The organism is Dysgonomonas mossii DSM 22836, assembly GCF_000213575.1.
GTDB lineage: Bacteria > Bacteroidota > Bacteroidia > Bacteroidales > Dysgonomonadaceae > Dysgonomonas > Dysgonomonas mossii.
In genome coordinates this window covers 5,584-63,254 of sequence record NZ_GL892008.1, presented here as the reverse complement: position 1 = coordinate 63,254, position 57,671 = coordinate 5,584, and the positions used below count along the sequence as shown (strand labels likewise).

Sequence of the window (57,671 nt, the reverse complement as noted above, 5' to 3'; positions counted from 1 at the left end):
CCATGGATTCTAAGTATCGTTTTATTGTAAATAAAAATTGTTTCTAGCTTCTTCTCTGATCGTGGTCAACGGCCCGTGACCCGAATATACCACTGTGTCGGCAGGTAGTTTCATCAGTTTCTCTTTTATGCCGTCTATCAGTTGTTTGTGGTTGCCTCCCGCCAGGTCGGTACGTCCTACACTGCCTCTGAATAATACATCGCCTACGAATACGCAACCGGCTTCCTGATTGTAGAAAACAATACTGCCCGGCGAGTGTCCCGGTATTTGCATTACTATCAGCCTTTGATTACCAAAGGTTACAACATCGTTTTCGTTCAGATATTTTCCCACCTTGGGTATTCTCGTATCCTCATTTGTGAAGCCAAACATTTGTAATTGGGTAGGGAGTTGTTCGAGTAAGAACTCATCACCCTTGTTGGCCATTGTTTCCAGTTTGAATTGCTCGTAGATAAAATTGTTTCCGAATACGTGATCGAAATGTAGATGTGTATTTAGTAGATGTTTTACAACTAACTCATTGTCTAAGATGAAGTTCAGCAAAAGCTCTTTCTCATCTTGAAAAAAACAACCCGGATCAATGATAACGCACTCTTTTGTTTCATCGTATGCGATATATGTATTCTCACTGATGGGGTTAAATTCAAATATTTTTACTTCCATATATATATTAGTAACTGTCTGTTAAAAAAGATTCTACAATGTATAGTCATTGCCCTCGCAAAGTTACCAGTTTTTAGTCAGAACTAATATTGTAGGCTTGACTTTTTATCAGTTTGATAGGAAGTTTACAAGTTGTTAACTAATTTATTATCGTCATTACTGAAAATAGATGTTATAGCAAATGGTTTAGGTGTAAAATGTTTATATTCATTTGTTTAAATCAAGCGCGGCTAAGTGCTGTCTTTTAGAGCTTCGTCTTATCCCTTTTATTGAGGCGTAGTATATTATTTCGGTTTCATTTTGTATGCAACAGCAGAGGTTATTGTATTATTAGCTGTCTGATTGTACGCCCATTTATGCCTAAAAAAAAGAATGTTCTATAAGCATTAAATAAATTCGTAATGTGAATTTTCTTTAAAAGGAATAATTTCTTAAAATATTTTTTATCCTCAGGAGTCTACATAAATAGAGCACTCTTAATAAATAGATTGTAAAATATAAAACTGAATAAATTATGAGAACAAGAGGTTTTGGAATGGGATTCTTTGGTGGAAACCCTTTCCATAATGATGCAAGAAAAGAATTTAAGGAATCATGGTCTAAAATGACTGATAGCGAAAAATTGGAGTTTATGAATAAACGGATGGAAGGCCTTGATAATCACGAAGACCATTTCTCTGTAGAGGCAATAGACTCCCGATGTGAAAAGTGGATGAATATGTCGAGCGAGGAAAAACAAGCATTTGTTGACGAAAAGAAAAAAGCTTTCGAATGTCGCATGCATGGTATGCACGGACATTTTGGTTTTGGACAATAACCAATAATTATATCAGAGAATCGGTTGTGATGGTGTCATTGCAACCGATTTTTTTTTGAAGACTAACTTCGATACGGAAACAATTTCAAAGTATTTGAATCGGTAAGTTTTTAATTAAAAATACATGTAAATTTATCGGTTGTAAAGAAATATATCTATTATTAGCTTTGTTATAAAAAGAGGATATGAAAAAAGACGATATATTTTATGAAGCATTGGTTGCCAAAGACCCTTCATTCGAAGGAACATTCTTTGCGGGAATAAAGACAACAGGGATCTTTTGCCGTCCTACATGCACAGCCCGCAAGCCAAAAAGGGAGAATGTAGAGTTCTTCGCTTCTGCAAAAGACGCCATACTCAAAGGATACAGAGCCTGCAAGGTTTGCCATCCGATGGAGAAAGCAGGGAGCACCCCCGAATATGTAGACCGTGTATTAAGGCTTTTGGACGAAGACCCATCTTTGAAGCTCAAGGATTACGATCTGTTGAAGCTGGAAATAGAGCCAAGTAAAATCCGCCGTTGGTTTCTCAAGAATCATGGTATCACCTTTCATGCCTATCAGCGTATGTACAGGATAAATACAGCATTCAAAAAATTACAGACCGGCACATCTGTCACCGATATTGCTTTCGATTCGGGCTATGAGTCTCTCAGTGGCTTCAACGATTCGTTTAAGAAGGTGTTGGGTGTATCGCCCAAAAACAGTAAAGAAAAGCACGTCATAGACTTCACCCGTATAGAAACAGACTTGGGTACAATGGTGGCTTGTGCTACGGATAAAGGGGTATGTTTGCTCGAATTTTCGGATCGTAAAGGATTGGAAACCGAACTGAAACAATTAGCCAAGTATCATAATGCTAATATTGTGCAGGGACAGAACAAATATTTTAAACAACTGAAAGAAGAATTGGACGCCTACTTTGAAGGAAGATTGAAAGAGTTTAATGTTCCGTTGGATATATCGGGCACAGATTTTCAGAAACAGGTATGGCAAGCACTCGTTGAAATTCCCTATGGCACTACCTCTTCTTATCTCAGGCAGGCGGAAGTGTTGGGCAAGCCACTGTCGGTAAGGGCTGTGGCTAATGCAAACGGCATGAACAAGATTGCGATCATAATACCGTGTCATCGGGTTGTGGGTTCCGACGGATCGTTGACAGGCTATGCGGGAGGATTGTGGCGCAAGCAGAAGCTTATCGATCTGGAAAAAGATAATAAACAAAAATTATCCTGAACGAAAAGGAATGTCTCTTTAGCGAGAGAGTCCTCACTGCGCTCAGGATAATGAAATTATATAGGATTAATATGCTGCGGTAAAGCGTTGGAGAGGGAATTTGTGGTTCTCAATTTCGTCAACAATGGCTACAGACAGATCCTCAACAGAGAGGATAGATTCTCCGTCTTTGTCGAACACAGGTTCGTCTGTTCCCAATCGATACTTACCTGTCCGTCCTGTTTTGATGCCTTGGTGCATATTGATGGCTGGCGAAAACATTGTCCAATCCAGTTCTGTTTCTTTTTTCAAGATATTCAGATAGTCTCTTGCTGCGGTAGCTCCCGGTTTTATTTCTTCGGGAAAACCTTCATCGTCTACAAGTTGTTTGCCGTCTATATAGAGGCTGCCTGCTCCTCCGATTACGATATAACGTTTTACACCTGCTTCTTTTACTGCTTTCTGTATTGCTTCCGATCCTTTAATGAAATCGTCGTATATATTCGGGTTAGTCCATCCGGGATTGAATGCGCTTAGCACAAGATCGTTGCCTTTAAGTGCTTCTACCAATGCTTTCGTATTTGTAACATCCAAGGCAACTGTCTTAGGGTTTCCGTCTTTCACCGGAATTTTATCCGTAGAGCGTGCAAATGCTGTTACTTCATACCCTCTGTTTACTAACTCTGTCAACAGGTGTGAGCCTACAAATCCTGTGGCTCCTATTAATGCTATTTTCTTCATAACTTTATTATTTATTGATTAATTTCTCTTATACTGTATGCTTTCGTGTTACAGTTTTGATTAAATTTTTTTATTCAAATCTATTGCTGAAATCAGCTAACGTTTGGTTAGCTAGTCGGCTTATCATTATATTTTCGGCTTCTTTATTCAGGTCGTACAAATGCTCGTTTATTTGTTTGCCAACAGGGCACTTCGGGTTGGGCGATGCCAGTTCGTTGCCCAGAATGGAATGTGTGCTTACGATCTTATATACGTCCGAAATGAATATTTCGTTGGCAGGTCTGGCAAGCATACACCCTCCGTTTTTACCCTCCTTACTTATAACAATATTATGCTTGCGAAGGTTTGACAGCTCTTTTCTTACCAATACAGGATTGATATTCATACTCCCCGCCAAAAAATCGGAGGAGAGCAGCTCGTCCGGAAACTTGGAGAGTAATACTAATATATGCATTGATATGACAAATCTGCGATCGTTCATTCTGTAATTATATTTATTACAGTACAAAGGTAGATAAAAATTTTATACTACAATATAAAAGTGAAGAAAAATCTACCTTTTTATTATAGGGGAGAGATGTTTCCCTCGTCTGTATGACAGGCAACGATCATTCGTGTAAACATTGGAGAAAACGCTTAAAATATTTTAATTGCACGGGTCTCTTGCAATTCCATCCTTACTATTTTCTCATTGAGTAATGTAATTACAAAATCTTTGGTAGGTGAATTTGTCCCGTCTGTATAGGGGTATGACAAAAAAGAGGCATAGAAAAATAACGAGTAAATTTTTCATCACCGATAAATTTAAGGTTAGTAGTAAGAGATATTTTCTTATCTCAGATCAGCACATAAACGATCTTCTTTGTCTTAAAGTACTCTTCTTCGAAGTACATCGACAGGTCGTCCGCCTCGGCTGTTTTCTTAAATGGCTTTAGTTCACCTTCCAAGTTTCCTCCTTTGAGGCATATCAGTCCGTTTGGCAGAGCATTTTGCTGTTCTTTCGATACGTTTTTCCGTATGATCTTCACCAAATCGGGTAGAGGCATTACTGCACGGCTTACCACAAAGTCGAATTGTTCTTTTACCTCTTCGGCACGACAATGGCGAAACTGAATGTTTTCTAATCCGATAGCGCTCGAAACTTCTGTAGCAACCCTTACCTTTTTTCCGATACTGTCTACCAACAGGAAGTTACACTTAGGAAACAATATAGCGAGGGGTACTCCCGGAAAGCCGCCTCCTGTACCTACATCCATAATCTTAGAGCCGTCTTTGAACTGAATCAGCTTGGCTATTCCCAACGAATGAAGTACATGGTGGGTATACAGATTTTCGATGTCTTTGCGTGAAATTACATTTATTTTAGAATTCCAATCCGCATACAGATCGTATAGAGCAGCAAATTGTTGTTTTTGCTTTTCTGTAATATTAGGGAAGTATTTAAGAATTATATCCATTATTTTCCTGAGTAGATAGAAATTGGAGAATTGTCTTTTAATATCGGGTACAACTCACTATATGTAAACGGAACTTTGATTGTACCCAGCGATGGTGCTGAGTATTCGCCCTGATTGAATAGGTAAGTTATTCCTTTATCGTCTATCGAAAAATTGTTATTGGCTGCGATGTCTTCTATACCCCAATATCCGAATTCGAGAAGGTCTTCGGCTGTCTTCACATTGTTCTGTGCCACGATCTTATCGGTAAGCATTGTGTTGAGCAGCTTTTTATATTCGGGGATAAATATGTCTTTCTCTGTAACTACATTTCCTGTCTTCAGGTCTATATTCAGATTTTTGTAGAATGTCGACGAGTTAGCACCACCTTTAAAGTCCATCGATGACGTCTGGTACGATATGATACCTCCTCTATCGAATATCACTTGAGAGTTTAGCGTTTTGTAGAACGAAAAGTAATCTTCGCTATCTTCCGAACTTTCCCAATCGGGGAACTGCACTTTTGCAGCTTCCTTGTAGTTAGCAATATAATTGGTTACATATTTGTCTACCGCATTTGCCGGCGAGAGCGATTCCGAAGACTCGTCTTCAAACATTGCATAGTTAAACTCCTTTTGTATCTTGGCCAGCATAATACTGTCTTCATATTTTGCAGGGAAGATATAATTTATTTTTATAGAGCACGAAGGCTTCGTGGAGTCGTTATCCAAATGGTATATTTTTGACACACTAATAGAGTCGTATACTATATTGTTTACTGTATCCGTTTTTTTGTTTTCACATGAAAAAAATAAAAAGGAAAATATAAATAATAAACTGATATGTGTAGAGGCGAATTTCATAAGAACATCATTTAATTTCTACTACTGTATATACTATTAACGTTAAATCTGTGCTAATAGTTTTTTATTTCTTTTCATGAAGCAAATATACGACAAAAAGGACAAGGGATGCCTTTTTTTGTTAATCTTTTATGAAGTAAATTTTCAATAGAGTGCCTCTAAGGTGTGTTTATATTAACTTTTTGGTAGTATGAAGTTTCTGCCGATTAACGGCTATTTGCTCCTATTTTTATATCTTTGTGACATCTAATAATTCTTATCTAAAGCAATTTATATGCAATTAATCGATGGTAAAGCCATATCGGCTCAAATGAAAAAAGAAATAGCCGAAGAGGTCGCAAAAATAAAAGCCGCAGGAGGTAAAACCCCTCATCTGGCAGCAGTATTGGTGGGGCACGACGGCGGAAGCGAAACTTATGTTGCCAGCAAAGTGCGTACGTGCGAAGAGGTAGGCTTTAAGTCGTCCCTTATACGTTTCGAGGATAACGTAAGCGAAGAAGAGCTCTTGGCTTGTGTAGATAAGCTGAACAAAGATGCTGACGTTGACGGGTTTATCGTTCAATTGCCATTGCCCAAACATATATCAGAACAGAAAGTAATAGAAGCTATCGACTATCGCAAAGACGTAGACGGATTTCATCCGATCAATGTAGGGCGTATGTCTATCGGTTTGCCATGCTTTGTGTCGGCAACTCCGGCGGGGATACTCGAATTGCTGAAACGATACGATATTCCTACTCAGGGTAAACACTGTGTAGTGCTCGGTCGAAGCAATATTGTAGGAAAACCGGTTGCAAACCTAATGATGCAAAAAGGATATCCGGGCGATGCCACAGTAACCGTATGCCACAGCCGCACACCAAATATAAAAGAAGTTTGCCAAAGCGCCGATATTATTATTGCAGCGTTGGGCGTTCCCGAGTTTCTGAAAGGAGACATGGTGAAAGACGGCGTTGTAGTGATCGATGTGGGTACTACACGCGTGCCTTCTACTGAGACTAAATCAGGATTTAAGTTGAAAGGAGATGTTGCTTTCGATGAGGTAGCCGCCAAAGCATCGTTTATCACACCTGTACCGGGTGGGGTAGGGCCTATGACTATTATTTCCCTGATGAGAAATACATTGCTGGCAGGAAAAAACGAAATATACAAGTAATATTTTTCTGAGAAGAAGAATCCTATAGAGTGCGACGATATCGTTTCACTTATAAAAAAATAAAGGCTACTTTTCACAAAGCGGCCTTTACGATTATTTATCCAATAGTAGAATCACGGACGACCTCCGTTCCCTCCTGTTGAGGTTCCGATGCTGGTAACCATCGAACTTGGTGTGAAAGTTATAGCTGTCGTTCCTTTTGAGTATATTGCCGATGAATACAGTCCGTGGAAATTGCTGCCCCCTGACACACTGCCGCCTTTGTAAATCGTATACGTTACATCCGACTTCATATCGGGAGAGCTGAACAGTAATGTCATTTGGCTGTATGTTCTGGGTACTTTGTAAGTTAATATTCCCGTACCATCTGATGCTTCTATATGGATCAGATCGCCCGAAGTCCCCGTTGTTCCGTAAACAACAGATCGCTGAGTACTTACTCCTGACGTAGGAGTACTGGTTGCCCCACCTGTACCTACAAGAATACCTCCTGTGATTTTGAACATATTGTTGTCGCAGTCGAAACCTTCTTCCGGTACTGTTGTACCCGAGGATATGATGGTGCCACCTGTTATAGTCATTGTTCCGTTCGAGTCTATACCATCATTTGAGGTGCTGTAGCAATATATGTTTCCTCCGTTGATGGCTATGTGATTGGAGGCATTGATACAATCGTCGTATGCTTCAATTTCGATTGTTCCATTGTTGATTGTCAGTATTTTCTTGCTCTCCAATCCCTCAGCCTCTTCTTTGGTTGTTTTGATAATTATAGAGCCGCCGTTTACGGTAACATTGCCGTCGCTTTTTATGGCTTTGGCTGCCGTATCGTCCGAGCCATATTTGAATAGATCCCCTGTAGTAGATACATTTATCGTTCCATCGTTGATGATAAGATCTCCATCTACACTGATGCCTTTTCCCCCTGCGCCGGATGCTGTTATGTTAATCACACCTTTATCTATTGTGAGGGCTCCATCGCATTTTATGCCCGCCGCAGATGATATGTCTTTGTCGTCGGTATCGTAATACGCACTGCCTGTTGTTGCCAGAGTAAGCTCACCGCCTCCTATTGTCATATTGCCTCCGGCATTAAAAGCTTTTGCCGCAAGCCCCGAAGTACTGATGTTGATTGTACCCCCTGTGACGCCGATTGAGCCGATGTCACTTTTTATGCCTGCCGCTTTTTGTCCTGTGGTAGTGATATTTATAGTGCCTCCACTGATGGTTATAGAAGAATCTATGGATGTATCTGTGTCTTCGTAAGAGGCTACAATGGCATCGTCGTCGCTTTTTATAGTGATATTTCCAGCATAAATTTTGATGTACCCTTCGCCGCAGTCTATACCATCGCCCGAGGCCTTGATGTTGAGCGTACCTCCATCCATCCTGAAATAATCTTTGGCGTGGATACCGTCACTTACTGCGCCCGATATGGTGATGTTACCTCCTTTTATACGAATGTAGTCGTCACTGCTGATTGCGTGCTTGTGTCGTCCTATAACAAGTAGATTTCCATTTCCCTGAAAATTGAGCTGTCCTTCGCTGAAGAAAGCCCCTTTCATATCTTCGTCGTTGTAGGCTGTATAAGTGCTGCTGTCTACCAGTCGGTTAGACGTTCCTCCCACTAACATTACGGTTACTTTTTTGCCCGATTGTACGTTCAGTGCAGGGCCGTCTGTGCTTATTATGCTGACACCATTGAGTCCTAACCCGAACTTGTAATCGCTATAAATTTTGAAAGAACCACTCTTTATCGTTCCCGAAAGTACATAGTTGATTTCTGTGGTTGTGTTTGTAGATGTTACCACCACATTTCCATTGGATTGGGTTATGCTTACCCCTTCATTTTCGTAAGGGTTTGTAATCGTTACGATATTATCGGTATAGGCAATAGTAACGGCATCCACAAAGGTTGTATCCTTTGTGTTGGTAGTGAAGTCTTCATCAATAACGATTTCTTCATCATCTTCGTCATTAACAGGATCATTGTCGTTGCTACACGCTATTAGAAGCATGCAACATATTGTAAAAAATAAAGTAAAGATTTTTCTAGAATTCATATTATTGGTCTTGTGTGAATTAAGACAATAATATTATAATCTTTAGGAAGAAAAAACAAGCAAGTTCGACAAACAGGATGATTTGTTCGATGAATATTGCTAAAATAAAGGATGGAAAGTAGGATTACTTTTCCGAAATCGCTTCGGATTCGGTTTTAGCTTCCGCCTCTACTTCTTTTTCCGCTTTGTCTTGCATATTCACATATACTTCGTTTTGCAATTGCTGCTGTTTCTCATACAGTTGCAGTATGTGGTTGCGGAAATTGTTGTCACGTTGAAGCTTGTTGAAAGCTTCTTTTGCTGCCTTCTGTTGCGATTCTTTCTTCGAGTAGCCTGTACCTAGTCCGGCTTGCTCGCCGAGTATCACAACGGCAGTCTTGAAAATAGGGGTATTGTTTTCGTCTACAAAGCTGTCGACGAGATCGAAGCTAACCGATATTTTTTGCTTTTGGCTCCATTCTATCAGTCGCGACTTGTAGTTTGCCTCCTGCTCGGCTACTGTATCAATATTCAGATGTTCTTTGATGAGGCGTTCGAGAACAAACTTCTTCGACACCCTGTATCCCTGATCTAAATAGATAGCACCTATCAATGCCTCCAGTGCGTTGCCATACATGTGGGTATTGGGTGTTGTATTGCGGGCAGATGTTTTTATTAGTTTGTCGATACCCAGTTCGAGTGCTAATTTGTTTAAAGTTTCACGTTGGACGATCTTCGAACGCATATTGGTAAGGAATCCTTCTTTCTTATATTCAAACTCCTTGAATACAATATCGGCAACAATAGCATCGAGGATGGCATCGCCCAAAAACTCGAGCCGCTCGTTGTTGATCCATTTGCCGTCTTTCAACTTTATAGAAGATGATTTGTGCAAAAGAGCTTGCTCATAGAGCGTTATGTTGTACGGATAGAACCCAAATATTTTGTAAAAAGAAACATAAGGCTCCTTCCCTCTTTTAGGAAGAAGCCTTATTCCACGATATATCTTTCTAAGCACGCGACTTATTTCTTGAACTTCTTTACTATTATACAAGCATTATGTCCTCCAAAACCGAATGTGTTTGAGAGAGCTGCGTTTACAGTCCTTTTCTCAGCCTTACTAAATGTTAGGTTCAGCTTATAATCAATTTCAGGATCTTCGTCTCCTTCGGTGAAGTTGATTGTCGGCGGAATTATATCATTCTGTACCGACAGTACGCAGAACATTGCTTCCAACGCTCCCGCAGCACCTAAGAGGTGGCCTGTCATGGATTTTGTAGAACTGATATTCAGGTTATAAGCATGCTCACCAAATACCTCTTTGATTGCTTTGATTTCTGATGGGTCGCCAACCGGAGTTGATGTTCCATGTACGTTTACGTAATCAAGCTCAGTTGGGCTCATGTGAGCATCTTCAAGTGCATTTTTCATTACTAGTTTCGCACCCAGTCCTTCGGGATGTGATGCTGTGAGGTGATAAGCGTCGGCAGACATTCCGCCTCCTACAACTTCAGCATATATTTTTGCTCCACGTGCAAGTGCATGTTCCAATTCTTCGAAAATAAGACATGCCGAACCTTCTCCTATTACAAACCCGTCGCGACTCTTGCTGAACGGACGAGATGCTGTTTGAGGAGAATCGTTGCGTGTAGACAAAGCTGTCATTGCGTTAAAACCACCAACACCCGCCGGAGTGATTGCTGCTTCGGCTCCTCCCACTACCATTACATCTGCTTTGCCCAAACGGATTTGGTCGAATGCGATGATAGAGCTATGTGTAGATGAAGCACAGGCAGAAACAGTTCCAAAGTTAGGTCCACGAAGACCGTGACGTATCGAAATCAATCCTGCTGCAATATCCGAAATCATCTTAGGGATAAAGAACGGGTTGAACTTAGGCCCCATATCTTCGTGTGTATAGTAGTATGCAACTTCTTCTTCAAAAGTCTTGATACCACCTATACCTGCCGAAAATATAACACCGATTCTGTCACAGTTTTCATTTTCAAAATCAAGTTTTGAATCTTTTATGGCTTCTTCGGACGAACCGATAGCCAGTAATGTATATCTGTCACACTTGCGGATTTCTTTTCTATCCATCAATCCCGACGGATCGAAATCTTTAACTTCGCAAGCAAACTGTGTTTTAAATTTTGACGCATCAAAATGAGTAATAGGTCCAGCCCCACTCATTCCTTTCAAAGCATTCTCCCAAGTAGTTGGGACATCGTTGCCTAACGGAGTTACCGAGCCTAGACCTGTTACTACTACTCTTTTAAATTCCATAAATGACTATTGGAAAAAAGATTATTTTGCATTTGCTTCAATGTAAGAGACAGCATCTCCCACTGTAGCGATTTTTTCAGTCTGATCATCTGGAATAGAAATACCGAATTCTTTTTCAAATTCCATGATTAATTCTACTGTGTCAAGTGAATCTGCTCCCAAGTCATTTGTAAAGCTAGCAGTATCAGTAACTTCAGACTCTTCTACACCTAACTTATCAACAATGATTGCTTTCACTTTTGATGCTACTTCTGACATAATTTTTAGTTTTGATTAATAATAAATTTTTTATTTTTAATTTTGTCGATGCAAAGTAACAGTTTTTTATCCATATGTAACAAATATTTTATGGATAAAATAGTTAAAATTGCACATATTTTTTACTTGTGTGCATAATCGCTAAAAAACACTCATGATTAAAATCGCTATTTTTGCCTCAGGTTCAGGATCTAATGCCGAGAACATCGCAAACTACTTCGCAGAGAGTAACACTGTTTCCATTCCCCTTATAATATCAAATAAGAAAGATGCTTATGTGCACGAGCGTGCAAAGAAGCTGGGGATAAAATCGGTTACCTTCTCCAAAAACGAGTTCGAAACATCTGATGCTGTGCTCGACTGCCTGAAAGAGAATAAAATAGACTTTATTGTTCTTGCAGGTTTCCTACTCAAAGTTCCCGACAATATATTAGAAGCATATCCCGGTAAGATAGTGAATATCCATCCAGCGCTTTTACCTAAGTTTGGGGGAAAGGGGATGTATGGCGACAATGTTCATAAGGCTGTAGTAGAAGCCGGAGAAACAGAGTCGGGCATTACGATACATTATGTGAATGAGAATTACGATGAGGGGGCTATTATTTTTCAGGCAAAATGCCCTGTGCTGAAAAGTGATACCTATGAAGATGTCGCAAAAAAAGTGCATACACTTGAGTATACGCACTTTCCGGTTGTTATTTCCAGTGTCTTAGATCAGACCTTCTAATTCGATTGGTTTTCTGTATTGCCTTCAGGCTCGTTTACTTTCACCTCTTCGTTGTTCACCGTTCTGGCTCTTACGATAGTCCGTCGGTCGCCACTAAGCACTGAGGTGTTATCTTTTTTTGTTTTAATATTCTTATCTGCTGCACCTTGTGTCGGCTGCTGAACAGGATTGTTCGTTTGTTGCTCTGTCGTTGTCGGTTCGGGCTGATATACAGGCGATGTTACAGTCTGTCGATTGTCGTTATACTGGTCTGCCCTATCAGCCTTTATTCTTCTTACAGAACGTTTAGGAGCTTTTTCCTCTTTCTTGTCTATTATTTTGGTATTTACTGTTGGTGTTGGCATTATCGGTGACGGATACACGTAATTGTCGGAGCTTTTCTCGGCTGCCCACAAATTGAGCTTGTTGATTGCCCTCTCGGTAACGGTAATCCATACTTCGCCATTCGGATTGCCCGATGCTGTATTTTGTATTATGAAATCACGCTTCACTACATCGTTAGGCGATAGCCGGTCTACAACTTCGGACTGTACCCTTGTGCCATTGATAAAGTATAAAGGTTTGTTGCCATACTTAACATATTCCTGAGCCAACTCGTCGGCAGATTTTTTCAGCATTTCCTGCTGGATGCTATCCGCTATTATGCGTGCTCTCTTTTCTTTGTCGCGGCTATCTATATTGGCTTTCGACAAACGATAAGCTAAGCTTGTGTTGCCCGTTTTCAAGAGAATCTGGTCTTTTTCTATTTGTCCTATCAGCCTGTCGATGTCCATAAGTGCACCTTCGAGCGAGTTATAGTCTGACTTAAGGATAGCTGAAACGGAATCTGCGTCCGCTCCCATTTTATTAAACAAAAATTTGTTCTGGGGGTCTTTTTCGCCTCTGTTGCTAACGATCAGCGTTGTGTCTTTTGTAGTCACTATATATTTGTTTCCTTTTTTCTGGGCATAAGCTAAAAAAGGAAGGAGTGATGCTATCAAAACGAGTATGATATATTTGCTTATATTCATTTGTTTGTGTTCGCTTTTGAAATTTATATATACGTCAATATTCTTTTACTTAAGTATATAATGCGCAAATATACAAGATTTTTCGTGAATGATAATGGGTCTTACATTTTTTAGTATAAATAAGGTGGGTTTTTAATTTTTTATAAACTTCTTATGCTTGAAACACTGCCTTTATTTTCGTACTTTTGCGTAAAATAAATCAACTATTAAAATATTAATCATGGCAACACCATCATTTAAGTACCAAGAGACGTTTCCATTAGAGAAGGATACCACAGCGTATTATTTACTCTCGAAAGATCATGTTTCTACAGCTAATTTTGAAGGACAAGAGATATTGAAAGTACAACCTGAAGCTCTTACTTTACTGGCGCAACATGCTTTTCACGATGTAGAATTCTTATTACGCCCCGAGCATCAAGAGCAGGTGGCAAAGATATTGTCTGACCCCGATGCCAGCGACAATGATAAATTTGTGGCGCTTACATTCCTGCGCAACTCCGAGATTTCGGCAAAAGGGGTGCTCCCTTTCTGTCAGGATACAGGAACAGCCATCATTATGGGTAAGAAAGGGCAAAATGTGTGGACAGGCGGCAACGACGAGGAAGCCTTGTCGAAGGGGGTGTACAATACATTTACCGAAGACAATTTGCGCTATTCGCAAAATGCGCCTCTGGATATGTACAATGAGGTGAATACAGGAACCAACCTGCCTGCGCAAATAGACCTGTATGCCGTAAACGGAAATGAATATAAATTCCTTTTTGTAGCTAAGGGTGGTGGTTCTGCAAACAAAACATATCTCTATCAGGAAACAAAAGCATTGCTTACACCTGAGAAGCTGGAGCCGTTCCTGATCGAAAAAATGAAATCGTTGGGTACAGCAGCATGTCCTCCTTACCATATCGCATTTGTGATTGGCGGTACATCAGCCGAAACCAATCTGAAAACCGTTAAACTGGCTTCTACTAAATATTATGATGGTCTTCCTACTTCGGGTAACGAAGGCGGACGTGCGTTCCGTGATTTGGAAATGGAAGCCAAACTACTGAAGGCTGCTCAGGAGCTAGGGCTTGGAGCGCAATTTGGCGGTAAATTCTTTGCTCACGATATCCGTGTGGTTCGTTTGCCACGTCACGGTGCATCTTGTCCTGTGGGCATGGGGGTTTCTTGTTCGGCCGACAGAAACATAAAAGGAAAGATCAACAAAGACGGTATATGGCTCGAAAAAATGGAAGATAATCCAACAAGGCTTATTCCTGAAGAATTGCGTAATGCCGGCGAAGCAGGAGGTGTGAAAATAGACCTCAACCGTCCGATGAAAGAAATACTTGAAGAGCTGTCTAAATATCCTGTTTCTACACGTTTGTCACTCACAGGTACAATCATCGTAGGACGTGATATTGCCCATGCTAAACTTCAAGAACGTATCGATAAGGGTGAAGGGCTTCCTCAATACATCAAAGATCATCCGATCTACTATGCAGGACCTGCAAAAACGCCTAAAGGATATGCAAGCGGTTCGATGGGGCCAACTACTGCAGGACGTATGGACTCGTATGTAGACGCATTCCAAGCTAATGGCGGCAGCATGATAATGATTGCTAAAGGTAACCGTAGCCAGCAGGTAACCGATGCTTGTCACAAACATGGCGGATTCTATTTGGGAAGTATCGGCGGCCCGGCTGCAATACTTGCTCAGAATAGCATAAAGAGCCTTGAGTGTCTCGAATATCCTGAATTGGGAATGGAAGCAATATGGAAAATAGAAGTAGAAGATTTTCCTGCGTTCATCTTGGTAGACGACAAGGGCAATGACTTCTTCAAACAATTGAAACCGATTAACTGCTCTATGAGCTAATATATACTATAAGCAAGCAGTCTATGTGAGTGAATAAGCGGATATCAAATGAATGATACCCGCTTATTTTTTTATACGGAAGATTCCTCTCTTTAGACAACTTACAACTTAATATCTTGTTTTAAGGGCTATCTTGTCCAATTCCTTTATTTCGTCTTGCATGGTGAAAAACACTTTTCCGCCTTTAGATACTACTTCCCATGCTATTTCGCTCACAATGTCATTGATTACGTCCGGCTGATTGGTATCTTGTACCAGTTCGAAGTTCCGCTCATCTATCATCCTCACGGGTTGCGAAAACTTGTCGTATACGATCAGCATCTCGCCATTTCCATCTATTGCAGCCCGGTAGATTTCCTGTAAATCGGTAAGAACTTTATGCTTGGATATTGCTTCTTTCATTTCTACAATGGCTTCCGACCTGTGTTCATGCATATACTGCTTCATTATCTCCCAGCCGGGTTTTACTACATCGTGCGGCTTCGAGTTGTTGTAGTCTATCGATGTGTATCCTATATAGATGTCGGGCTTATCGGCTACTTGCATCAGTTTGCTGAAATTGTCTTCGGTAGAAACAACGACACACTCCAGCTCGGTTTCCTGATTCACCTTCACCACGGCTTTATCAACCTGATTGAAGAACTCACGGACAAGGTCGTCTACACGTTTGGCATCGCTTCTCTCTGCCCTGTTGGGTATGTAATACGGCGATCCTTCAAACGGAAACCCATCGCTCTTTACTTCTTCTTCAATTCCATCTCCTAAAGCTTTGTATAGCTGTACCCCTCCTTGCGATAATACAAGTATCAGGTATTCTTTACTGCGGTTGTACGCTTTTATCAGGGGGCGCAGATTAAATGTACTGCTAACATTTAACCTATCTTCGGGTACAGTCCACGACGTTCTGATGATTTCCTCCATATCGTTCGATAAGAATACATGAAGGCTGTCGAGATTGTTGTTCTCGTTCACTCTATTTTCCACAGTCGCTATCTTCTCCAGAAGGGGAGCTACTGTTCTTTTTCCATATTCGGCAACTATTTGCTTTTCTGCTTGCGAAAGCAGGTTTTTCAACAATATTTTATCTTTATCGCTGGCAGGGCGTGTTCTGTGCGTATTAAGAGAGATGCTAACACAAGGCCCTGCTGTTACAGTTGCCAGTTTTTTTATCTTTTCTTTTAATGCCATAATATATTTGTTTTGTAATTACGCTAGTAATATACGAAAAAAAAACCGTTTTTTTTCAATCGAGGAGATTGAGAACCCCTCTGAAATAGCTTCTTTTTCATAACATTATGTTTTTTTAATCTCTTTTTCTGTCGATGGATAGAGAAAGATCTCTTTCTTAAACCAGTTTAAGATTCTAGTCTATCGGAATGGCTAATTTTGTATTACTAATTCAAAAAAGATATCGAAAATGGAAAATAAAAGATTGAATATGTACAAAGCGGCTCCCGAGTTATACAAAGCAATGATGTCTCTCGAAAATGCTTTACAACAAACATCTCTGACTCCTATCGAAAAGGAGTTGATTAAAATAAGAGCTTCGCAAATCAATGGTTGTGCCTTTTGCCTGAACATGCATACCCGTGATGCTCGTAAAATCGGGGAGACCGAGCAGCGCATCTATTTGCTGAACGCATGGCATGAAGCAGGTGATTTATATTCTGAAAGCGAGAAGGCAATACTTCGTCTGACAGAAGAGATTACCCTTATCAGCAAAGGCGGTGTTTCGGCTGAAACATATCAACACGCAGAAAAGGTATTGGGAGTATCCAAGCTCGCTGAGGTAATAATGGCTGCGGTAGTTATCAATGGTTGGAACAGGATTGCCATATCCACAGAACTGCCGATAGACTAATCGCTTAAACAAACAATAGGGATAATCGGTAAAGATTATCCCTATTTGTTCTTCTGATCTAGTGTATTCTATTTTATTTGATGTATCTCATTCCATGTCCAACTGTATGGTCTACAAGAGAAACCACTATACACAAATTTATATTCCGGATCATATGTTCTAATCGATTTAAATGTTTTTTTAACCCCATTTACAGTTATAGTATAGCTTACTGTTACTTTTATATCTTCAGGGTCAATCTGTAACTTTCCATCAAGATAATGTCTTAAAAGATAAATAACCGGTTTCTGTGTACTATTGCTTCTCCAAGTTGGTAAATTAGTTAATCCTATACATTCAAAATTCATAGTTGGGCTATACCAATTTGAGTGTAATGCTATTTTTGTTTTGCCGTCATCATAAAGCAAATCTGTATATTTATTGCTTATAGAAGTTACACGTATTGAATTAATTGGTTTCAATTTGCTTTTAGATACACTTGTTGTATTATAGTTTTCTCCAGGTAAATACCCTTGAGATGCAGCATGGCTTATTGTTAAATTATCCATGTAATTTTTTATATCTGGATTTATTGAGATATTCGATGGTGCGGTATTCAGTGTCTTAATAATGTTATAGCTAATTGCTGTTTGATTAGATAGTATTGAATACCTTGTCATTTCAGCATACTCTCCGATTTCGATAGTTGGTGGATCAATCAAATTCCAAATACCCAGCTTTTCAGATGAATTTATTGCCATTTGTAAAGGAGGTATGGTGGTCACTGTAGGGCCCTGAGCTTTGCCCTCAAGAAGGACTTTTCCTGAAGTTTTGAATTGGAGGGTATAGTTAGTCGTACTATTGCTCGTTCCACCCAGAAACGAACCAAATATGGCGTTTGTCCCTAGATCAAATAATGCTTTAAAATTTCCACTTATAATTGATTGTAATGTAGAAGAAGCTACATTTTTAATAGGTCTGTTATCTCCTCCTAAGCTTATGTTTCTTACTATCCAAGATTTAGCACTATCCGAAAGTGCAGTTAATGTACTTTTCGAAAAAGGATCCGAAGAATTATTTGATGCTGTAGAACTAATTAATGTGCCTGATGAAGTTGACTCGTAGCTTCCTTCTATTTTAATAGTGGTAATATTTTGTTGATAGGCATCTATTGTCAATGTTAGATTTGGTTGATTCTGATCAAAGGCTAGTTCAACCTGAAAACAATTCCATCCAATAGTAAATCCTTTTGTAGGATTTTTTGTTATATTCATAACATTTACACATTCAGGTCTTTTTAGAGAATTTTGCGAATATGTGAAAAATCCATCTTGATTATTAATTAATTTATTAGTTCCTCCATCAAACGTAATATTCCAATAGCCGTTGTTTCCGACAGTTGCTGTTTCTAAATAATAAAATCCTTTCAGAGTGCCGGTGAATCGATTATAAAAAATAAGATAATTATATAATGATTTGTTTTCAATCGTAGTATTGCGTAGCAATATCCATCCATCTTCCGCCTTAATATCTTTTCTTACATCATCTGGAATGTTAGACATTGAGTATGCATTGTTCCATGGTACATGTACTTTGTTCGATATATTTGGGATTTTAATTTCAGTCCAACTCTCCCATTCTCCAGGATTAATAACTAAGCCACTTTTTAAATTTTTTGTGTTTTGTGTTTCTGCAAGATCTTCGATGTTGTTGTCGGTGCAACTAACAATAAAAAGAAGCGATAAAAAAAAGATAGTTTTTTTCATAATATTAATTTTTATCAGGTTTGACTTCAACGAATGTTTAATTACTGACAATAAATTAAGTAAATAAATATTAAATTATTGTATTTTTTTACTAAATATTTATTAATTTATAATTTTAAAGAGCTGTGAGAAAATTAAACCATCGACCTCTCAAATCTATTAATACTAAATACTCTGTGGAAAATTCATATAGATTTTTAGTATAAAAATAGAGGTATTTCAACTGAAATACCTCTATTGTAAAAAATCTTATTGAGGTTTTATTTATCAAACCTCTATACTGCCACTTTGCAATTCGCCTTCATTTATTTATCGGAATCCTCATCTTATAGAATGAACGCCAAACAAATACCAAGCCCAGAATTAAGAATGGTATAGCGATAAATATAGAATAATCGCTGTCAGGGTTGGAGCGCATTTCTATACAGATTTCTGTCGCCAACAAACCAAATAGGGTAGAGAACTTGATGATAGGATTTAGTGATACGGACGAAGTATCTTTAAATGGGTCGCCCACTGTATCGCCTATCACTGCCGCTTCGTGCAGCGGGGTATTCTTTTCTTTTAGGTCTACTTCTACTACTTTCTTAGCGTTATCCCAGCTACCTCCCGCATTGGCCATGTAGATGGCTTGGAACAATCCGAATACGGCGATAGACACAAGGTAAGCCACAAAGAAGTTAGGGTCGAGGAATGCAAACGCCAACGTGAGCGAAATAAGGGCGATAAATATGTTCCACATCCCTTTTTGTGCATATTGGGTACAAATCTTCACCACGGCGATAGAATCTTCGATGTCGGCTTCTTTTTTTGTGATGTCGAATGTGCGTTTGATGAATTCTACAGCACGATAAGCACCTGTGGTAACGGCTTGCATAGAAGAACCACTAAACCAGAAGATAACCGCACCACCACAGATAAGCCCGAGGAGTACCGGCGCATCGGTTAGAGACAGTTTCAGCAGCCCTACTTTTTCGAGCAGCAAGATGATGGAGAATATCATTGTTGTAGCACCTACTACGGCTGTTCCGATCAATACCGGCTTGGCTGTAGCCTTAAAGGTGTTTCCTGCCGAGTCATTTGCTTCGAGAAAATGTTTTCCGTTTTCAAAATTAGGAGTAAAGCCATAATCTTTCTTTATCTCTTCAGATATATTCGGTATGCTTTCTATTTGAGACAATTCGAATACCGATTGGGCATTGTCTGTTACAGGGCCATAGCTGTCTACGGCAATGGTTACAGGGCCCATACATAAGAAACCGAATGCAACCAACCCGAATGCAAAGATAGAGGCGTGAGGGCCTAATATGGCGTCCAATCCCATCTGTGCGGTAAAGAATGCACCTGTCATCAGCGCTGCGATGAGCAATCCTGTCCAGAATGCCCCGAAATAACCGGCTACAATACCCGATAGAATATTCAGTGACGGGCCTCCTTCGCGTGAAGCGGTGACGATTTCTTTCACATGTTTCGATTTGGAACTGGTAAAGAACTTCGTAAACTCAGGAATCAATACCGCAGCAAGTGTACCGCAGCTGATAATAATTGCCAATTTCCACCAAAGGCTGCCATTTGCCGGGTTGCCTGTGATTTCTACCATATCGCCCAACAAAAGGTGGCTCATAAAGAAGCTCGCAGAGATACAAAGAACAGCAGCGATAATGATGAGGCGCATCAAAGGAGATTCGAAGTCGAATTCCTTTTTATTTCCGTATAGTCTTTTCGATATAGCCTGATTGATAAAGAATGCACAGCCCGACAAAAAGTCCATCAAAAAACGCATTCCGAATATCCATACTATCAGTTTAGCCTGAATATGCGGATCTTCTACGGCTAATGTGATAAATGCAATCAGAGCAACCCCTGTTACACCGTATGTTTCAAATCCGTCGGCTGTAGGGCCTACACTGTCACCGGCATTGTCGCCCGTACAGTCGGCTATCACGCCCGGATTGCGGGGATCGTCTTCTTTCACTTTGAAAACAACCTTCATCAAGTCGGAACCGATGTCGGCAATTTTGGTAAAGATACCTCCGGCAATACGCAAAGCACTTGCTGCAAGCGATTCGCCAATGGCAAATCCCAAGAAACAGATACCTACTATTTCGCGAGGCACAAAAAGAAGAATAATAACCATAAGTACCAGCTCAAGAGAGATGAGGAACAGACCGACGCTCATGCCGGCCTTCAACGGTATATTAACGACATCCAACGGACGTCCTTTTAACGAAGCAAATGCGGTGCGTGCATTGGCATAGGTATTTACACGAATACCAAACCAAGCCACAGTGTAAGACCCTGCCATACCTACAATGGAGAATAACAAGACTTGAATAACAACCCCGAAAGACTGCCCGATCAATCCGAAGAAGTAGATGCATAGCACAAGGGCAATCAATGCAAACAACATCAGAAGGAATTTACCTTGCTGGATCAGATATGTCCGGCAAGTGGCGTAAATAGTAGCAGCTACTTTGAGCATAGAGTCGTGAGCAGGTAATCTCTTGATCTGACGGAACAAGAGAAGACTGAAACATAATGTTCCAGCAATGATCAGGGCACCATAAAATAAAAAATCCCATGAAGTAATCGCAGTTCCAAAGATGTGGAAGGTGCCCTCATGGAGATCAGGAATCGCCAGGTCGGCTTCGCTTGCAAACGTAGATAGGTTAACACCAAGAAGCAGACCAATCAGTAGACCAACATTTTTTAGTTTTTTCATGATAAAAAATTGTATTTAGATAGACAATAACAAACATACTCTCTCCCTAAAATACCAACTGAAAATATGTTTGTTTATCAGTTTCCGCTCCGAACTAAAAATTGTTTTGAATTTACAAAATTTAATCCTTTTTCGATCTATTTTTTGTTGATTTTCTTACCGTTAAAAAAACGTTTTAAGTAAAAATAACAATGGAGGAGTTAAATTAACATTTGGCTCGCCTCCATGCTTGTTTTATGATGTTTTTTATATGTTAAACAACATATTTTGCTTAGTAATAAGCCAATTACCTTGATGAGGCGGTGGATACCTTCAAAAATTATTGTTGCTTGAGTTTGTTTCGATTTAACAAATTACAGTTGTAAGAAGGAATAATTTCCTGCGATAAACGGATGAGATGCTTCGTTCCTCAGCTTGACAAAATCTTATATTAGTTTAAATTGATCTGCGTCTTGTAAGGCAGGAAATTTATTTCTGAATTTGATTAAATCCTGCATGTCGATTGTTCCGCTTACAATACCTTCTTCTGTTCCGGCTTCGGCGATGGTTTTTCCCATAAAGTCATAAAGGGCTGTTCCTCCGCTGTATTCTACATAAGGGTCGCTTCCTGTGCGGTTTACGGCTGCTACATAACAAAGGTTTTCTATGGCACGAGCCCGCACAAGGGTATTCCATGCATCGAGACGCACGGTAGGCCAGTTGGCTACATATATTATCATGTCATAGTCGCCCCTGTTGCGTGAATAAACAGGAAAGCGCACATCATAACATATTTGCAACAGAATGCGGAAACCGAGGTATTCTACAACGACTCTTTCTTCTCCGGCGGTGTATTCTTTATGTTCTCCCGCAAAGGTAAACAGATGGCGTTTGTTGTATGTCACATAGCTTCCGTTGGGTTTGACGAAATATAGACGGTTGTAGTATTTTCCATTCTCTTCGATGGCTACACTTCCTGCCAAAGCCATATTGCGGCGTAAGGCAATGGATTGCATCCACAGCAGTGTATCTGTGTCAGCCTTTTCGGCGGCACCTTTGGGCGATGTGCAAAAACCGGTGGTGAACATTTCGGGTAAAACGACAAGGTCTGTAGAATCTGATAACGAATCTATCAAATTCTCGACATGCTCTCTGTTGGCTTCAGGCTTCTGCCATACGATGTCAGTTTGCAGCAATTTAATGTTCATGTATATCAGATATTTATTTGATGATATTAGCTTCGAAGTTAAAGATTTTCTATAAAAGAAAAAAGTTACATTTTGTAAAAGTCTATTTTAATTTCAGGCAGAAATGAATTTTGCTTTTGCTTCGTATCATCTGTAACGATTTTTTGTAGATTTGTATATTGTTAAAACGAATGGAATCAATACCTGCATATAATTTTCATAAAACAAAATACGGAGAAGAACTCCTAATCGATGTTGTCAGGCTTGCAGATATACAGAAGTATATACAAAAAGATCCTGTGCACACATTGTCTTATTATGACATTACTTTTATAGAGAGTGATAATGTGGCGTTTGGTATCAACAATGCAAAGTACACATTGGATAACGGCGATGTTGTTTTTTCAAAGCCGGGAGATGTGCGTGCATGGATAAAAAGCGACAATACGCCCGATGGATATGCGCTAATCTTTGAAGGTGAATTTCTGCTTTCTTTCTTCAACGACCCGCTCTTTTTGCAAAGTCTTTCCTATTTCGGAACACAAAGAAAGAGCCATAAGATAAATATTGCTGCTATAAAGGAACGGATAGCATATCTGGTTGGCAATATAACAGCCGAAATACAAGACTATCAGTCGAAAGACAAACATATATTAAGGGCATTGCTTTATGAAATACTGATGCTCCTCGACCGTGAATACAAAAAGCAAAATGAAGGTGAAAGCGAAATGCGGGTAACACCGAGCAGGCATGTCGATTCTTTTGTAGAAGCAGTAGATAAAGACTTCAGGGAGTTTCACGACACTGCATATTATGCCGACAAGCTGTGTATAACACCTAATTATCTGAATGCAATCGTGAAAAAGGCGATGGGTGTAAATGCAAAGCTTTATATTCAGAATAAGATACTTGCGGAAGCAAAAAAGATGCTGGCGTATTCTAATTTGTCTGTATCTGAAATAGCCGAGCATCTTAATTTTGAGACTTCTTCTTATTTTATTCGCTTTTTTAGAAAATATACCCACTCCACACCGCTGCAATATCGCAATAGTGAAAAACGTTGAAAAGTGCTATTTCCTCCGTAGTTTATATCCTGATAAATAGGTAAACGATCTCTATTTTTGCTTAATAAGCATCTCTTTTATTAAAATGAGTAGGGAGTCTTTCTTACACTCAGAATGACAGAGAAGCGAAATGATAAAGAATACATAATCTAATAACAAAAAACATGGATAAAGAAATCATCAAAAACAAGATTCTCGCAATTGAGATTGCAGCTTTGGAACTTTGGAACACAGGAAACCCTGACGGTTATCTGGCTATTTACTCTCCTGACTTTACCTATTTTGATCCGTATCAGGAAAAAAGGCTTGACGGCTTTGAGAGAATAAAAGAGTTGTATGAGAGTATGAGAAATAATTTTCAGGTAGAGCGTTACGAAATGATAGACCCTGTGGTGCAAGTATATCCACAAACGGCTGTGCTGACTTATAATCTGATTTCTTATTCCGGCGAAGAGCTTTACCGATGGAATTGTACCGAAGTGTATCAATTGAACGACAAGGCTGAGTGGAAAATAATCCATAACCACTGGTCGCTGATAAAACCGTTGGGATAGTAATACTTCTTGTCATTAATAGTCTATTCCCTATACCTTATTATTATAAACGAAGCATCTCTACTATAATAGTGGAGATGCTTCTAATCATTGATCTGATAAATATCTTCAGCTTGTACCTTATCTATTATGTATCTCTACTTTTTGAGTAGGGGCTTTTTCTGCATTGCGTTTTTCTACCGAACTGATAAAGTTGTCGGCAAGATGCGCAAACGCCATTCCCGTGATCGTATTTTCGTTCAATGCTACAGGCACACCCTTGTCGCCACCTTCGCAAATGCTTTGTACGATAGGTATTTGTCCTAGTAATTGTACATTCATTTCTTCTGCCAGATTTTTTGCACCTTCTTTGCCGAAGATGAAATACTTGTTTTCAGGCAGTTCGGCAGGAGTAAACCATGCCATGTTCTCTACCAGCCCGAGAATAGGCACACCTACCTTTTCGTTGGTAAACATATTGATTCCCTTGCGGGCATCGGCAAGTGCTACCTGCTGAGGGGTGCTGACTACTACCGCCCCGGTTATTGCAAGCGTTTGCACCAGTGTGAGGTGGATGTCGCTTGTTCCGGGTGGGAAGTCGATAAGGAAATAATCGAGTTCGCCCCAGTTGCCGTCGTTTATCAGTTGCTTCAAGGCATTGCCTGCCATTGCTCCACGCCATACTACGGCGTCGTCTCTGTTGACAAAGAAACCTATCGAAAGCATTTTTACGCCATACTTTTCTATCGGAACGATGTATTCTTTTCCGTCAATCGGTTCGAGAAACGGGCGTGCTTCCTCTTCGTCAAACATTTTGGGTAACGAAGGTCCAAAGATATCGGCATCGAGCAAGCCCACCTTGTAGCCTTTGTTGGCAAGGGCAACCGCCAAATTTACCGATACGGTACTTTTTCCTACACCGCCTTTCCCGGACGATATGGCAATGATATTTTTTACCTGAGGCAGTGCTTTCACCGGTTTGGGTGCTTCTACCTGTTGGGTTTTTACTTCAATATTTCCTTTTATGTCGACATTGGGGTCAACGTAAGTCAGGATAGCTGTTTCGGCAGCTTTTACTATCGATTTGATAAACGGGTCGTTCGCTTTTTCGAAAAGTAGAGAAAAGCTCACTTTCATTCCGTCGATGTGGATATCGTCGGATACAAATCCCATTTCTACGATATCCTTCCCTGTACCGGGATAACGCACATTGCGCAGTGCGTCGATAATTAATTTAGGATATATATTAGCCATTTTTAGTTGATTGATTTAATATATTACTTCGCCCAAAGCTGCGATAGTCGTCTTTTTCGATCTCGATGTCGGGTTCTATCCAGTGGTCGCGATGTTGACATTCAAATTTTATATACTTGATATTTAAACCCCTTGCCAGCCATTGTTGTTCATAGTAGGTTTGTATTTTAAGTATATCGTCCACAAGCTGAGAGTGATACAGATCGTCCGTTTCGAATAGTACAGGCAAAGCGTTTGCTTTTACCATCTCGCTGGTGTAGGTATACATAAAGTTGCTGTCTGTTTTGAGGTGTACAATACCCTTGTCGGACAAAATCTCACGGTACAGCTTCATAAAGCGGGTAGAGGTCATTCGCTTGTTTACCTTGCTCATTTGCGGGTCGGGGAAGGTGATCCATATTTCCGATACTTCGCCCGCTGCAAAGAAGTGCGTTATCAGTTCGATGTGCGTGCGCAAGAATGCAACATTCTGCATACCGGCTTCGAGAGACTGCTTTGCCCCTGTCCACATGCGTGCGCCTTTTATATCTACTCCTATAAAATTTTTGTTCGGATACAGCTTGGCAAGCCCTACGGTATATTCGCCTTTGCCGCAGCCCAGTTCGAGGACAATGGGATTATTGTTCTTGAAAAACAATTCGTTCCACCTTCCTTTCATCTCAAATCCTTTTTCCTGCAAAACGGCAAACGGATATTGGAATACGTGTGTGTATTCCTCCATGTTGGCAAATTTGGCAAGCTTATTTTTTCCCATTGATTATTAATTAATAATTGGTTAATGTGCCGATGTGCCAATGGTATAAGAAATCAAAATTGGCAATAGGCATATTTTCACATTGGCATATCAAAACTGCTGCATATCGCACAGTTTACGATAGTAGCCATTCTTTTCGAACAGCTCGTCGTGATGTCCACGTTCTACAATCTCGCCTTCGTGCATCACACATATTTCGTCCGCATTCTTTATTGTAGAAAGGCGGTGAGCGATAACCAGCGTGGTGCGGTTCTTCATCAGGTTGTCGAGCGCATCCTGTACCAGGCGTTCCGATTCGGTGTCGAGAGCCGATGTGGCTTCGTCGAGAATCAGTATCTGAGGGTTCTTGAGGATGGCACGGGCAATACTGATGCGTTGGCGTTGACCGCCCGACAGTTTGCTGCCCCGGTCGCCTATATTTGTCTCGTACCCATCTTCTGTCGCAATGATGAAGTCGTGGGCATTGGCTATCTTGGCAGCCTCTACCACTCTTTCCATTGTGGCGTCATCTACGCCAAAAGCAATGTTGTTGTAGAATGTATCGTTGAAAAGGATTGCTTCCTGATTTACGTTACCCATCAGCGAACGTAGGTCGTGCACATCGGCATCCTTGATGTTTATATCGTCAATATAGATACCTCCCTTGTTTACGTCATAAAAACGGGGTAGGAGGTCTGCCATCGTCGATTTGCCCGATCCCGATTGTCCTACAAGGGCAACTGTTTTCCCTTTAGGAATGGTGAGGCTTACATTCTTTATAACCCAATGGCTGGTTTCGTATTTGAATTCTACATTTCTGTAGGTGATAGATTCCTTTAGCGATATTGGTTTCGGATTAGCAGGATTTTTTATGTTATTCTCTGCTTTTAGTATCTTGTCGATACGCTCAACCGAAGCCATCCCTTTTTGTATGGCGTAAACCGATTTGGATAGGTCTTTGGCCGGATTGATGATCAGATAAAATATAGTCAGGTAATAAATAAACTTCGATGCGTCCATCGATCCCGATCCGTCTAATATGAGCGTTCCTCCAAACCAAAGTACACAAACCACAGCAATCGTTCCCAAGAATTCGCTCATGGGGTGCGCCATCTGTTGGCGGCGAGCGATCTTGTTCGACATGTTTCTGAAAATATTGTTAGACGAGTCGAAACGGGTTTTCATCTTCGACTCGGCATTGAATGCTTTGATGATGCGCAATCCGCCCAGTGTTTCCTCTATCTGCGAAACAAGGCTTCCCCATTGGTTTTGTGCTGTCACCGACCTGCGTTTGAGGCTTTTGCCTACCTTGCCCATAATGTATCCGGCTATAGGTAATAATATCAGTACGAAGATGGTAAGCTCCCAGCTGATAAAAAGCATTGTACCCAGATATACGAGTATCATAATCGGGTTTTTGGTAACCATATCGAGCGAACTCATCACCGAATTTTCCACCTCGTTTACATCCCCTGTCATACGTGCAATAATATCGCCTTTGCGTTCTCCCGAGAAGAAGCCGAGAGGCAACGATAGTATTTTGTCGTTTATTTTTTTGCGGATATCCCGTACCACACCTGTGCGAACATCTACGATATAATAAGCACTGAGGTAGGTAGCGCCGGTTTTGAATAAGGTCATCACCACAAGGGTTAGTCCCAAGCCAAGCAATACCATTCCGCCCGAGTGTGTGGCCATCATATCCGAAAGGTATGCGTAGAAGTTGTTTTCGAGAACCTTATAGTTGAGCATTGTGCTGATGCTGGATGTATCTACAGGCATGTATTCGTATACCTTTTCGTCTACTTTAAACAATATACGGAGTATAGGTACTATCAGCGCAAAAGAAAATACATTGAGGATAGCACTCAGTATGTTGAACACAAGATTTAGTACTACTTGCCTTTTGTATGGAGGTACAAACCTCCTTATCAGTGTTATGAAGTCTTTCATCAGAAAGTTTTTGGGTGAAAAAATGTCGGGGTTTACATCCCGGCGAAAAACGGCTGCAAGTTAGCCATAATTCTTTATTTATAGAATAGCTTTCAGGTATTTTAGATAATTGGCATATATGTTGTTTTAATGAAAATGTTTTGTGATATTTGGTACCTAATTGGGTGAAGCAAGGCAAATATAGAGTATGGTAATGGTATGCGATAGCTGTACCGAATCTTTTGCTGTGAGATTTTGTGTTATTATTTCCGTTGTGAAAGATTTACAAAAAAATGTAATCTTACAGTTGATATTCTAAATAGTTCCTACTTTTGTATTGTCTAAATGATGTATGAATGGTTAACCCTGTAAATCCAAAGTTTAATAGTTTTTTTACGAAATACTATAGCCGCTTTGTTCGTTTTGCTAATTCGTATGTACGTAGTATGGATGTTGCAGAAGACCTCACCACAGAGGCCTTCATGATTTATTGGGACAATAAGGATAACCTGAGTGCAGATTCTAATATAGAGGCATATATATTGACGATAATAAAAAACAAATGCCTCAACTATCTCAAACAAACAGAACGCAGAAGCCGGATACTTACCGATATGGGCAGTTATGCCCAATGGGAGCTCGATGTACGTATCAGTTCGTTGGAAGCATGCGACCCCGAAGAAATATTCTCGGAAGAGATACAGCAGATTGTGAGAGACACACTGGCTAAACTACCACAGCGCACAATCGATATATTTGTAGAGAGCCGTTACAAAGAAAAATCACATAAAGAAATAGCCGAAATGTTTGGCATCACTACCAAAGGAGTTGAATTCCACATCTCAAAAGCCCTGAGCTTGCTTCGGCTAAACCTGAAAGATTACCTTTCGGCGTGGATAGCGCTTTTCTTTATTCTGAATAAGTAGCTCTTATTTATAGGCTAATTTTATTTTAATATTTGTTAACAATATTTTGACTAGGGATGTACGGCCTTCGGTTGTTATTCTTATACACGACATTCTTATAGACAAAATATAAATAGTCGCAAAAAGTAAATGGATTCAGAATTATTATTTAGGTTTTTTGAAGGTTTAACTACTGATAGTGAAGATCAAACAATAAAAGAATGGTTTGACGCATCGCCTCAGAATCAGGAGCAGTTTTATCAGGAGAGAAAACTTTTTGATGCCTTGATCTTGCATCACGACCCAAGCAGCATCACTGCCGATAGTAGCATATTGGTAGAAGAACCATCGGCAGACCGTAAACGGATACTGTTCGGTACATTTATGAAAGTGGCGGCTGTTATTGCTATCTTGCTTATGAGCGGATTGCTGTATATGCAAATAAAAAATAGCAATGAAGACTATGGAATGCAGTCTATCAGTGTTCCTGCCGGGCAATATGTAAACCTTTCCTTGCCCGATGGTACCCAAGTATGGCTCAATGCCCGTACCAAAATAGAATACCCTGTATCTTTCAATAAAGAACAACGTATCGTAAAGCTCGATGGGCAAGCCTATTTTGAGGTGGTGCACAACGAGGATAAACCCTTTATTGTAGAAACATCGAAAGGAAATGTGAGCGTACTGGGTACCAAGTTTGATGTGATGGCATATTCGGGTGAAGACGATTTTGTGGCCACACTGATGGATGGTAAGGTAAAGGTAGATCTTACGTCCGACCCTAGCCAGTCGTTGACCCTCAGCCCCAACACCAGAGCGGTTTTGAGAGATGGCAAGCTCGAGGTTTCGGGTATCGAAGACTATGATGTTTACCGATGGAAAGAGGGATTGATCAGCTTCAATAATGCCTCTTTTGGCAGTATTATGCGCGACTTTGAAAAAATATACGGACTAAGAATCAATATAGACAATACGCACGTAGGCAAATATTCGTACACCGGTAAGTTCCGTTTTGTAGACGGCATCGACTATGCGTTACGTGTTTTGCAAAGAGATATAAAATTTGAATACCAAAGGGATCCTGAAACCCATATCATTAATATCAAGTAAAAATACAATCACTCTAAAATGTAAGCCAATGAAAAATACCTGATCGTAACAAAAAGTGCCAAAAAATGCTGCAACATTTTTTGGCACGCGAAACCAATACAGTTTTAATAAAAAAGAGTATCAATCTCATTAACAAAACAAATCTATGAAAAATAATGATTTGAAGGATGTTTTTTATTTAAAATATCCGGAATTAAAACAATTGACAAAAATCATGAGGGTTTTTATTTTATGTCTATTATGCAGCATCCAATTCCTATTTGCTGAAAACTCTTACTCTCAGAGTGCAAGAGTGACAATGAACCTGAAAAATGTTAAGTTAGCCAAAGTCTTAAACGAAATCGAAAGCCAAACCAGCTATTTGTTTATTTACAATAACAAGGTTGGTGTAGATCAGACAACGACTGTGAACGTAAAAGACAAGCCCACTGCGGAGGTGCTTGATCATGTGTTGAAAAATACAAATATCAGCTATAGCATGGAAGGTGCACATATTATCCTTTCTGCGAATGCAAATACCAAAGAAATCGGTGCAACTCAGCAAGACAGGGTGGTAACAGGTACTATAAAAGATAAGAGTGGCGAACCGCTCATCGGGGTTAGTGTAGCCGTAAAGGGTACTACTATAGGTACAATAACCGACATTGACGGTAATTTCTCAATAAAAGTTCCTGCAGGAAAAGCGTTGGAAGTAACCTATATCGGTTATGTTTCGCAAACGCTGAATGTAGGAAGTCAAACTTCGTTCGACGTAGTCTTGAAAGAAAGCGACGTGAACCTTGACGAAGTGGTGGTAACTGCTTTGGGTATCAAGAGAGCACAAAAAGCATTGAGCTACAATGTACAGGAGATAAAAGGCGATGAGCTTACAGGAGTAAAAGATGTAAACCTGATGAACTCCCTGTCGGGTAAAGTGGCCGGTGTAAACATCAATGCGTCTGCTGCCGGTATCGGTGGAGCTACACGTGTGGTAATGCGTGGTTCTAAATCTATAACAAAGGATAACAACGCATTGTACGTGATAGACGGTGTGCCTATTTTCAACGCTAACAAGGGCGGATTGAATCAGAACAATGAGTATGCCGATCAGCCTCGTGGAGAGGGTATTTCAGACCTCAACCCCGATGATATCGAAAGCATGTCCGTGCTTACAGGTCCTGCTGCCGCAGCCCTTTACGGGTCTAACGCTGCAAATGGTGCGATTGTGATCACAACCAAAAAGGGAGCTACAGGTAAACCAAAAGTGACAATATCCAACCAGACTACATTCTCTCGTCCGTTTGTGATGCCTGATTTCCAAAACAAATACGGGAACAAAACAGGTGAATATAAGAGCTGGGGCGATGTACAAAACAAGTATGCTTACAATCCTTCAGACTTCTTCGATACAGGTGCTACTTCCCAAACATCGGCTACACTGTCGGTAGGGACAGACAAGAATCAGACATTTATGTCGTTGGGTTCTACTACAGCCAATGGTATAATACCTGAAAACGATTACCTGAAATACAATGCAACGTTGAGGAATACAACTAAATTCTTGAACGATAAAATGACCCTCGATTTTGGCTTTAGCTATATCAAGCAAAAAGACCAGAATATGATGGCTCAGGGACAATATTACAATCCGCTTACTGCAATATATACGTATCCGAGAGGCGAAGACTTCAGCTATGCTAAAAACTATGAAGTATATAGCGATGCATTGGGATACAACGTACAACAGTGGAAGTTTGGAGACCAAGGCTTAGGGATGCAAAATCCATATTGGATTATCAATCGCAACAGAATGGTAAACAAACGTGACCGTTATATGATGAACGTGAACCTGCAATACAATATCTTCGACTGGATGAATGTAATGGGACGTGCACGTCTCGACAATTCGCAGAATAACTTCACGCAGAAGAATTATGCTTCTACTCACCAATTGTTTGCATCCGAAACAGGACGTTTCAAGTCTACAAAAGAAGACTACAAGCAAGCGTATGCCGACTTGTTGTTAAACATCAACAAGTACTTCGGCAGCTACTCTTTGTCTGCCAATATCGGTACAAGTATCTCTGATATGCGTTCCGACGAAAGCGGAGTGGATGGTACATCGTTGATGATCCCTAACTTCTTTGCGATAACAAATATCGACAAGAATGCTCCTAAAACCAGATTGATACAAGACGGCTGGCACGAACAAACTCAGTCGGTATTCGCCAACGTGGAACTAGGCTGGAAGAGCATGTTATATCTTACATTGACAGGTCGTAACGACTGGGCTTCTGCTCTTGCAAATACAGATAACAGCTCGTTCTTCTACCCTTCAGTAGGGGTTTCGGGTGTGGTATCCGAAATGGTGAAATTGCCAAGCTTTATTTCGTATATGAAAGTACGTGGGTCTTACTCTTCGGTAGGTTCAGCTATTCCTCGCAACCTGTCTATCGCTACATACGAATATGACGAGCAGGGAGGTTTTTGGAAAACCAACACATATATGCCGATAAAAGACCTTAAACCTGAAAGAACAGGATCGTGGGAAGCCGGATTGAGCTCTAAATTCTGGGGCAATAGACTAAGCTTCGACATGACATGGTACAAGTCTAATACCAAAAATCAGACGCTCCAGAATCCTCTCTCAGCTACTACAATGTATACTTCGGTATACATTCAGACTGGTGATGTAGAAAATAAAGGAGTGGAAATTACATTGGGCGCCGACAATAAATGGGGAGACTTTAACTGGAACTCAACATTTACTGCCGGCTACAACAAAAATACGATCAAGCAGCTAGGTAAATATCCTGATCCTGTAACAGGAAAAATGGTTGATCTAGATTATGTTTCACAAGGAGGAATTGGTGCTTCAGAGTTTCGTCTGTATGCAGGCGGTACAATGGGTGACTTCTATGTTAAGAAAAAATTGAAATATGATGATAAAGGCGCTGTCGTTCTGAACGAAAACGGAAGTCCTGAACTTGAAAATACAATGGATAAAGTGGGCTCGGTGCTTCCAAAATGGAACCTAGGCTTTAGAAACGACTTCAGATGGAAAGATATCAACTTCGGATTCCTCGTATCGGCACGTTTGGGCGGTATCGTTGTTTCTCCTACGCAGGCTATTTTGGACGGATTTGGCGTAACTAAAGCTACTGCCGTTGCCAGAGACAATGGAGGCGTAATGATAGGCAATACGAAGATCGACCCTTACAAATACTATTCTGTAACAGGACAAACCGAAGGTTTATTGTCAGATTATATCTACAAAGCCACCAACGTTCGTTTGCAAGAAGTATCGGTAGGTTATACCCTGCCTAGCAAATGGTTCAACGATGTAATGAAAGTAAATGTATCGTTCGTAGGGCGCAACCTGTGGATGATCTACAACAAAGCGCCTTTCGATCCTGAAGCAACAGCTTCTACCGGAACTTACTTCCAGGGTATCGACTACTTTATGCAGCCAAGTCTTCGCAATTTGGGATTCAGCGTTAAGGTAGAGTTCTAATATTAATTCATTACGATTATTGTTCATACAATATTAAAAGTTAAAATTATGAATAACAATATATTTCAAAAGATAAAAACAGGACTTGCTTCAGCACTGTTGTGCTCACTTGTTTTGGTATCATGTACCGACAATTTCGAAGACATGAACAGAAATCCTGCTCAACCTACCGACAAGGAAATTCTTGAAGGTTATTATAAGCTGGGTGCATTTTTCCCTCAGATGCTGAATTATGCGTACCCTGCACAGGAAAATGCTTACCAGATGGGCGAAAACCTTATCGGTGACCCATACGGACGCTATCTGTCTATTGCAAATACATGGTCTTCAAACTTCTCTACCTTCAATGCGCCTGCCGGATGGATCAACTCTCCGTTTAAGGATGCTTTCGAAAAAGTATATGGTGGATGGACACAGGTGAAGGAGCAAACCAAAGGCGAAGGACCTCTTTTTGCATGGGCTCAGATATTGCGTGTTACGTCTATGCAACGTATCACAGACCTGTACGGACCTATCCCTTACTCCAAAGTAGGTGGAGGAAGCCTTGGTTCGGCTTACGACAGTCAGGAAGATGTATACAAAAATATGCTTGCCGATTTGGATGCTGCTATTGCCGAGCTTACAACATTTGTTGCTGCCAACCCCAACTATACGGCGATGGCTAAATTTGACAAAGTATATAGCGGAGATTTTACCAAATGGATAAAATATGCCAACTCGCTCAAGCTTCGTATGGCTATGCGTATCGTATATGCAAATCCCGAACTTGCTAAACAAAAGGCAGAAGAAGCCGTAAAACATACGTTGGGAGTAATCGTAAGCAATAATGATATTGCACAGAATGCTTTCCCTCAAAATCCAATCTGGACAGTAACGACATCATGGGGCGACTCGCGAGCTTGTGCCGATATTATCGCCTATCTGTCGGGCTATAGCGATCCCCGTTTGTCCAGATATTTTACAAAAAGTCAGGTGGCAAATGGTCCTGAATATCTTGGGTTGAGAACAGGTATTGCTGTTCCGGGAAAAGACTGGGCCGATAAATATTCGTCTGCTACTTATACCCAAACAGCACCAACATTGTGGCTTCCTGCTTCGGAAGTAGCATTCCTAAGAGCCGAAGGAGCACTAAGAGGCTGGGATATGGGTGGTACAGCCAAAGAGCTTTATGAAGAAGGCGTTAAGCTGTCGTTCTCTCAGTGGTTGGCAAGCGGAGCCGATGCCTACCTGCAAGATGCAGTAAGCAAACCGGGCGACTACAACGATCCTGATCCTGCGTTGGCAGCAAAAGCCATAAGCACGATTACAATAAAATGGAATGATGCAGATCCGTTCGAAACCAAATTGGAGAGAGTTATCACTCAGAAGTGGATTGCAATGTATCCGCTGGGACAAGAAGCATGGAGCGAACAACGCCGTACCGGATATCCACGTTTCTTCCCTGTATTGGTAAATTCGAATACCGATGCAAATCTGAAAACAAGATTGGCTTCTCGTATTCCGTTCCCGCCTGATGAGCAGAACAATAATACACAGAACTACAACGAGGCTGTGAAACTGCTAGGCGGACAAGATAACTATAGTACAAAACTATGGTGGGATAAGAACCCGAACAAAGGATGGTAAAAGGTGAAAGAAAGATGATTGCCCTTTTATATGTAAATGCCCGTTTCGGCATCTGATAGATTTAATATTGGATTTCGGATAAGTACAGGTAGTAAGACTCGTTCTTGCTACCTGTATATATTTTATAATAGACCTGTATTGTTACGATTTGCATGCCGACCGAAAACAATTGTTGCTTCGTGATGTTACAAATGTAGAGATGATTGATGAGTAGGTATCAAAATTATGCTCCGAGAAAGATGAAGCAATCAAAAGAAATGACACGCTTATTATATTTACTTCTTTATATTAGAGGGAAATAAATATTTTTTCTACCTTTGCCGAAATAATATGGGAAGATATTTAGCTCTGGATTATGGAACAAAGCGGACAGGTATCGCAGTATCGGATACACTTAAGATAATAGCTAACGGACTGACTACTGTGCCCACCCATACTCTTTTGGATTATCTGAAAACATATTTGCAGAAAGAAGATGTAGAGCGCATCATCGTGGGTTTGCCAAAACAGATGAATAACGAATATTCGGAAAACATGAAGCACATCCGTCCATTTGTTAAGAAGTTGCAATCTCTCTATCCCGATATGCAGATAGAATATTATGATGAGCGGTTCACTTCTGCCTTGGCACACAAAACAATGCTGGACGCAGGATTAAAGAAAACAGACAGACAGAACAAAAGCCTTGTAGACGAGATCAGTGCAACTATTATACTGCAAGGATACATGGAAAGTTTACGATTACAAAGCAAATAAATAAACAATGATATTACCAATATACTTATACGGACATCCGGTGCTTAGGAAAGTTGGAGAAGATATTACAAAAGATTACCCAAATCTGGGAACGCTTATCGACAATATGTTCGAAACCATGTACAATGCCGATGGCATCGGACTGGCAGCACCTCAGATAGGGTTGGCTATTCGCCTTTTTGTGATAGACCTCGAGCCGCTGGCCGAAGATGAACCCAAATACGCAGGATTTAAGAAAGTGTTTATCAATCCTCGGATAGTAGAAGAGTCGGGCGAACCCGTGAAGTTGGAAGAAGGATGCCTCAGCATACCGGGAATCAACGAAATGGTGGAGCGTAAAGAGAGAATCCGCATTCAGTATCTCGACGAAAATTTTGTGGCTCACGACGAGGTGTATGAAGATTTCTTCGCACGTTGCATTCAGCACGAATACGACCATATAGAAGGCGTGCTGTTTGTAGACCTTATCTCGGGAATCAGAAAACAATTGATAAAATCTAAATTAAATAACCTACTAAAGGGGAGGACAAATTGCCGATATAGAGTAAAACCGGTGCAATCAAAAAACTAAGACCTGTTGTTATGAAAAGTGTGATCAAGGTATTTTTAATACTTGTTTCTATTTTTTACAGTCTTAGCTCTTGTGTAACAAACAAGGACACAGACTTTTTACAAGACATAAAACTTAAATATCCCGAAACGTCAGTCAAGCCCGATCAATATCGTGTGATACCGGGCGACCAACTCAGTATTGTTGTATATGCGTGGGATGAACAAACCAAAGCCATGTTTTCGGCCTATACCCCTCGTTTTTCGGGGCAAGGTATTAGCGAGCGTACAGGTGTAGACGCTTACTCGCAGACAAGAGGTCTCGACGATGCTGCCGGAGTACCTCCTGTAACCGTATATGCCGATGGAACGATAACATTTCCCTACATCGGTAAGGTGTATGTGCAAGGGCAAACGATGCTCGAGATAAGGAATGTTATATCCAACAAGCTGAATGCCTATGCCGACGGAACTACTGCCGAAGTGTCTCTCTATAACAGATACTTCAGCATACTTGGCGAAGCGGGGGCAAATCGCATACACATGCCCAGTACAACGATGACTATCTATCAGGCTCTCTCTATCGCCAGCACGATAGGAGCATACGCCGACAGATCGAAAGTGAGCATTATCCGCCAGACGGAAACAGGGTCTACCGTAAAAACATTCGACCTCCGAAGCAAGGATATCATAGATTCGGAATATTACTATATACAGCCCAACGACGTGTTGTATATCCCTCAGATGAAACGTAAGTTTCTTGGTACAACCACTTCTTTTGCCGGTTTGTTCGGTCTGCTGACATCAGTGGCCGGGGTTATTGTATTTACACTTAGAGTATTTTGATATGAAGGCTATAATATATTACATGTTATCCGGTTTGATGATGGTTGGTATATTCTCTTCCTGCATCTCGAGCGAAGAAATAAATTATTTGCAAAATATCAACTTGCAATATCCTCTACAGCCCTATACCGAATACAGGCTGGCTGTGGATGATAAAATATCATGCTCTATCTCTACCAGCGACGAAGAAGTATTCCGTGCTTTCAACTCGGTGGTGGGTCCCAATCAGAATGCCCTGAAAGCATATACCATATACAGCGACAGTACAGTCATTCTCCCTTTCTTCGGCAAAGTCAAGGTGGCAGGCCGTACGGTTCAGGAGGCAGAAGACGTTATCCAAAAGCTTATACAGGAGTCTATCCTCGATGCACAGGTAAAAGTGACATTGTCAAGCAACTATTTTTATATACTTGCGTCTAACAAACAGGGCTTCTATTCTGTTTATAAAGATAATATGACTATTTATCAGGCATTGGCCATATCGCAGCAGACTACGGGCACAATGGATTTGTCGAAGGTAAGTATCATCCGTAGAGACGCTTTGGGGAATTCGGTAGTAAAAACTTTCGACCTCAGAACCCAGGATGTGATTCAGTCGGAGTTTTACTATATACGCCCCAACGACCTGATATATTTTCCTACAAACAAGAATTCGTTCTTTAATATAGAATCGTTAGGCTCGTTTGCGGCAACGATGATGATCCCTCTTACATTCCTCGTGTATACGGTGATGTATCGCTGGTGATCGATATAAATACAAAAGCAACCCTTTCTAGCACAAATACTTTGTTACGATGGACATAAATAATAAACCTGGAGCTGATACGGATCCGTATTTTGAAGAGATAAAGAGCAAGACGACTTTGTCTTTCGACTTCGTACTTTGGTTTTACCGCATATTGAAATACTGGTATCTTTTTGTTATTTCGGTCGTGTTGTTTATGGCATACGCATTTATCAAAAATAAATCGTGGGTGCCTTTATACGGAATTCAGGCTATGATAATACTCGAAGACCGGGGGTCGAGTATGATTTCGGGAGCAGTGCCGCTGGGAAGTATCTTGCGTAATACCGAAAATCAGCAGATTGTATTGGAATCGTACGGGCTTACCGAAAGAACGGTGAAGAACCTGCCGAAGAAGATGCATATCGACTACTTTATCCAAACAAGGTTTAAATATATCAGCCTTTACACCGATTCGCCCATCGAGATTGCTATCGACAGCCTCGAAACAGATATTACGCCCGAGGCGTACAGCAAAGTGTTTGATGTGTCATACGTTAGCGATAGCCAGATACGTGTGAGCTATAAGGATGGTTTGGACGGAGAACCCGAAGAAGCCTTCAATGTTGTGTTTGATAGTCCTGTAGAGAATAAATTCTTTAAAGGGACGATTCGCAAAACGAAGAATTTCAAGCGTGACTTTCTGCCCTTTAGCTTCCGCTTCTTTACCAACAGCCAACTCACAGGGATGTTTAGCGGACGAGTGTCTACTGCCCTCAAAACCGAAAACTCTACCGCTCTTACCGTCAGTATGTACGGAACAGATCCGGCTAAGGATATGGATTATCTGAAAGCTCTTTTGGATGAGTTTCAGGATTATAATCTGGCTTTGAAAAATCAACAGGCCGATCTCACGATCAAGTTCCTCGATGCTCAGATAACCGTTATCAACGACTCGCTGAATATATCACGCCTCAAGCTCGAACAATTTCAGAAAGAGACGGGAGTATATGAGGTGTCTTCGGCTACCGTGAGGCGGGAGCTCGATGTTGCCGATGTGGATAGAGATCAGGTGGCGATGCGTGAAAAAACAGTGCTGTTTACTACACAGAAGATCAAAGAAGGCATTATGGGTAGTTCGGAACTGATAGACCCTGTAAGCATAGGACTGACAGACGAAATAAAATTGTCGAGATACGTTGAGGAATATAATCAGGAGCTTAGGAAATCGAAGAACTTAGGACCTAAGAGCCCCATTTATATGACGGCTATCAACAAGCTGAACGAGAGCCGTGTGCAGATATTGAGGGAGCTGCAACTTATTCAGGTGAAGCTTCAGGATCAGAAAGACCTCTTGGTGAAGAAATATCAGAACCTCGATCTCAAGCTCGACAACCTGCCTCCGCAGGAACGAGATCTGATAAAATATCAGCGAGAATATAACGTGAACGAGATGTATCACCAGTTTCTTACCCAAAGGCAGTACGAAGCCAAGATACAAAGAGCATCCAATACACCCGACAACTTTATATGGGAATATCCACGTATGGTTGGCGGAGCGATGAATACGGGCGAGAAGAGCAAAAATTATATGTACTTCTTGATGATTGCCTTGGTTATTCCGTTGATCTTTGTTGTAGTCAAAGAAGAGGTACTCAACTTTGCGATTACGTCTAAAGAGGAATGTGAAAAAATATCGGGATTGCCTGTTATCGGGACTATCGAAAATATCTCGAAAAAGCTCGCCGGCGGTGTTGTGCTGGTGAAGAATTTCCCCAAGTCGAGCTTTGCAGAGTCGTTCCGTAATATGCGTGTACGCATAGAATACATGGCTCAGCGTGAAAATAAAATCACCATATTGGTTACCTCTACCGAGCCTGCCGATGGTAAAACGTTTATCGCTACCAATGTGGCTTCTGTGTACCAGTTGATGGGTAAGAAGGTAATTATTGTCGACCTCGACCTCAGACGACCTTCGGTAGGGAAAACGCTACAGGTCGACGCACAAAAGGGAATATCCAACTATCTGATAGGACAGGTTACTCTGGAAGAGATCATTATTTCGCATCCCGACTACGGATTCGATATTATCCCTGCCGGAACGTTGCCTCCTAACCCGAGTGAGCTGATCAAGACTGCCAAAACAAAGCAGCTGTTGGAACATCTGAAAGAAGAGTACGACTATGTGATCGTAGACTGTAGTCCGGTAGGTCTTGTTTCCGATGCCTACATCCTTTCATCTATGGCCGATACAACGCTCTTTGTGGTGCGCCGAGCCAAGACCAACAAGGCGTTCTTCAAGAGCGTGATTACACAACTTGGGTTCGATGGTGTAGAAAATATAGCCTTGGTGTTCAACGATGTGAAGGGTAGGGAAGGTTATTACGGAACATCACGTTACTATGGTGACAAGACATACTACTTGAAGAAGAATTCGTATTATCACGACGACTATTTTGAAAGTTAAATTTCGAAAAACTAAAAAATATAAAAAAGAGAGGCTCCAACGGTCTCTCTTCTTTTTTGTTAATGTATTATTCATATATTTGCCAATCGTTGATTAATACACTATAATCGTGAAAAAGTATCTATTCTCAATATTCCTGTTATTTAGCAGTCTGTCTAGTTTTGCCCAAATAAATACGGATAGAGTAATCCTCATCGGCCGAAATTCGCTTTATTATGAAGATTACGTACTGGCTATTCAGTATTTCAATCAGGTGATAAAAGCAAAGCCGTATCTTGCCGAGCCTTATTTTTACAGGGCAATCGCAAAGTATTACCTCGACGACTTTAAAGGAACGGAAGACGATTGTACGTTGGCATTGGAGCGAAATCCCTTTATATCGAAGGCATATCAGTTGAGAGCCGATGCCCGCCAAAATCAGAATAATTACGATGGGGCACTGGAAGATTATAAAGTGTCTTTGGATAACTATCCGAACGATAAGTTTACGCTCGTAAATATGGGTATTGTCAACATTCAGAAGAAAGATTATGACCAAGCCGAGAAATATCTGAACGAACTGCTTCGCATATACCCCACATATACTCAGGGCTATCTGACACGTGGAGCCATGTATCAGGAAAAAGGAGATACTATTCAGGCATTCGAAAACTACAATGAAGCCATCAAGCAGGATAAGTATATGGCTCAGTCGTACTCTATGCGTGGATTGCTCCATTATTACAAGAAAGACTATGATAAGGCTTTAGCCGACTTAGACGAAGCCATAAAGATAGAACCTCTCCAATCGGGCAACTATATCAACCGGGGGCTTATTCGTTATTCCAAAAACGACCTTCGTGGCGCTATGGCCGACTACGACAAGGTTATAGAGCTTGATGCAAACAATATAATTGCTCGCTTCAACCGAGGCTTGCTACGTGCACAGGTGGGTGACGACAACCGTGCCATTGCCGATTTCGACGTAGTACTCAAGTTTGAGCCTAACAACTATATTGCTTACTTCAACAGGTCTCTGATAAAGAGTAACATCGGCGACTACAATGGAGCGATTGCTGACCTCAATGTGGTGCTTGCCCAGTATCCCGAGTTTTATCACGGATTTTATAGCAGGGGCGAAATCAAACGCAGGCAAAACGACCTGAAGGGTGCGGAACGTGACTTCAATTATGCCCGAAACGAAGAGGCACGAAAGAATAAAGAAATGGCAGCCAAAGGCATTACCGAAGAGGAGGCTAAGACAAGGGAAACATCCGATAAGGATATCGATAAATTTAACTTGCTTGTTGTTGCCGATAAGAAAGACGAAGAAAAGAGCAAGTACGAAAGTAACTCTCGTGGACGTATCCAGAATAAGCAAGTGCGCCTTGAGCTGGAACCTCGTTTTGTGATTACTTATTACGAAAAACCAAACGACATCAGACGTTTTGTATATTATAGCCAGTTGGTAGACGGTCTTAACCGCAAGTCTACATTGCCTAAAAAATTGAGGATAACCAATAGCGAGGCCGCACTGAATGAGCCTCAGATAGCGGATCACTTCTGGTCGATAAACGAACTGTCGAAAAGCATAGAGGAAAGCCCTGCAAATGCAGAGTTATACTATGCTCGTGCATTAGATTACATGCTGGTTCAAGATTTTGGCAACTCTATCGAAAATTTCAATAAGGCGATTGCTCTCGATCCTCGATTTACGTTGGCTTATTTCGACTTGGCGGTGGTATATACCAAGCAGTTGGAGCTGAAAGAGAACGTTCCGGAATATGATAAGAAATCGGAACAGCCCGATGCACTTTCTTCTCTTACAGGAGCCAATGCCAAGAAAGACGCAGCCTTGACAGGGGCAGGAGCATCGATGCTCGATCCGGGAAAGATGGAGTACGACCTCATTGTGAAGAACTACAGCAAGGTTATAGAGCTTAACCCTGAGTTTGTATATGCTTACTACAATAGAGCGGAAATACGCTACAAGCAAAATGATTTCCGTGCGGCCATCTTAGACTATAACGAGGCCATCAGGCGCGACCCTCAGTTTGCCGAAGCATACTATAATCGTGGGTTGGCACGCTTCCAGATCAAGGACAAAGACCGTGCTTTGGACGATATGCGCAAAGCCGGAGAGCTTGGTGTGATAGAGGCTTATAGCATAATCAAGCGTATGACCGAGTAGTCTTCTCTTTATTAAGCGACTGAATAGAAATTAAATAATAAAAGATTTATTAGCTCCGAGTTCGGAGCTAATTTTTATTATATCTGCTACGGGGATTTGTCGGTGAGAGGTTATGACTTCTTTACTGATGAGAAAACCGAGCTCACTTAGTTGGTTTTCATCCATGTTATTTATTCTTTTCCATTCACTGGCATAGAACCATTCCTCATCTACAAAATATAGCACATGCATCTTGTTGAAGCTGATTGTTTTGTGGTTGTCTTTAAAGAGTTTGTAGTCGTTGTACGACTCCATTGTTTTCCCTTGTATAATAAAGACTTCTTCGCCATACTTATTCCATAAAAACATCCTGACGAAATATGCAGCTATCAGCCACGAAAGTAGAACTGTGAGTGTAAATCCAAAGGTTATTTCATCCAATATTAACAGTCCCGCCACAATTGGTAATAAAATTATTACGGAAGCAATAGCCGCCAAAGCTGTAGTTGCACAACCCGGCTTTGGAGGAGTCGTTATTCGTAAGCGTATGGTGTCGTTGAGATATTCTAGTTTGTAGTGTTCCATATAAATGCACTATAAGGAAGATTCTAAGGTGTTATTTTTTGTCACCTTGTTCTTCCAATTGCTTTTTCAACTCCTTTATTTGTTTATCTTGGTCGATCACATACAAAGTCAGCTCTTCGATCTTTTGCAGAAGTTTTATTTGCATTTCATTTACATTCACCCCCTTTTCTATCATCTCTTTCTCGGATGGAATTTCTGGTAGGTGTTTCCTTTCTTTTACAAAAGCTTCAACTTCTGCTAAGGGTTTTAAATTGTAGCTTGGCTCGAATACAAAGTCTGCTCCCGAGCTGACTTTGATTTCAACTTCTTCTGCAAAAATCTTTCCTTTAACGTCTAATTTTGCTTGAGGAGTTGATGTCCCAATACCTACGTTTCCTCCATTAAAAAAAGAGTCGCCAGCTGTATGTATTTGTATTTTTTTTGTATACTGCTGTACTCCTGTTGCGATATACATATTTAACCATGAAGTTAGGGTTTGGGCACTTACTCCTCCTGGAAGAATGTCTATATTGCAATTATGCGGATATCCTACTGGATTCCCGATTATTAATGAGTTTCCTTGATATTGTAAATAACTTCTCATCCAACCTTCGTTAGACGAATAATTTAAAAACAGACCTTTCCCTTCTATTGTTCCATCTACATCCAGTTTAGCTGAAGGATTTGTCGTACCAATTCCAATGTTACCTTCAGGTGTTATACGCATTCGTTCAGAGATGCCAACTCCTGAATTAGGGTTTGTATAAAAAGCTAATCCGGAATTCTGCATAAGAGGATTATTATTTAACCAAGTATTAAATCTTAGGCATGAAATACGGGCAGCAATGAAGTCGGGATCAATATCACGATAACCACTAAAGTCAATATTCAACTCAGATGCAACTGCGCCAAGTGGAACATTGAGGTTTCCCATATCTCCTTTTTTACCTATACGTAATCCTCCATTACTATTGGAGGAGAGGAATAAATTCCCATTAATTGTTTGATCTTGAGCCGAAATGCTCAAGTTGAAATACGAGATAACAGAGAGAAGTAAAAAGATTTTTTTCATAGTTTTATATTTGTCTTTTATGATTTTAATATAAATATATAAAAAATATTAAAACTGAAGGGTGTTTAGCTCGTTCTTTTCTATAATCTATCCCCTAAAAAACAAAAGAAGCCTGTATCTCAACAGGCTTCTTTCTGATATGCAGTAGAAGTGTTTGTCCCCCACTTCTTCAATAATACAAATTTACGGTGTGTTTATCCCATTAAATTGTGCTTGCTTAAGTGCCCAAGCAAGTGTATTAGCCCATATAGTGGAGTTATACACACTAAAAAACGGTGTTGTTTTACCATAATTTGGTTTAGGTGTAGGGAACATATTCGTTGGATCCCAGTTGAAAGGGCAGAGGGTATTTCCTGTTTGAGTATTTCCTGATGTAGCCGAATAGACAGACGAACAGAACCCTCCATCGCCAAAGTAAACCAAGTTTAGCGATTTGTGCTTAAATCCTGTTACATTCGCAAGATATGCACCGTCAGAAGTTGTTGTCTGATCGTCGCCCCACGAGTACACATCTATTTCTCCTGATGGAAGATTGGCTATCGACATAGCCCACGAAGCATCTTCACCCCAATATTTATTTCTTACGTCACCAAAAGGGCCATTTAATACATCATCGTTTATCGCTGTTGTTTTATAAATAGCTCCTGCTCCAGTTGATACTGCGCTTTGTGTAATGTTAGGATTTGAAAAGAGCTGGCGGAATAATGTCTGTGCACCTCCGTTGCTTGACGGGTTGGCCTCCCAGAACAAAACCAATACGCCTTTTTGGTTTACATAGTCTATCAGGGCTTGGCGGAACAAAATCTGATCTCCTGACGCACCACCGGCATATATGTCTTGACCGATGTAGCAGATATCCACTTTTTTATTCGTCAGCTGATCCATGATATAAGATGTTTGTGTTAAATTTGGTATACCATTAATAGCCGGATAAATAATATCAAAGCCTTCAGTCTTTACGATACTATTTTCGTTTTGTCCAAAATTGTTTGGCGAAGTCAATACCTCGTACGATCCTCTACCCGGAGTTCCCGGAACCCATCCATAAAGATCTACATTTCCTAACACCAACATCTTCTTTTTGGGTATCACCACAACTACAGTTGCGTTACAGGTAGTTACAGATTTTTGGCTATTTGAAGTCAGAGTCATATACTTGTTGTTTACACTGGTAGGTATTCCTGTACCTTTGAGCTGTATGGTCATCGATGTTGAAGTCAGAAGTCCTTGGTCTTTGAACGATATACCGTCAACAGTGTTTGTCTCTATCAGATATGTTGCTCCTATTGCGGCAGCGTCAACATTCAGTTTCAATTCGATGTAATTTGTATTCGGATCCAACGCTTGGTCTACTTTGTATACTCCTTTTACTTTTACAGAACTACAATCCATCGTGTAAAGCGGTTTTTTAGAAGAGTCTTTCACATTGATCCGCAAAGGGTCACAAGTGGTCAGTTGTTTCCCGTTTACTGTTATTTTTATCAGGTCTCCCGGCGTTCCTACCGTATGGTTGGTTGGTGTTCCTGCTCCCGGGATAGAAAGAAAATAATAACCTGTAGCCAGAAAAACGCCCGAAGTGGTGAAGTAATAGCCGTTAGAAGGGTCGGGCATTGCAGTTATATTATATGCCCCTGCCTTGGTTACGTGCAATGGTATAGTCATGTAGTTGCTTGCATTCAGCGATACTTCGTTTTGGTATATACCTTCGAAAGTCAACGAGTCACAATTGCCTATTTCTACAACGGCATTACCGAGCTTAGATTCGAAGCAATTCCATTTTGCGCCATCCCATTGGTTTAGTCCCAGGCACAGTTCTTTATCGTCGTCTTCTACCAGATTATATACAATCAGTCCGGTGTGCATCTGGTCTATACTTGCCTTGTTTGCTACATAATCATCGCTAGGGCCGGAAGCCGGATTGCTCGAATCTTTCAAAAACATGGGGAAGAGCTGATTCTTTAGCGAAAGGTTTACGCGGGGTAAGGCTAACCCTTTGAAAGCATTGGCTGTGCCATCAACGATATTTTCCTTGTCTTTCAGCTGTAATAATGCTCCGTCTACAGAAGGTTCACCCGAGCCAATTGTTACTTGTGCATTCATAGTCAGGCTTGTGCAGAGAAAAGACACTAACAATAATAATGTCGTCAAGAACATTGGTTTTGGTAGTTGTCTCATGTTTGTCTGTTTCATGTAGTTCTTTAATTTTAAGTTTTATAAATTATCAAATAGCTTTGCTTGTCTCGTGAGTTTTTGTCTTTTTTGTATAATTTTTTTAGATAAAATAGCCCATCTCCTTTGTTTATGACACTTTTTAGTAGCCGCCACAGAAGGGAAAGAATTTTGATTTAAAAAAAAGTATAGTATTTTTTGTCATATACTCTTGTAAAGTTTAATGCCTAATTTTTTTATGACAAATAAAAGAGAGGGAATGGATTTAAAATAAAGAAAAACTATATGTAAACTGCCCTTATACTACCGATGAAATGAACATATTTTGTGCATCATCAGAAAGAAATATATGCTTAATAAACATACTTTTCTAGTCAGAATTCATAAATAAGTCTTCCGGATCACCGACTTGTATTGCCTCGCTTAATAAATGTTTGTCACAAATATCTTGCAAAGATAATAATATTATATAAAAAACAATTCATTAATGATCATATAACTTAATAAATAAGAAGAGCTTATGAAGAAACCTTCAATAAAATAGGCTTCGGAAATACGGATGCGGGGCATAAATAGCGGAATTGAATAAAATCTGTGAGGGCTAATTATATTAATCTGTAAAAAATGTTTATTTTTGCAAGTTCTGTAAAGCAGCTTATTTGTAGGAGCTGCATAACTAAAAAAAGAGAAAGACGAATATGATTAAAATTACATTTCCGGATGGTTCCGTAAGAGAATTCGAAAAAGGAACAACATCTATGCAGGTTGCTGAGAGTATCAGTTCCCGTTTGGCGCAAGACGTGCTTGCCGCAAAGGTAAACGGGGAGGTTTGGGACTTAACAAGACCAATCGATACGGATGCGACGATCGAATTGCTGAAATGGGAAGATGAAGACGGAAAGCATGCATATTGGCATTCGTCGGCACACCTTATGGCCGAAGCGGTGCAGATACTATACCCACATGCAAAATTTGGGATAGGTCCTGCCATCGAGAATGGATTCTATTATGATATAGACTTTGGTGATACTCCTGTCAAAGATGCCGATTTTCATAAGATCGAAGCTAAAATGATGGAGCTGATAGCCAATAAGGAAGAGATCAAACGTCAGAGCATCACAAAAACCGATGCGCTAAAAATGTTTGGCGACCGCAACGAGGGGTATAAGGTAGAGCTTATCAACGACCTCGAAGACGGAACCATTACAACATATACACAAGGGGTGTTTACCGACCTTTGTCGTGGGCCTCACTTGCCTAATACATCGTATATCAAGGCGGTGAAGATACTTAGCGCGGCAGGTGCATACTGGCGTGGCGACGAAAAGCGCAAGCAGCTTACACGTCTTTACGGTATCACCTTCCCTAAAAAGAAAATGCTCGACGAGTACCTTGTGATGCTCGAAGAAGCCAAGAAGCGTGACCACCGCAAGATTGGGAAAGAGCTCGAACTGTTTGCCTTCTCCGAAAATGTAGGTAAAGGGCTTCCGTTGTGGTTGCCTCGTGGTACACAGTTGCGCCTCAAACTCGAAGACTTTTTGAAGAAAATTCAGAAGAAATTCGAATACCAACAGGTGATGACACCGCATATCGGTAGCAAATTGCTTTACGTAACTTCGGGTCACTATGCAAAATACGGACAGGATTCTTTCCAGCCGATACATACACCCGAAGAAGGAGAGGAGTTCTTGCTGAAACCGATGAACTGCCCGCATCACTGCGAAATATATAAAATCGTTCCACGCTCATACCGTGACCTGCCTTTGCGTATGGCCGAGTTTGGTACTGTATACCGTTACGAGCAAAGTGGCGAGCTTCACGGACTGACAAGGGTGCGTGGGTTTACTCAGGACGATGCGCATATTTTCTGTACACCTGAGCAGCTCAAAGAAGAGTTCCTCAAAGTAATGGATATTGTATTCATTATCTTCAAGGCTCTTAATTTCGAAAATTTCGAAGCACAAATCTCGCTCAGAGATCCTAACAATCGTGAGAAATATATCGGTAGCGATGCAAACTGGGAAAAAGCAGAGCGTGCCATTATAGAAGCCTGCGAAGAAAAAGGCTTGCCGGCACGTGTAGAGCTTGGCGAAGCGGCTTTCTATGGTCCTAAACTCGACTTTATGGTGAAGGACGCATTGGGTCGCCGTTGGCAGTTGGGAACAATACAGGTAGACTACAATCTTCCGGAACGTTTCGAACTCGAATACACAGGAGCCGACAACCAAAAACACCGTCCGGTGATGATTCACCGTGCGCCGTTTGGGTCGATGGAGCGTTTCATTGCCGTGCTTATAGAGCATACAGCAGGAAAATTCCCATTGTGGCTTGCTCCCGATCAGGTGGTGATATTGCCTATCAGCGAGAAGTTTAACGACTATGCTCACCGTGTGTCTCACTACTTCAAGCAACAGGGCATCAGTTCGCAGGTAGATGACCGCAACGAAAAGATAGGTCGCAAAATCCGTGACAACGAATTGAAGCGTATCCCTTACTTGCTGATTGTGGGAGAGAAAGAAGCCGAAAGTGAAGAGGTTTCGATCCGCAAACAAGGCGATGGTGATAAAGGCTCTATGAAGTTTGTGAACTTTGCCGCACAGCTAAATGAAGAAATGGAACAAATGATGAATGCTTGGGAACAGCAGGCTTAAGTGCCGTCATTTTTACTACGTAATATAAAAGAGTCCCAAAAGTTATAAGAACTTTTGGGACTCTTTGTATTTGTACAAGATTTCAGCTTTCTTGTTGTTCCGATTCTGAGAGCATTCACTTAATTATCGTTGCCTCGAATATTTGCTGTAAGTCTTTTTTGCTTCTGATGCTTTCAAACTTAAATGCTCCTATCGTTAACGCATATCCCATAATCAACATTACGTAAGGAATTAAAGAAAATATGCCGAACTCATTCTCCGTTATTAAAAAAGTAAACACGATACCGATGAGAATAATGAATGAGAACCAGAAGCCCAAAAAAATAATAACATAACTAGGAAGTTTCATTTTTACTCTGATTATGGTCTTGCCCCATTCGTTGTGAAATTCGCCTTTGATTTTAGGTGAAAAAGAATTCTGATAATTTATATTGCGTTTTATCTCAAATGCATTACTTGTGGAGTATCCTTTGTACGTATTCTGTATTCTAATAATGTCGTTTATTCTATTTTTTATATCATTTTCGGACAGATGAGTCTCGTATACAATGTTTTCGAAAGGTAAAATGTTTTTCATTCGGTGTATTTTATTCATTCTTTTGATAAAGTTAACAATTTCCGATTAGATACCATAAGGCAAGAGTACGATTTTGTGTAGTTATATCTTTGCTACTTGCTCTTTGCATTTTTATAAACGATCTTCTGATTGTGGGAGAGAAAGAAGCCGAAAGTGAAGAAGTTTCGATCCGCAAACAAGGCGACGGCGATAAAGGCTCGATGAAGTTTGTGAACTTTGCCGCTCAGCTAAATGAAGAAATGGAACAAATGATGAATGCTTGGGAACAGCAGTCTTAAGCGTCGTCATTTTTACTAAGTAATATATAAGGTGTCCCGAAAGTATAAGAACTTTTGGGACACTTTGTGTTTTCTTTGTATGCCGATGATGCTCTATGGGTTACATTGTACATACTATAATATATAGAGTATAATTTGATCCTGTTTTTTGCTAAGTTTGGCTGTTCATGCCGTATTTAGGGTTTTATTTCGTATATTAGTTCTTTAATGCAAACATAAAGACAAAACAATGAAAAAAACTTTATTAATTACACTCATTTTGGGAGTGATCTCATTATCCTGTTTTTCGCAGCAATTTGAATTAACCCCCGAAGGGTTGAGAGACGCTGCTGATACATCAAAAGACTTTTTGGTTATTCCTGTTGACGGAAAATCGGCATCAGACTTGTATAGTATGTCTAAGCGGTATGTAAATGAAAAAATGTCGAACCCCAAATTTGCAATAAAAACCGATTTAGATGGAGATTATTTGCGATATAGTCTTTATTACCCAACGATATTCAGCTTTTCTAAAATGTTGGTTACTCTCAAAGTAAATGGCGCTTATCAGATAGAAATGAGATTTCGGGATGGGCGTATTCGGTATAATATCACAGCTCTGAGTTTAACCTTCGAGGAGGGAGGCAATGACTTTTATATTGCTGCCAGTAAAATGAAGGGCTGGGCTATTTTTGATAATAAGGGAAAGCTTTTGATGAAAAATGAAAAACAAAAACTTGAAGACCATTTCAACAGTGAAGTGCAGATGTTTGTTGATTTCATTCAATCGGATGGAGCTAGTGTTAATGATAATTGGTAAATAGAAGCCGTTATACAAAGCAAAATCTGATTCATTAAGACTAAAGTGATGAAGGTGTGACAACTTTGGATGTATAAATAAGAACAGGCGGCATCCCCCTTTGAATTAAAAAGATAGGGAAATTTATACAAATTCAATAAGTTTTTTATTACCTTTGCACCCAGCTTTGTTTTAAAAATAAAAATAAATAAAAGATAAAGGAAAAGAATCTAACATTTTTTGAATGAGGAACAATAGATTTAATCAAAAAAAAGAAGAGTTACACAAGATCAATAATAACATTCGAGCCAGAGAAGTTCGTTTGGTTGGAGATAATGTCGAACAAGGGGTTTACTCTATACAGGAAGCTTTACGCTTGGCAGATGCACTTGAGCTTGACTTAGTTGAAATTTCTCCAACGGCAGAACCTCCTGTTTGTAAGATTACAGATTATCAAAAATTCCTCTATCAACAAAAGAAAAAGCAAAAAGAGGCGAAAGCCAAATCGGTGAAGGTAGTGGTAAAAGAAATACGTTTCGGACCACAGACCGACGACCATGACTTTAACTTCAAGTTGAAACACGCCAAAGGATTCCTCGAAGAAGGCTCTAAGCTAAAGGCTTATGTGTTCTTCAAAGGACGTTCTATCTTGTTTAAAGAACAAGGAGAGGTGTTGTTGCTTCGTTTTGCTACCGAGCTCGAAGACTACGGAAAAGTAGACCAGTTGCCGGCACTCGAAGGTAAGAGAATGATCATGATGATGTCCCCTAAAAAAGCACCTGCAAAGGCTGCACCTGCCAAGCCGAAGGAAGATAAGCCAAAGGTGAAAGTGGAAAAGAAAGAGGACGAAGAAAAAAGCGCAGAATAAGCAGTTCGAAAGAATTGCATTCGTATATAAATTAATTTAATTAATAAACTGAGATGCCAAAAAAGAAGACTAATTCCGGTGCCAAAAAGAGGTTTGCCCTTACCGGAACAGGAAAAATCAAAAGAAAACATGCTTTCAAAAGTCACATCTTGACTAAGAAAACGAAAAAACAGAAAAGAAACCTTACTCACACAACAACAGTAAGCAAGGTGGACGAAAAGTCTGTTAAGCAATTGTTGGGAATGAAATAATTGTATTTCTTAAAAGCAAGTTTTAAAGATTTATTAACCGGATGTATGCAGCAAAGTGTTTTTGAAATAAAAAAACCGCTATCATTCAAAACAACGTAAATTATGCCAAGATCAGTCAATCATGTTGCTTCGCGCAACCGCAGAAAAAAAGTTCTGAAATTAACAAGAGGTTACTATGGTGCCCGCAAAAATGTGTGGACAGTAGCCAAAAATACATGGGAAAAAGGTCTTACCTATGCTTTCCGTGACCGTCGTGCTAAAAAACGCAACTTCCGTGCACTTTGGATACAACGTATCAACGCTGCTGCACGTTTGGAAGGTATGTCTTACTCTCGCCTGATGGGCGCTCTTCACAAGAATGGAGTAGAGATCAACCGTAAAGTTCTTGCAGACCTTGCAATGAACCATCCGGAAGCGTTCAAAGCAATCGTAGATAAAGTAAAATAAAGAATATCTTTATATACAAAGAAAAAGCAACCCACTGTGGTTGCTTTTTTGTTTCTATACGTTATCGAGTTTGTCTATTATGGGGGCTTTTCTTCATCGCTGATTTTGTTATTGTGTAAAAAAGCTATACTTTTGCAGCTCAGATAAGGATTTTGCTACTTATACTCCAGCGTTAGGGAAGAAAATAGGGGGTATAGGTATCCTTTTGTAAAGAGTTCTTTGCATACCCTAATAATTTAGATATACTAATTTTTAAATTATTTTGATTGATGAGTAAAAGCAAAATTTACCTGCCTCTCTTAGTATTGGGAACTGCATTTTGGGGAATTTCGTTTCCTTTGTCCAAAGATGCATTCGATTCTATCCACCCTTACACATTCATGTTTTATCGTTTCTTAATTGCAACTTTCATTCTGGCTTTGATATTCTACAAGCAGATTCCGAAGATAAACAGTGAAACAATCCGTAAAGGCGCTATTGCCGGGCTATTCCTTTTTATGGGTATTTGCTGGCAAACGGTGGGGTTGAAGTATACAAGTTCGTCCAACGCTTCGTTTATTGCCGGGGTAGAGGTCGTGCTGATTCCTTTGTTTGCGTTCCTGTTTATGAAGAGGTCTATTCAGACACGAATGTGGGTGGCGTGCCTTCTGGCTTTAGCCGGGTTGTATATTATTGCTATGGCGTCGGGTTTTTCAGACTTTAGGATCGGAGACCTGATGGTGTTTGTGGGGTCGTTGTTTTATTCGGTTTACATTTTGTATGTAGGCAAGATAAGCACAGACTCACGGTCTGAGGTAGCGGCTATTCCGTTTGTTATCATACAGCTATCTGTTTGCGCTCTTTTGGCAGGCGTATTGACTGTATCTACGCAGGGCGTTGGGGCTGTCTCGATGTCGCTGCCTTTTGATGTATGGAAGGCTTTGCTGTTTGTCGCCATTTTGTCTACGGCTTATATGTATTGTATTCAGAATGCGGCTCAGAAGTATATCGAGGCCGAGAAGATCGCGTTGACATACTTGTGCGAACCTATTTTTGCAACTGTGTTTGCGTATATAATATTGAATGAAGAGATAACAAGCCGAACAGTGATTGGAGGTACACTGATATTGTCGGCAATGCTTTTGGCGGAAGTAAACGTCATGGCTGTATACCGACGTATCAGGGCGTTCTGTACTGTGAATTGAATTGAATGAACCGATTGTAGTCAAAAAGAGATATTCGCTGAGAGTGTCTCTTTTTGTTCTTTGTGAGGGGCTGTAAGATAATTTTGGATTGTATACAAAAGCTGGGAATAATTTTATATTTTTGTGTCGCCTAACGGCCCTGTAGTTTAATGGATAAAATAAAGGATTCCGGTTCCTTAGCTGTGGGTTCGATTCCCGCCAGGGTCACGTATACTAAAATTAAAGCGTGTAAATCAATGGTTTGCGCGCTTTTTGTTTTTAGTGCTTAGAAAATAGCTTAGGTTATATCCTGCATTCGTACCCACATTTTTACTATTGCCATAGATCTAATGTTATTTTTTTTCTCATCTTTCGGCGAGTGATGCCCATTCTCACTGACTAACTTTAGATAATTATCGCCTTTATCTGATTTTTGGACATATTTTACTGTTAAATATTGATCATCTCCGTCATTTATATCAAGTAAATATATATTACCATATCTTATGTTTTCAAAATCGGTAATTACTTTATAGCAAAGAATATCTCCTGCTTTAATAATAGGATACATAGAATCTCCTCTTACATATAATGCTCCATCGCAATTCGGCGCTTGTGGTATTTTTATTATATCTATAGGTATCTGTTTGTTTTGGTTGTCGAACAATACGGTTAGCCCAGCACTAGCATCTAATTCATACAATGGGATTAATTTTTCATCTTGATTAAAATAATCGGACTTAAGTTGACGTAAAGTAATATTTTTATTTTCGTTTTCAGGTATAATCATTAATCCATTTCCGGTCAATAACCACTCTACATTTAAATTAGGAAATTTAGCTATTACTTTTTCTATTGTATCTGATGTTATAGATGTAGATTTAGAAGATAAATATCCAGACCCAATTCCTGCATATTCCTCAAATTTATTTCTTCCATATCCCATTTCCTTTACAAAAAATTGTAGTCTCTCTTTTGTTGTTAAATTTTTCATTTTTATTTTATTAGTGAAAAATATCACTATATTTGTATTGTAATCAATTGGGGTGATTTCAATAATTAAGAAATTAGGTTTAAACCTTGAGAGCAGCGTGCAACCCCAATTTGTATGCTGCTTTCTATTTTAATATTTATGTTATGATAACTTCATTATTCAAAAAAATTACTGCAAAGTTACGTTGTGTTTATTTTAAGAAAAAAGTGTCTGATGCGTCTAATGTTAGATGTTTTTCATTGGAGTTTTCAGACACATTTGGCAATGGATTAGTCAAATAGTTAAGATAACTTCTTTTGTATCTCTTCAATTTGCTCTATCAAACCCTCTAAAATCGAACCCAATCTTTCTGATGTTATAGAATCTGGTCTTGTCTCAGTTTTTAATTTCAAAATTTCTTCTTTCAATTGATTTAAGTCTAAATTACTCATAATTAATCATTTATATATTAAACAATATGAACAAAATTATCAATTATATTAAAAGCTATCAGGATAGAAGACTGCGTGAAAGATGTGTAAAATATGCTTCAAATTGTACTAAAGATGTAGCATCTGAGGCTTCGCATCTTTATTTTTTAATAAAGGATGGCCAACATAAACGCAGATTTTAAATATATTCCTCAGATCTAGGGTTCTTTGGGTACTTTACTGGAATTGAAAATTTAATTTTATTGACAGATTCATTCTCATTATTATTTTTAGAGTGTAACCCGGCACCACTATTTCCAATGTAGACACCCAGACCTTTATTAGAACCTTTACTTTCTGATGTTGTGACACCTACCTCAATTTCTATAAAAGATTTATCCCCTACAAAATACTCTGTTTCAGAAATTAGACCTGATCTAATTGTATCAAACGGATTAACCACTCCACCAATATTCTTTATTGCCTCTTGAGATTCTTTTACTCCTTCAAATATCTCAACAATTACCGTTTTTATATATTCTCTTAGTTCCATCTCCCCCCAAAAATTTTAAGTTAAAACACTACGTATCCTTAAATAAAGTTAACTTAATGATAAATATCACTGAATTATTATTTGTAGTGAAAAATATCACTATATTTGCATTGTAGTTAATCAAATATACAACAAATATAATTAAACATATTAAATACAGTGCAAAAAATGGCTCAACTAAAAAACATACCAGCAAATAGAATTATAGCAGGAAGCAAAGAGTTAGCTAAAATTCTAAGTAAGACAGAACAAACAATTAATAGATGGAAAAACCAAGGTAGATTAAACTATCTACAAGTTGGAAGTGAATATTTCTACGATAGCGAGAATATATTCGACACTACTCGGAACTATAGAGATTCTAAAAGAAAGCAAAACGCTTAAATACAAAATAACCATGGGAGCACTAAAAATAGATATACAGGATTTCAAACCTTGTCTTACGGATGAGTCGATAGATAAACTAGTGAAGCTTATTATGTCTGATTTGGATATCTACAGCTATGAAGGACATAGACTAAGATCGTTCGAATGTACTAATGGTATTAGAGTAGATGTAGAAGCTAATTATAGAGGATCTGCATATCGCAGCATACAGCTTAAAAATGTATATGTTATGTATAACGATGGCGATGATTATAGGTCTATTGAGGAGTACGAAGAAACGCTTAACAGTCTACTGTCTGATGCTATAGGCGAACTGAATTATAAGGAAGAAGAAGAATACGAATATGAAAAGCAATACTCATGAAAAAGAAAAGCATAAACCCACTAAAGACAATAATCATTGCAGCTATCATGTTAGGTTGCCTTGGTTATATGGTTAAATGTGCAATAGACTGCAAAAGACAAGTAGAAGCTCTTAATGAAATGAAACATCACGAAGTACCCACATATCAAATAAAATAACTATGGAACTCTTATTCGCAATTTTAGCATTAGCGCTATTTGTAGTTGTAGCCGGAATAGTAACAGGCATATTTCTTTACTGCATATCGTACTATCAAGCAGAAGATATAGATCCGAACGATGAAACTTTCCTAAAGTAATATATCCTTAAAACAAAATTAATCCTAAGTCGTTGAAGGCTCCATTCCTTATGGGTGGGAGTAAAACGCAAGTTCTTTGCCATGTTGATTTCCTGATGTATCACCGATGAATGGATAAAAACACGGGTGTTGTCTTAAACCCTTAACGGAGTGGTTAGGGGGATTACCGATTAGAGGAAGTCGGGAGCTTGAAAAACAGCGAACTAATAAACCTGAATAGTCAGTTAGGTTAGTCAGAATCAACAAAATATAATATATTTGTCTCTATAAAAATATAAAATATGATTGGTAAAGAATGTCCTATCTGCGGTAAATTAGTACAGAAAAATATAAGAGTGCATATTTTCAAGCATTCAGAGGTTTCAACTGAAAGGCGAATTAAAATGATTGATGCGTTAGTTAATAAATCTAAGAAAAAGAATAAAAGAGTAATAAAGCACATAAAAATAATACCCAAGAGTAAAAATAATAAGTGTAAATCTATTTATTGGGGATCTGTTATAAAAACTGCATTTGAAAGTAATCGAAGAAAATACTAGGACATATTAAACAATATTTTATATAGGGTTATCATTTCGATAGCTCTTTTTTTATGAGAAAAAAATGAAATGATAATCGCATATCGAAAGATTAAATGACTTTGGGGTATGGTGGAAAAGTAACCCTATGCGAATGAAAATAAAGGATGCTATGTAGCTCAGGTGGACAGAGCGCAGGTCGCAGTAATGCACCCAAAAAGAAACGGGTCGGAGGTTCGAGTCCTCCCATAGCAACGAATTTAAACTTAAAACAAAATATCATTATGGAAACTAATTTTAAAGAATTAAAGGAAGAAATCATAAAAAGAGCAAAAGCTGCTGATGCATGTACATCAGAATACAAAAGAGCATATAAGTCAGAATCTTTTGAAGAATTATTGCAAGTTATAAAAGACAACTTCGATTTTGCAGTAAGGCGTAAAGTTATAGATATAGAATTAATAAAGCTATATGAGAATGAGTTTAACAACAATAAAATATATGGGAATATAGATATTTCAGAAGGATATCTTCTAGTAGACAACGCGACTGTGAGAGCATGGGGCAACGCGACTGTGAGAGCATGGGGCAACGCGACTGTGGAAGCATGGGGCAACGCGACT

At 39.9% G+C, this 57,671-nt stretch carries 56 protein-coding genes and 2 tRNA genes (1 of these 58 running past the window's edge); 33 read left to right on the top strand and 25 right to left on the bottom strand.

The window, feature by feature from the left end; genetic code table 11:
- Together gcvP and HMPREF9456_RS12085 are read right to left on the bottom strand one after the other, a co-directional pair.
- Window positions 1-4, bottom strand: the beginning of a protein-coding gene (gene gcvP / locus HMPREF9456_RS12090) for an aminomethyl-transferring glycine dehydrogenase (RefSeq protein ID WP_006843821.1). Its footprint begins 2,849 nt before the window's first position; 4 of the gene's 2,853 nt are visible here — the first part of the coding sequence; it begins with the start codon at window positions 2-4; its stop codon lies off the left edge, out of view.
- A gap of 17 nt (window positions 5-21) precedes the next feature.
- A complete protein-coding gene (locus HMPREF9456_RS12085) occupies window positions 22-663 on the bottom strand; it encodes an MBL fold metallo-hydrolase (protein ID WP_006843820.1) in 642 nt (213 codons plus the stop codon).
- 514 nt (window positions 664-1,177) lie between these two features.
- Between HMPREF9456_RS12085 and HMPREF9456_RS12080 the strand changes: the two genes are divergently transcribed.
- Both HMPREF9456_RS12080 and HMPREF9456_RS12075 read left to right on the top strand, forming a co-directional pair.
- Window positions 1,178-1,480, top strand: a complete 303-nt coding sequence (locus HMPREF9456_RS12080) for a hypothetical protein (protein WP_006843819.1) — start codon at window positions 1,178-1,180, stop codon at window positions 1,478-1,480.
- A gap of 185 nt (window positions 1,481-1,665) precedes the next feature.
- The gene (locus tag HMPREF9456_RS12075; RefSeq protein ID WP_006843818.1) at window positions 1,666-2,715 is read left to right on the top strand and encodes a bifunctional transcriptional activator/DNA repair enzyme AdaA; all 1,050 of its coding nucleotides are present in this window, start codon (window positions 1,666-1,668) and stop codon (window positions 2,713-2,715) included.
- Window positions 2,716-2,781: 66 nt separating this feature from the next.
- On the opposite strand, the gene HMPREF9456_RS12070 is transcribed toward HMPREF9456_RS12075, so the two are convergent.
- From HMPREF9456_RS12070 to HMPREF9456_RS12055, 4 genes are all read right to left on the bottom strand, one after another.
- The gene (locus HMPREF9456_RS12070; protein WP_006843817.1) at window positions 2,782-3,435 is read right to left on the bottom strand and encodes an NAD(P)-dependent oxidoreductase; all 654 of its coding nucleotides are present in this window, start codon (window positions 3,433-3,435) and stop codon (window positions 2,782-2,784) included.
- Window positions 3,436-3,505: 70 nt separating this feature from the next.
- Entirely contained in the window at window positions 3,506-3,916 is a 411-nt protein-coding gene (locus HMPREF9456_RS12065; protein WP_006843816.1) for an RrF2 family transcriptional regulator, read from the bottom strand.
- A 355-nt stretch (window positions 3,917-4,271) separates the two neighbouring features.
- Window positions 4,272-4,892 (bottom strand): 16S rRNA (guanine(527)-N(7))-methyltransferase RsmG, encoded by a 621-nt coding sequence (gene rsmG / locus HMPREF9456_RS12060; protein ID WP_006843815.1) that lies wholly within the window; start codon window positions 4,890-4,892, stop codon window positions 4,272-4,274.
- Complete coding sequence (locus HMPREF9456_RS12055; protein ID WP_245531019.1) at window positions 4,892-5,620, bottom strand: RsiV family protein; 729 nt, start codon at window positions 5,618-5,620, stop codon at window positions 4,892-4,894. The genes rsmG and HMPREF9456_RS12055 overlap by 1 nt, the downstream gene beginning before the upstream one ends.
- A gap of 388 nt (window positions 5,621-6,008) precedes the next feature.
- Between HMPREF9456_RS12055 and folD the strand changes: the two genes are divergently transcribed.
- The gene (gene folD / locus HMPREF9456_RS12050) at window positions 6,009-6,890 is read left to right on the top strand and encodes a bifunctional methylenetetrahydrofolate dehydrogenase/methenyltetrahydrofolate cyclohydrolase FolD (RefSeq protein WP_006843813.1); all 882 of its coding nucleotides are present in this window, start codon (window positions 6,009-6,011) and stop codon (window positions 6,888-6,890) included.
- A gap of 113 nt (window positions 6,891-7,003) precedes the next feature.
- Here folD and HMPREF9456_RS12045 read toward each other — a convergent pair whose 3' ends face one another.
- The 4 genes from HMPREF9456_RS12045 to HMPREF9456_RS12030 all read right to left on the bottom strand — a co-directional run bounded on the left by HMPREF9456_RS12045 (window position 7,004) and on the right by HMPREF9456_RS12030 (window position 11,473).
- Window positions 7,004-8,905 carry a carbohydrate-binding domain-containing protein gene (locus HMPREF9456_RS12045; RefSeq protein ID WP_006843812.1) on the bottom strand — a complete coding sequence of 634 codons (1,902 nt, stop codon included), beginning with the start codon at window positions 8,903-8,905 and terminating at the stop codon, window positions 7,004-7,006.
- Between the two features lie 169 nt (window positions 8,906-9,074).
- Window positions 9,075-9,947: a ribonuclease III gene (gene rnc, locus HMPREF9456_RS12040; protein ID WP_006843811.1), complete on the bottom strand. Its 873-nt coding sequence runs from the start codon at window positions 9,945-9,947 to the stop codon at window positions 9,075-9,077.
- A gap of 5 nt (window positions 9,948-9,952) precedes the next feature.
- Complete coding sequence (gene fabF / locus HMPREF9456_RS12035; RefSeq protein WP_006843810.1) at window positions 9,953-11,215, bottom strand: beta-ketoacyl-ACP synthase II; 1,263 nt, start codon at window positions 11,213-11,215, stop codon at window positions 9,953-9,955.
- A 21-nt stretch (window positions 11,216-11,236) separates the two neighbouring features.
- Window positions 11,237-11,473 carry an acyl carrier protein gene (locus tag HMPREF9456_RS12030; protein WP_006798850.1) on the bottom strand — a complete coding sequence of 79 codons (237 nt, stop codon included), beginning with the start codon at window positions 11,471-11,473 and terminating at the stop codon, window positions 11,237-11,239.
- Window positions 11,474-11,627: 154 nt separating this feature from the next.
- Between HMPREF9456_RS12030 and purN the strand changes: the two genes are divergently transcribed.
- Complete coding sequence (purN, locus tag HMPREF9456_RS12025) at window positions 11,628-12,200, top strand: phosphoribosylglycinamide formyltransferase (protein ID WP_006843809.1); 573 nt, start codon at window positions 11,628-11,630, stop codon at window positions 12,198-12,200.
- Here the strand turns inward: purN and HMPREF9456_RS12020 are convergent.
- Window positions 12,197-13,210: a hypothetical protein gene (locus HMPREF9456_RS12020; protein ID WP_006843808.1), complete on the bottom strand. Its 1,014-nt coding sequence runs from the start codon at window positions 13,208-13,210 to the stop codon at window positions 12,197-12,199. The two genes, purN and HMPREF9456_RS12020, sit on opposite strands and share 4 nt — an antisense overlap.
- A gap of 220 nt (window positions 13,211-13,430) precedes the next feature.
- Here HMPREF9456_RS12020 and HMPREF9456_RS12015 point away from each other — a divergent pair, with 220 nt between their 5' ends.
- The gene (locus HMPREF9456_RS12015; RefSeq protein ID WP_006843807.1) at window positions 13,431-15,071 is read left to right on the top strand and encodes a fumarate hydratase; all 1,641 of its coding nucleotides are present in this window, start codon (window positions 13,431-13,433) and stop codon (window positions 15,069-15,071) included.
- A 108-nt stretch (window positions 15,072-15,179) separates the two neighbouring features.
- Here the strand turns inward: HMPREF9456_RS12015 and HMPREF9456_RS12010 are convergent, their stop codons facing one another.
- The gene (locus HMPREF9456_RS12010) at window positions 15,180-16,259 is read right to left on the bottom strand and encodes a baeRF3 domain-containing protein (RefSeq protein WP_006843806.1); all 1,080 of its coding nucleotides are present in this window, start codon (window positions 16,257-16,259) and stop codon (window positions 15,180-15,182) included.
- 229 nt (window positions 16,260-16,488) lie between these two features.
- Between HMPREF9456_RS12010 and HMPREF9456_RS12005 the strand changes: the two genes are divergently transcribed.
- Window positions 16,489-16,932 (top strand): carboxymuconolactone decarboxylase family protein, encoded by a 444-nt coding sequence (locus HMPREF9456_RS12005; protein WP_006843805.1) that lies wholly within the window; start codon window positions 16,489-16,491, stop codon window positions 16,930-16,932.
- 68 nt (window positions 16,933-17,000) lie between these two features.
- On the opposite strand, the gene HMPREF9456_RS12000 is transcribed toward HMPREF9456_RS12005, so the two are convergent.
- From HMPREF9456_RS12000 to HMPREF9456_RS11990, 3 genes are all read right to left on the bottom strand, one after another.
- Window positions 17,001-18,677: a hypothetical protein gene (locus tag HMPREF9456_RS12000; RefSeq protein ID WP_006843804.1), complete on the bottom strand. Its 1,677-nt coding sequence runs from the start codon at window positions 18,675-18,677 to the stop codon at window positions 17,001-17,003.
- Between the two features lie 301 nt (window positions 18,678-18,978).
- Window positions 18,979-21,399: a sodium-translocating pyrophosphatase gene (locus HMPREF9456_RS11995; RefSeq protein ID WP_006843803.1), complete on the bottom strand. Its 2,421-nt coding sequence runs from the start codon at window positions 21,397-21,399 to the stop codon at window positions 18,979-18,981.
- Window positions 21,400-21,824: 425 nt separating this feature from the next.
- On the bottom strand, window positions 21,825-22,586 hold the full coding sequence (locus HMPREF9456_RS11990) for an amidohydrolase (RefSeq protein ID WP_006843802.1): 762 nt from the start codon (window positions 22,584-22,586) through the stop codon (window positions 21,825-21,827).
- A gap of 170 nt (window positions 22,587-22,756) precedes the next feature.
- Between HMPREF9456_RS11990 and HMPREF9456_RS11985 the strand changes: the two genes are divergently transcribed.
- A complete protein-coding gene (locus HMPREF9456_RS11985) occupies window positions 22,757-23,629 on the top strand; it encodes an AraC family transcriptional regulator (protein ID WP_006843801.1) in 873 nt (290 codons plus the stop codon).
- Window positions 23,630-23,793: 164 nt separating this feature from the next.
- Window positions 23,794-24,183, top strand: coding sequence for a YybH family protein (locus tag HMPREF9456_RS11980; protein ID WP_006843800.1), 390 nt, complete (start codon window positions 23,794-23,796; stop codon window positions 24,181-24,183).
- Between the two features lie 120 nt (window positions 24,184-24,303).
- On the opposite strand, the gene HMPREF9456_RS11975 is transcribed toward HMPREF9456_RS11980, so the two are convergent.
- From HMPREF9456_RS11975 to HMPREF9456_RS11965, 3 genes are all read right to left on the bottom strand, one after another.
- Entirely contained in the window at window positions 24,304-25,416 is a 1,113-nt protein-coding gene (locus HMPREF9456_RS11975; RefSeq protein WP_006843799.1) for an Mrp/NBP35 family ATP-binding protein, read from the bottom strand.
- Window positions 25,409-26,170 carry a tRNA (guanosine(46)-N7)-methyltransferase TrmB gene (gene trmB, locus HMPREF9456_RS11970; protein ID WP_006843798.1) on the bottom strand — a complete coding sequence of 254 codons (762 nt, stop codon included), beginning with the start codon at window positions 26,168-26,170 and terminating at the stop codon, window positions 25,409-25,411. Before trmB ends, HMPREF9456_RS11975 begins: the two co-directional genes overlap by 8 nt.
- Before the next feature lie 90 nt (window positions 26,171-26,260).
- Window positions 26,261-28,102, bottom strand: a complete 1,842-nt coding sequence (locus HMPREF9456_RS11965) for an ABC transporter ATP-binding protein (protein ID WP_006843797.1) — start codon at window positions 28,100-28,102, stop codon at window positions 26,261-26,263.
- Window positions 28,103-28,437: 335 nt separating this feature from the next.
- On the opposite strand from HMPREF9456_RS11965, the gene HMPREF9456_RS11960 reads away from it, so the two are divergent.
- The 10 genes from HMPREF9456_RS11960 (at window position 28,438) to HMPREF9456_RS11915 (ending at window position 42,727) form a co-directional block, all read left to right on the top strand.
- Entirely contained in the window at window positions 28,438-29,007 is a 570-nt protein-coding gene (locus HMPREF9456_RS11960) for an RNA polymerase sigma-70 factor (protein WP_006843796.1), read from the top strand.
- A gap of 129 nt (window positions 29,008-29,136) precedes the next feature.
- Window positions 29,137-30,096 carry a FecR family protein gene (locus HMPREF9456_RS11955; protein WP_006843795.1) on the top strand — a complete coding sequence of 320 codons (960 nt, stop codon included), beginning with the start codon at window positions 29,137-29,139 and terminating at the stop codon, window positions 30,094-30,096.
- 145 nt (window positions 30,097-30,241) lie between these two features.
- Window positions 30,242-33,589 carry a TonB-dependent receptor gene (locus HMPREF9456_RS11950; RefSeq protein ID WP_006843794.1) on the top strand — a complete coding sequence of 1,116 codons (3,348 nt, stop codon included), beginning with the start codon at window positions 30,242-30,244 and terminating at the stop codon, window positions 33,587-33,589.
- A 48-nt stretch (window positions 33,590-33,637) separates the two neighbouring features.
- Complete coding sequence (locus HMPREF9456_RS11945; RefSeq protein ID WP_006843793.1) at window positions 33,638-35,215, top strand: RagB/SusD family nutrient uptake outer membrane protein; 1,578 nt, start codon at window positions 33,638-33,640, stop codon at window positions 35,213-35,215.
- Window positions 35,216-35,545: 330 nt separating this feature from the next.
- Window positions 35,546-35,971 carry a Holliday junction resolvase RuvX gene (ruvX, locus tag HMPREF9456_RS11940; RefSeq protein WP_006843792.1) on the top strand — a complete coding sequence of 142 codons (426 nt, stop codon included), beginning with the start codon at window positions 35,546-35,548 and terminating at the stop codon, window positions 35,969-35,971.
- Window positions 35,972-35,978: 7 nt separating this feature from the next.
- The gene (gene def, locus HMPREF9456_RS11935; RefSeq protein ID WP_006843791.1) at window positions 35,979-36,542 is read left to right on the top strand and encodes a peptide deformylase; all 564 of its coding nucleotides are present in this window, start codon (window positions 35,979-35,981) and stop codon (window positions 36,540-36,542) included.
- Between the two features lie 11 nt (window positions 36,543-36,553).
- A complete protein-coding gene (locus tag HMPREF9456_RS11930) occupies window positions 36,554-37,366 on the top strand; it encodes a polysaccharide biosynthesis/export family protein (protein WP_006843790.1) in 813 nt (270 codons plus the stop codon).
- Between the two features lies 1 nt (window position 37,367).
- Window positions 37,368-38,111, top strand: a complete 744-nt coding sequence (locus HMPREF9456_RS11925) for a polysaccharide biosynthesis/export family protein (protein ID WP_018075043.1) — start codon at window positions 37,368-37,370, stop codon at window positions 38,109-38,111.
- 49 nt (window positions 38,112-38,160) lie between these two features.
- Window positions 38,161-40,557 carry an exopolysaccharide transport family protein gene (locus HMPREF9456_RS11920; RefSeq protein WP_006843788.1) on the top strand — a complete coding sequence of 799 codons (2,397 nt, stop codon included), beginning with the start codon at window positions 38,161-38,163 and terminating at the stop codon, window positions 40,555-40,557.
- A 109-nt stretch (window positions 40,558-40,666) separates the two neighbouring features.
- Window positions 40,667-42,727 carry a tetratricopeptide repeat protein gene (locus HMPREF9456_RS11915; RefSeq protein WP_006843787.1) on the top strand — a complete coding sequence of 687 codons (2,061 nt, stop codon included), beginning with the start codon at window positions 40,667-40,669 and terminating at the stop codon, window positions 42,725-42,727.
- A 30-nt stretch (window positions 42,728-42,757) separates the two neighbouring features.
- On the opposite strand, the gene HMPREF9456_RS11910 is transcribed toward HMPREF9456_RS11915, so the two are convergent.
- From HMPREF9456_RS11910 to HMPREF9456_RS11900, 3 genes are all read right to left on the bottom strand, one after another.
- The gene (locus HMPREF9456_RS11910) at window positions 42,758-43,291 is read right to left on the bottom strand and encodes a hypothetical protein (RefSeq protein ID WP_006843786.1); all 534 of its coding nucleotides are present in this window, start codon (window positions 43,289-43,291) and stop codon (window positions 42,758-42,760) included.
- 31 nt (window positions 43,292-43,322) lie between these two features.
- Window positions 43,323-44,342, bottom strand: coding sequence for a hypothetical protein (locus HMPREF9456_RS11905; RefSeq protein WP_006843785.1), 1,020 nt, complete (start codon window positions 44,340-44,342; stop codon window positions 43,323-43,325).
- A gap of 183 nt (window positions 44,343-44,525) precedes the next feature.
- Window positions 44,526-46,532: a hypothetical protein gene (locus HMPREF9456_RS11900; RefSeq protein ID WP_006843784.1), complete on the bottom strand. Its 2,007-nt coding sequence runs from the start codon at window positions 46,530-46,532 to the stop codon at window positions 44,526-44,528.
- Window positions 46,533-47,209: 677 nt separating this feature from the next.
- Between HMPREF9456_RS11900 and thrS the strand changes: the two genes are divergently transcribed.
- The gene (gene thrS, locus HMPREF9456_RS11895; RefSeq protein WP_006843783.1) at window positions 47,210-49,162 is read left to right on the top strand and encodes a threonine--tRNA ligase; all 1,953 of its coding nucleotides are present in this window, start codon (window positions 47,210-47,212) and stop codon (window positions 49,160-49,162) included.
- Window positions 49,163-49,277: 115 nt separating this feature from the next.
- Here the strand turns inward: thrS and HMPREF9456_RS11890 are convergent, their stop codons facing one another.
- Complete coding sequence (locus HMPREF9456_RS11890; RefSeq protein ID WP_006843782.1) at window positions 49,278-49,739, bottom strand: hypothetical protein; 462 nt, start codon at window positions 49,737-49,739, stop codon at window positions 49,278-49,280.
- An 89-nt stretch (window positions 49,740-49,828) separates the two neighbouring features.
- Here HMPREF9456_RS11890 and HMPREF9456_RS11885 point away from each other — a divergent pair, with 89 nt between their 5' ends.
- The 7 genes from HMPREF9456_RS11885 (at window position 49,829) to HMPREF9456_RS11855 (ending at window position 53,752) form a co-directional block, all read left to right on the top strand.
- Window positions 49,829-50,017: a hypothetical protein gene (locus HMPREF9456_RS11885; RefSeq protein ID WP_018075045.1), complete on the top strand. Its 189-nt coding sequence runs from the start codon at window positions 49,829-49,831 to the stop codon at window positions 50,015-50,017.
- 229 nt (window positions 50,018-50,246) lie between these two features.
- A complete protein-coding gene (locus HMPREF9456_RS11880; RefSeq protein WP_006843781.1) occupies window positions 50,247-50,816 on the top strand; it encodes a DUF4468 domain-containing protein in 570 nt (189 codons plus the stop codon).
- A 223-nt stretch (window positions 50,817-51,039) separates the two neighbouring features.
- Window positions 51,040-51,663: a translation initiation factor IF-3 gene (gene infC / locus HMPREF9456_RS11875; RefSeq protein ID WP_006843780.1), complete on the top strand. Its 624-nt coding sequence runs from the start codon at window positions 51,040-51,042 to the stop codon at window positions 51,661-51,663.
- A 53-nt stretch (window positions 51,664-51,716) separates the two neighbouring features.
- A complete protein-coding gene (gene rpmI, locus HMPREF9456_RS11870; RefSeq protein ID WP_006843779.1) occupies window positions 51,717-51,914 on the top strand; it encodes a 50S ribosomal protein L35 in 198 nt (65 codons plus the stop codon).
- A gap of 102 nt (window positions 51,915-52,016) precedes the next feature.
- Window positions 52,017-52,361: a 50S ribosomal protein L20 gene (gene rplT, locus HMPREF9456_RS11865; RefSeq protein ID WP_006798843.1), complete on the top strand. Its 345-nt coding sequence runs from the start codon at window positions 52,017-52,019 to the stop codon at window positions 52,359-52,361.
- Window positions 52,362-52,630: 269 nt separating this feature from the next.
- The gene (locus HMPREF9456_RS11860; protein ID WP_006843778.1) at window positions 52,631-53,545 is read left to right on the top strand and encodes a DMT family transporter; all 915 of its coding nucleotides are present in this window, start codon (window positions 52,631-52,633) and stop codon (window positions 53,543-53,545) included.
- Window positions 53,546-53,680: 135 nt separating this feature from the next.
- A tRNA-Arg gene (locus HMPREF9456_RS11855) sits at window positions 53,681-53,752 on the top strand.
- A gap of 70 nt (window positions 53,753-53,822) precedes the next feature.
- Here the strand turns inward: HMPREF9456_RS11855 and HMPREF9456_RS11850 are convergent.
- The 3 genes from HMPREF9456_RS11850 to HMPREF9456_RS11845 form a co-directional block, all read right to left on the bottom strand.
- A complete protein-coding gene (locus HMPREF9456_RS11850; RefSeq protein WP_006843777.1) occupies window positions 53,823-54,518 on the bottom strand; it encodes a S24 family peptidase in 696 nt (231 codons plus the stop codon).
- Window positions 54,519-54,799: 281 nt separating this feature from the next.
- Window positions 54,800-54,949 carry a hypothetical protein gene (locus HMPREF9456_RS17415; RefSeq protein ID WP_006843776.1) on the bottom strand — a complete coding sequence of 50 codons (150 nt, stop codon included), beginning with the start codon at window positions 54,947-54,949 and terminating at the stop codon, window positions 54,800-54,802.
- A gap of 178 nt (window positions 54,950-55,127) precedes the next feature.
- Window positions 55,128-55,481 (bottom strand): hypothetical protein, encoded by a 354-nt coding sequence (locus HMPREF9456_RS11845; protein WP_006843774.1) that lies wholly within the window; start codon window positions 55,479-55,481, stop codon window positions 55,128-55,130.
- Window positions 55,482-55,649: 168 nt separating this feature from the next.
- Here HMPREF9456_RS11845 and HMPREF9456_RS11840 point away from each other — a divergent pair, with 168 nt between their 5' ends.
- The 7 genes from HMPREF9456_RS11840 to HMPREF9456_RS17405 all read left to right on the top strand — a co-directional run.
- Window positions 55,650-55,865 carry a MerR family transcriptional regulator gene (locus HMPREF9456_RS11840; RefSeq protein ID WP_006843773.1) on the top strand — a complete coding sequence of 72 codons (216 nt, stop codon included), beginning with the start codon at window positions 55,650-55,652 and terminating at the stop codon, window positions 55,863-55,865.
- A 13-nt stretch (window positions 55,866-55,878) separates the two neighbouring features.
- The gene (locus HMPREF9456_RS11835) at window positions 55,879-56,232 is read left to right on the top strand and encodes a hypothetical protein (RefSeq protein WP_006843772.1); all 354 of its coding nucleotides are present in this window, start codon (window positions 55,879-55,881) and stop codon (window positions 56,230-56,232) included.
- Window positions 56,229-56,390 (top strand): hypothetical protein, encoded by a 162-nt coding sequence (locus tag HMPREF9456_RS17410; RefSeq protein ID WP_006843771.1) that lies wholly within the window; start codon window positions 56,229-56,231, stop codon window positions 56,388-56,390. The genes HMPREF9456_RS11835 and HMPREF9456_RS17410 overlap by 4 nt, the downstream gene beginning before the upstream one ends.
- A 2-nt stretch (window positions 56,391-56,392) precedes the next feature.
- A complete protein-coding gene (locus HMPREF9456_RS17245) occupies window positions 56,393-56,530 on the top strand; it encodes a hypothetical protein (RefSeq protein ID WP_006843413.1) in 138 nt (45 codons plus the stop codon).
- Window positions 56,531-56,811: 281 nt separating this feature from the next.
- The gene (locus tag HMPREF9456_RS11830) at window positions 56,812-57,069 is read left to right on the top strand and encodes a hypothetical protein (RefSeq protein WP_006843770.1); all 258 of its coding nucleotides are present in this window, start codon (window positions 56,812-56,814) and stop codon (window positions 57,067-57,069) included.
- Window positions 57,070-57,216: 147 nt separating this feature from the next.
- Window positions 57,217-57,303 (top strand) — tRNA-OTHER (locus tag HMPREF9456_RS11825).
- A 29-nt stretch (window positions 57,304-57,332) separates the two neighbouring features.
- The coding region (locus HMPREF9456_RS17405) for a hypothetical protein (RefSeq protein ID WP_040402133.1) at window positions 57,333-57,671 on the top strand (339 nt) is incomplete at its 3' end.

Coding starts and splice junctions, on each gene's coding strand:
- HMPREF9456_RS11835 (WP_006843772.1), top strand. CDS start 55,879: ATGGGAGCACTAAAAATAGATATACAGGATTTCAAACCTTGTCTTACG.
- trmB (WP_006843798.1), bottom strand. CDS start 26,170: ATGGGAAAAAATAAGCTTGCCAAATTTGCCAACATGGAGGAATACACA.
- HMPREF9456_RS11980 (WP_006843800.1), top strand. CDS start 23,794: ATGGATAAAGAAATCATCAAAAACAAGATTCTCGCAATTGAGATTGCA.
- HMPREF9456_RS11945 (WP_006843793.1), top strand. CDS start 33,638: ATGAATAACAATATATTTCAAAAGATAAAAACAGGACTTGCTTCAGCA.
- HMPREF9456_RS11900 (WP_006843784.1), bottom strand. CDS start 46,532: ATGAAACAGACAAACATGAGACAACTACCAAAACCAATGTTCTTGACG.
- HMPREF9456_RS11910 (WP_006843786.1), bottom strand. CDS start 43,291: ATGGAACACTACAAACTAGAATATCTCAACGACACCATACGCTTACGA.
- rpmI (WP_006843779.1), top strand. CDS start 51,717: ATGCCAAAAAAGAAGACTAATTCCGGTGCCAAAAAGAGGTTTGCCCTT.
- HMPREF9456_RS12065 (WP_006843816.1), bottom strand. CDS start 3,916: ATGAACGATCGCAGATTTGTCATATCAATGCATATATTAGTATTACTC.
- HMPREF9456_RS11925 (WP_018075043.1), top strand. CDS start 37,368: ATGAAGGCTATAATATATTACATGTTATCCGGTTTGATGATGGTTGGT.
- HMPREF9456_RS11845 (WP_006843774.1), bottom strand. CDS start 55,481: ATGGAACTAAGAGAATATATAAAAACGGTAATTGTTGAGATATTTGAA.
- HMPREF9456_RS11955 (WP_006843795.1), top strand. CDS start 29,137: ATGGATTCAGAATTATTATTTAGGTTTTTTGAAGGTTTAACTACTGAT.
- HMPREF9456_RS11830 (WP_006843770.1), top strand. CDS start 56,812: ATGATTGGTAAAGAATGTCCTATCTGCGGTAAATTAGTACAGAAAAAT.
- fabF (WP_006843810.1), bottom strand. CDS start 11,215: ATGGAATTTAAAAGAGTAGTAGTAACAGGTCTAGGCTCGGTAACTCCG.
- HMPREF9456_RS11880 (WP_006843781.1), top strand. CDS start 50,247: ATGAAAAAAACTTTATTAATTACACTCATTTTGGGAGTGATCTCATTA.
- purN (WP_006843809.1), top strand. CDS start 11,628: ATGATTAAAATCGCTATTTTTGCCTCAGGTTCAGGATCTAATGCCGAG.
- HMPREF9456_RS11860 (WP_006843778.1), top strand. CDS start 52,631: ATGAGTAAAAGCAAAATTTACCTGCCTCTCTTAGTATTGGGAACTGCA.
- HMPREF9456_RS11960 (WP_006843796.1), top strand. CDS start 28,438: ATGGTTAACCCTGTAAATCCAAAGTTTAATAGTTTTTTTACGAAATAC.
- thrS (WP_006843783.1), top strand. CDS start 47,210: ATGATTAAAATTACATTTCCGGATGGTTCCGTAAGAGAATTCGAAAAA.
- HMPREF9456_RS11920 (WP_006843788.1), top strand. CDS start 38,161: ATGGACATAAATAATAAACCTGGAGCTGATACGGATCCGTATTTTGAA.
- rplT (WP_006798843.1), top strand. CDS start 52,017: ATGCCAAGATCAGTCAATCATGTTGCTTCGCGCAACCGCAGAAAAAAA.
- HMPREF9456_RS12070 (WP_006843817.1), bottom strand. CDS start 3,435: ATGAAGAAAATAGCATTAATAGGAGCCACAGGATTTGTAGGCTCACAC.
- HMPREF9456_RS11840 (WP_006843773.1), top strand. CDS start 55,650: ATGGCTCAACTAAAAAACATACCAGCAAATAGAATTATAGCAGGAAGC.
- HMPREF9456_RS12085 (WP_006843820.1), bottom strand. CDS start 663: ATGGAAGTAAAAATATTTGAATTTAACCCCATCAGTGAGAATACATAT.
- def (WP_006843791.1), top strand. CDS start 35,979: ATGATATTACCAATATACTTATACGGACATCCGGTGCTTAGGAAAGTT.
- HMPREF9456_RS11965 (WP_006843797.1), bottom strand. CDS start 28,102: ATGAAAGACTTCATAACACTGATAAGGAGGTTTGTACCTCCATACAAA.
- HMPREF9456_RS17245 (WP_006843413.1), top strand. CDS start 56,393: ATGGAACTCTTATTCGCAATTTTAGCATTAGCGCTATTTGTAGTTGTA.
- HMPREF9456_RS11975 (WP_006843799.1), bottom strand. CDS start 25,416: ATGGCTAATATATATCCTAAATTAATTATCGACGCACTGCGCAATGTG.
- HMPREF9456_RS12045 (WP_006843812.1), bottom strand. CDS start 8,905: ATGCTTCTAATAGCGTGTAGCAACGACAATGATCCTGTTAATGACGAA.
- HMPREF9456_RS12030 (WP_006798850.1), bottom strand. CDS start 11,473: ATGTCAGAAGTAGCATCAAAAGTGAAAGCAATCATTGTTGATAAGTTA.
- HMPREF9456_RS11990 (WP_006843802.1), bottom strand. CDS start 22,586: ATGAACATTAAATTGCTGCAAACTGACATCGTATGGCAGAAGCCTGAA.
- HMPREF9456_RS11985 (WP_006843801.1), top strand. CDS start 22,757: ATGGAATCAATACCTGCATATAATTTTCATAAAACAAAATACGGAGAA.
- HMPREF9456_RS11930 (WP_006843790.1), top strand. CDS start 36,554: ATGAAAAGTGTGATCAAGGTATTTTTAATACTTGTTTCTATTTTTTAC.
- HMPREF9456_RS12015 (WP_006843807.1), top strand. CDS start 13,431: ATGGCAACACCATCATTTAAGTACCAAGAGACGTTTCCATTAGAGAAG.
- HMPREF9456_RS12010 (WP_006843806.1), bottom strand. CDS start 16,259: ATGGCATTAAAAGAAAAGATAAAAAAACTGGCAACTGTAACAGCAGGG.
- folD (WP_006843813.1), top strand. CDS start 6,009: ATGCAATTAATCGATGGTAAAGCCATATCGGCTCAAATGAAAAAAGAA.
- HMPREF9456_RS12000 (WP_006843804.1), bottom strand. CDS start 18,677: ATGAAAAAAACTATCTTTTTTTTATCGCTTCTTTTTATTGTTAGTTGC.
- rsmG (WP_006843815.1), bottom strand. CDS start 4,892: ATGGATATAATTCTTAAATACTTCCCTAATATTACAGAAAAGCAAAAA.
- HMPREF9456_RS11850 (WP_006843777.1), bottom strand. CDS start 54,518: ATGAAAAATTTAACAACAAAAGAGAGACTACAATTTTTTGTAAAGGAA.
- HMPREF9456_RS17410 (WP_006843771.1), top strand. CDS start 56,229: ATGAAAAAGAAAAGCATAAACCCACTAAAGACAATAATCATTGCAGCT.
- infC (WP_006843780.1), top strand. CDS start 51,040: ATGAGGAACAATAGATTTAATCAAAAAAAAGAAGAGTTACACAAGATC.
- HMPREF9456_RS17415 (WP_006843776.1), bottom strand. CDS start 54,949: ATGAGTAATTTAGACTTAAATCAATTGAAAGAAGAAATTTTGAAATTA.
- HMPREF9456_RS12075 (WP_006843818.1), top strand. CDS start 1,666: ATGAAAAAAGACGATATATTTTATGAAGCATTGGTTGCCAAAGACCCT.
- HMPREF9456_RS12080 (WP_006843819.1), top strand. CDS start 1,178: ATGAGAACAAGAGGTTTTGGAATGGGATTCTTTGGTGGAAACCCTTTC.
- ruvX (WP_006843792.1), top strand. CDS start 35,546: ATGGGAAGATATTTAGCTCTGGATTATGGAACAAAGCGGACAGGTATC.
- HMPREF9456_RS11995 (WP_006843803.1), bottom strand. CDS start 21,399: ATGAAAAAACTAAAAAATGTTGGTCTACTGATTGGTCTGCTTCTTGGT.
- HMPREF9456_RS12005 (WP_006843805.1), top strand. CDS start 16,489: ATGGAAAATAAAAGATTGAATATGTACAAAGCGGCTCCCGAGTTATAC.
- HMPREF9456_RS11890 (WP_006843782.1), bottom strand. CDS start 49,739: ATGAAAAACATTTTACCTTTCGAAAACATTGTATACGAGACTCATCTG.
- HMPREF9456_RS12020 (WP_006843808.1), bottom strand. CDS start 13,210: ATGAATATAAGCAAATATATCATACTCGTTTTGATAGCATCACTCCTT.
- HMPREF9456_RS11950 (WP_006843794.1), top strand. CDS start 30,242: ATGAAAAATAATGATTTGAAGGATGTTTTTTATTTAAAATATCCGGAA.
- HMPREF9456_RS11905 (WP_006843785.1), bottom strand. CDS start 44,342: ATGAAAAAAATCTTTTTACTTCTCTCTGTTATCTCGTATTTCAACTTG.